Raw genomic sequence first — 57671 nt, 5'->3', positions numbered from 1 at the left:
TCTTCAAATTATAAACTAATCAGCTCGATCCCAGGTCATCGTTTTAAAAAAGAAAGCCACATAACCGCGAACATTAAGTTTGTCTGGTTGGTCTTCATCAACCCAAATTTTTACTTTATATATTTTACCGGACTTCGGATTTATAATTTCGCCACCAGAATATTCGTTACCATCTTTTTGCAAACCATGCATCAGCTGTAACCCTTCGATCGGTTTGTTTTTAAGATCTCCCTCACATTCGGTACAAATCTTATCGCGATCTTCTTCCTTCAGAATTCTAACAACTTTCCCACAAACTTCACCATCATCCTTCTGATAGATTCTTACAATAGAATTCACTTTACCATCATGATTGGTACACCTCCATTTTCCAAAAATGCCTTCTTGTGCGTTTAGATTGGCTCCAAAAGCCCAAATTAATATGGAAAATAGAATATATTTCTTCATGTTGTTTATTGTCCTAACATTGCTTCTTTTAGATCGTCTTCTGCTGGTTTTTTAGAAAGCCAGATTCCGAACAAAGCTTTTTTGAAAGCAATTCCTTTAATAGTTCCTTTTTCTTTGCCGTTTTTATACGAGATCACACCTTCGCCAGGAATGTAAACTAAGTCAAAAACATCGTTTTTCTTTATCTCGTCACTAAAAAAGCCTTGAAATCGTTTAATTTCAGCTTCAATAGGCGCTGTTTTACCATCGGTGGCATTTTCAAAACCTTCGTTTACCGCATCGATCATTTTATCGCTGGTAATTAATTTAGAAACGATATGCAGTTTAATTGCCATGGGCTTATCTGCACTTATTACCTTTTGAGCATCGCTATCCTTATCTGTTAGATAAAGTGCTCCAGCATATAAATCGATCCAGAATTTTTCTCGAACTCCAGCTCCATTCAACTTTAGTGTTTCTCCCTTAAATTCAACTGTTGCTGGTAATTCTACACCACCCACTTTTTTTTGTGCACTCATTGTTGTTAATGAGCATACAGCAACCAAAAGTAAAACGTACTTTTTCATTTTTCTGTATTATTAAGTTAAATTAAATTTTTAAAATTTCTTCTTCAATTTTATCAAAGAGGCATTAAGTTCGAACCCCAATAGAAGAATATTAGCATTTAACCAAATATACACCATTAATATTAACAATGCTCCAATAGAACCGTACAATTCGTTATAATTTGAAAAATTTTCAATATATAATCCAAATAAAAATGAGGTTAGCATAATTAAAATTGTTGTAAAAAATGCTCCTACTGAAAAAAATCTTGCCTGCCTGGCTTCCTTTGTTCCGAAGTAATATAACGTGGCGACCGCAATATAAATAAGCACTACAAACGCCAAATATTTTACAACGACCGTGCCCGACTCATTGTTTGCAATTAATCCATATTCACTTAAATCTTCTATCGCATAGGTAACATATACCATTACTATAACAGTAATTAGCAAAAGAAATGCCAAAACTAATGATACCCCGATCGCAACTATATATTGCTTAACTAAAGATCTTTTTATTTTGGTGTGATACGAAAATTCGAATCCTGTGAAAATTGCATTTACCCCGTTTGTCATTAAGAAGATCGAAAGTATAAAAGAGAAGGATAACAATCCGCCACGCGGATTATTAGCTATATCTGCAAAAATATCGCCAACATATTCCTGCGTTTCTGGAGGCAATAAAGAATCCATAAATAGTAAAAACTTAATCCTAAAATCGTCTATAAGATTAATTTCTTCTACATAAGGAATAAGGTTGAAGATAAACAACAAAAAAGGAAAAAGGGCCATAAAGAAGCTGAAAGCAATCGCACTAGCTCGCGTCGAAAACGTGCCCTGTACGATTCCGCTAGAATAAATATCCCAAAGATGATGAAGCGAAAGACCGTCTGTACCCGGTAAAATGATTTTACTCGATTCTCTTTCCCACCAATCTGAAATATCTTCTATTTTAGCCGTGATCTCCTTCCCTATAGACATACATTACATAGCTTTTAAGCTAAGATCCATATTATAAACCGAATGTGTTAAAGCGCCGCTAGAAATATAATCCACTCCGCATTCAGCATACTTTCTTGCGGTTTCTAACGTAATTCCGCCACTCGATTCTGTTAAGCATTGCTCTCCGATAAGTTGTACTGCTTTTTTTGTTTCAGCATAATCAAAATTATCAATCAAAATTCGATAAACTCCGCCTTCATTTAAAATTTCTTTAATTTCTTGTATATCTCTAGCCTCCACGATTATCTTAAGATCAAGATTGTTCGTTTCTAGGTAACTTTTTGTTTTCTGGATAGCTTCTGCAATTCCGCCTGCAAAATCAATATGATTGTCTTTTAGCATAATCATATCGTACAGCGCGAAACGATGATTTTCACCTCTGCCAATTTTAACTGCCCATTTTTCTAAAGCTCTAATGCCCGGTGTTGTCTTTCTGGTATCCAAAATTTTTGTACCAGTACCTTCAAGCTTATCTACAAATTCCTTTGTTTTTGTTGCTATCGCACTCATCCGCTGCATAGCATTCAGTATCAGTCTTTCTGCTTTTAAAATCGACTGCGAACTGGCTTCAACATAAAAAGCAATATCGCCTTTCTTCACTTTTTCACCATCCTTTATTTTAATATCCAGTTTGGCTTCTTTATCTACATATTCAAAGACTCTTTTCGCAAAATCTACACCGGCAAGAATGCCATTATCTTTCACCAATAGCTTTGCTTTTCCTTTAGCTGAGGAAGGAATACAAGCTAATGAACTATGGTCGCCATCTCCTACATCTTCGCGAATAGCGTTCGTGATTATTAATTCAATTTCTTTTTCAAATTGTGCTGCTGAGATCATTTGCAATACTTATTTTTGTAAATGTAGGAAAGTCTGCGCTAAATTTACCGAATGACGATAAAATTACTCTGCATAGGAAAAACCGATAGTAAGGAATTACAAAACCTTATTGAGGTCTATCTAAAACGGCTTCAGTTTTATACGAAGTTTGAAATCGATATTATTCCCGATCTCAAAAAAGTAAAGAACCTTGACGAAAATCAGCAAAAAACAAAAGAAGGAGAATTGATTCTGAATAAAATTCAAACTTCAGATTTTTTAGTGCTTTTGGATGAAAACGGAAAACAATTTTCTTCGGAAGCTTTTTCAGAATACCTTCAGAAAAGAATGAATAGCGGCCTAAAACAACTCATATTTGTAATTGGCGGGCCTTATGGTTTCTCTGAAGAAATGTACCAACGCGCCAATGGCAAAATATCGTTATCTAAAATGACATTTTCCCATCAAATGGTACGACTTTTTGTTACTGAACAAATTTATCGGGGATTTACCATCCTTAAAAATGAACCTTATCACCATAGATAATCACATGGAATTAGTATTTGCAACCCACAATAAAAATAAATTTAAGGAGATTGAAGCCATGCTCCCTGAACATATCACATTATTATCTTTAGATGATATTGGATGTGTAGAAGATATTGCTGAAACTGCCGATACCATAGACGGCAACGCTATTTTAAAAGCAGAATATGTTCGCCATCGCTATGGCTATAACTGTTTTGCAGATGATACAGGTTTAGAAGTTGAAGCTTTAGCCGGTGCTCCGGGAGTATATTCAGCAAGATATGCCGGCGAACAAAAAGACGATAAGGCCAATGTAAAAAAGTTATTAGAACAACTAGAAAATAAAGATTCTAGAAAGGCTCGTTTTAAAACAGTTATTGCTTTAAATTTAAAGGATAACGAGAATCTTTTTACGGGCATTTGCAAAGGGCACATTACAGATGCTCCTAGTGGCGCAAAAGGTTTTGGCTACGACCCTGTTTTTATTCCCGATGGACATGATCGCACATTTGCCGAGATGGAGATGGAAGAAAAGGCAAAAATGGGTCATCGTGGTAAAGCTTTTAAGGAGTTAATGGACTACCTATCAAAATAAAGCATGAATTAAAAAGAATAATGTGATAAGCTGTAAACTAATACGTACATTTGCAGCTTATTAAATTTTATAATGAATAAATTCCAAGAATTAGGTTTAAATTCCTCTCTTTTAAAAGCAATTGAAGACATGGGCTTTGAAAGTCCAAGTGAAGTACAGGAAAAAACCATCCCCATTTTATTAGACGAAGAGACCGATATGGTTGCCTTAGCCCAGACCGGGACAGGAAAGACGGCAGCTTTTGGTTTCCCTTTGATTCAGAAAATTAATCCGAAGTCAAAGCACACACAAGCCTTAATTTTATCTCCTACCAGAGAGTTATGCTTGCAAATTACAAACGAATTAAAAAATTATTCAAAATACGAGCCCTCGCTACATCCAGTAGCCGTTTACGGAGGTGCTAGTATTACAGACCAGGCGAGGCAAATAGAGCGCGGAGCCCAAATCATCGTTGCAACTCCTGGGAGAATGCAGGATATGATTAGACGTAAACTTACCGATATTTCTAAAATCGAATATTGCGTTTTAGATGAAGCAGATGAGATGCTAAACATGGGATTCTATGAAGATATAACTGCTATCCTATCCCATACTCCAAAAGAAAAAAATACGTGGTTATTCTCGGCAACAATGCCTAAAGAAGTAGCTACAATTGCAAAGAAATTTATGCGTTCTCCTATCGAAGTTACCGTTGGTAGCAAAAATATGGGAGCAACTAATGTATCGCACGAATTTTACCTGGTAAATGCCAGAGATCGTTACGCGGCACTTAAAAGATTGGCTGATGCTAATCCAGAAATTTTTTCTGTAATTTTTTGTCGTACAAAACGTGATACTCAAAAAGTAGCAGAGCGATTAATCGAAGATGGTTATAGCGCTGCAGCTTTACACGGAGATTTAAGTCAGAATCAACGTGATTTGGTAATGAAATCTTTTAGAACGCGCCAAATCCAGATGCTAGTTGCTACAGATGTTGCAGCTCGTGGAATTGACGTAGACGATATTACCCACGTTATAAATTACCAGCTTCCAGATGAAGTTGAAACTTACACTCACCGTAGTGGACGTACAGGCCGTGCTGGTAAATCAGGAACTTCTATAGTTATTGTTTCTAAAAGTGAGCTTAGAAAAATTAAGAGCATCGAACGTATTATAAAACAATCGTTCGAAGAGAAACAACTACCAGAAGGTAAAGATATTTGTAAAGTTCAGCTTTTACACCTGGCCAACGATATTAAGAGCACAGAGATAAACCATGATATTGAAGAATATCTTCCTAATATCAACAAAGTTCTTGAAGACTTTACAAAAGAAGAACTTATCAAAAAATTCTTTTCAGTAGAATTTACCAGATTCTCAAATTACTACAAAAAAGCAAATGATCTTGCTCCAGTTAGTGGTGGTTCTAATGCAAATCTGGATCCTAACTCTACCCGATATTTTATGAATGTTGGTAAGAAAGATGGATTTGATTGGATGAGCCTTAAGGATTTCCTTAAAGACGCATTACAATTAGGAAAAGATGGTGTATTTAAAGTAGATGTTAAAGACAGCTTCTCGTTCTTTAATACTGAAAACTCTGAAACTGATAAAGTAATTAACGCATTTAGCGATTTTGAATATCAGGGAAGAAGAGTAAACGTTGAAGTTACCAAAAACTCTAACAGTGGCGGCGGTAAAGGCGGTCGTGGACGTAAAGGTCGCGGTGGCGGTGGCTTTGGTAAAGGAGATTTTAAATCTGGCGGAAAAGGCAGATCAAGATCGAATGACTCTAAAGATTCTGGTTTTAAAGGAAAGAAAAGCAAACGATCAGGAAGTCGTGGAAATAATATAGAAAGTTCAATTAAAAGAAGAAAATCTAAAAAATAAAAAAACCAAATTTTAGATTTGGCATCATTTTTTATAATGATTTTCATATTTTAAGCGTCAATTTCTATGAAGCATTTAGTTACTTTATTATTTACAGTTTTATTCACTTGTCAAATTGCAAGTGCTCAAGATGTTATTTCAGGAACGGTTATGAACGCCGCTAATGATGTAGCTTTGGAAAATGTTCATGTTGTGAACTTAAACCAGGTAAAAGGTAATATCTCTGATGAAAATGGATCTTTTGAGATCGCAGCAACTGTAAATGATACTTTATATTTTACTTATATCGGTTTTAAATCAATTAAAGTTAGAGTTACAAACGACTGGTTGAAATACGGTAACGTAAAAGTAAAAATGACTGAAGTAGGTATTGCTTTAGAAGAAGTTACTGTAAGTGACGTAAAACTTACAGGATATCTAGAGATCGATGCTAAGAACATTCCAATTTACGAAAATAAGAGATATAGTATTTCCGGCCTTAATAGTGGATATGAGGCCGGAGATTCATCTCCAAGTGCATTTAATAAAGTAATAGGCTCCATTTTTAATCCTGCAGATGCGTTAAATAACCTATTTAGCCGAAAGGAGCGACAAATGCGGAAACTTAGAAAAATGAAGGATGATGAAAGCATCCGTGAGCTTCTGGGGTCTAAATACAACCGTGAAACGCTCACTGCAATGCTGCAAATGAGCAGAGGAGAAATCGAAGAAGTTTTAAGCAGATGTAGTTACTCTGAAGATTTCGTAAGAACCGCTACAGATTTACAGATTCTAGATGCAATAAGTGGTTGTTGGGAAGAATATAAATTGCTACAGCGAAATAAAAATTAGAATTTATTTTTCTAATTCTCTTTTCAGATTTTGTAGACTTTCTTCAAATTCTTTACCTAAGCGATTTTCCATACTATAGAATATTGAAATTACCGTAAAGGGAAAACTCAAATATCCCCGTACTCCAAATACCATTTTAGTTCTTTCTGGCTGAATTTCTTTGGTGGCAAAATAAGCTAGCGCAATCGCATTTGTAGGTTTTACTAGCAAAATTTTAGTTTCTAAAACTTTGCCGGGCTTAATTTTAGTAATTTTTTGTGTGCCTTCTCCTATCCTATCATTTCCCTTCCAGTAACTAATAGCACCTAATTTTCCGTCGGCTTCTTTAAATTTAATCTGTGGACTATTGGCTTTAAGGTACCATGAATTCCAAAGTGTTTGATTTTTTAAACGTCGTGTAAATGCGTAAACATCAGATTTTGGTCGGTTAATAACAATCGTTCTACTTACATCGTAATCTTTTTTAGACCAAGCATGAAGAAAGGCCACGAAAGTAATCAGCGCAATGGCTACGTAGAAAAAAAGGGTCATTCTTATTTTTTAATATTTGTTAAATTTAACACTTATTTTGAATAAAAATGAGAAATAAGCTCCGTACTATTTTTCAAGTTATTTTTAAGCCATTCTAACTTTAGAGCGCTTTTCTCTTCCTCTGTTAATTCCCATGAAACACCTTCCGCTCTCATTCTTTCAGCCAAAGTTTGCAGTATGATCGCTGCTGAAACCGAGATATTTAAACTTTCAGTAAAACCATACATTGGGATTTTCAAAGTACAGTCGGCTTCCGCTAAAATCTCGTCAGACAAACCATGACGCTCGGTTCCAAAAAACAAAGCTGATTTTTTACTAATATCGAAATCTTGAAGATGTAAAGAATCACTATGCGGACTAGTAGCAACAATTTGATAATCGTTCGCACGAAGATTAGAAATACATTCTTGTGCTGAAGAATGCCGATTAATGGTCACCCATTTTTGTGCTCCCATAGCGATTTCTCGGTCAATGCGTTTAGGGAACTTTTCTTCGATCACATGTGCATTTTGTATCCCAAAAACATCACAACTTCGAATTACCGCACTGGTATTATGTAGCTGGAAAACATCTTGGGTAGCAACCGTAATATGATTAGTTCGTTGCGCTATCACTTTATTAATAAGCGATTTTCTACGATCGGTAAGAAAATTTTCTAAATACGTAAGTAATGCCGGGTCTTCCATCGTTTCAAAAATATAAAATTTGAGCTTATAAAAGAATGTCTTAAATACTTAAAAGTAGCTTTTCTTTTACATCAACAGCAAATAACTACGCTTCAATTGTTTACACATTTTACAACTCCACAAGATTTCAAAACATCAAATTTGATTAGTTTTTTATACTTTTATTCTATGAAAAACCTAGTTGTACTTACAGGAGCAGGAATTAGCGCCGAGAGCGGTATTAAAACCTTTAGAGATGAAGACGGTCTTTGGGAAGGCCACGATGTAATGCAAGTAGCGTCGCCCATGGGTTGGAAAAAAAATAAAGAATTGGTTCTTGATTTTTACAATAAGCGAAGAAGACAATTATTAAGCGTTCAACCAAATAAAGCGCATCTTGTACTGGCCGAATTAGAAAATGATTTTAATGTTGAAGTTATTACACAGAATATTGATGACTTGCATGAAAGGGCCGGCAGTTCTAATGTTTTGCATCTTCATGGTGAATTACTGAAAGTTCGAAGCACTTTTGATGAAGACCTCTTACTAGATTGGAAACAAGATCTTAATATTGGTGATTTTTGCGAACATAATTTTCAGTTACGACCGCATGTGGTATGGTTTGGAGAGGCGGTACCAATGATGGAAAAAGCGATACAAAAAGTTTCCAATGCCGACATTATTGCAATCGTCGGAACTTCGATGCAGGTTTATCCAGCCGCGGGACTTGTAGATTTTGCTCCACCAAAAACACCTATGTATTTTATCGATCCTAAACCCAATATTAGCGAAAATAATTACCTCTCTATTTTAGCCGAAAAAGCCGTGACCGGTGTACCGAAGCTGGCAAAAGAACTTCGAGAAAAATTTAATCGATGAATATTAAAGCTGATCTTGAATACATGACGCTAGGTGTTGAGAGCCGATCAGCTTGAAGCAAGAAGATTGCGGATGATAATTTACTGTTTCAATTAATTGAAATAATTCAATATTCGAATAAATATCGTTCCAAATGAATTGCCTCATTAGAATTTTATGGAAGGAATTATTTAACTGAAGTTTTAAAGTTTTCCGAAGAAATTATTGCAATTTCTACCAAAATTAACACTGCTACCGAAAAACGATATGCTTCAAATTTACTCTTCAAAATTTTCGAATTTCAGTATTTGAATAACAATTTCTCACTTCCGCAGCAATATTTAGAAATCGCAAGCGAAGTATCTTTCGATTGGTTACCAGGCAATAGTAAAACCGTCACATAGATTTTTGCGATGCAAGCTTTGTTCTTATTAGGTTTCAAAAATGATTGGATTCATCCCGAACTAAATGCCTATCTGAAGCAACACTTACATCAAGGCTCAGCTGGTTTCAAATCTTGTGGCGTAAAAATTTTAAAGAAATTAAAATAGTCGCTTCACAGATAATTTTGAAGCGCTATCTTTACACTTTAACTTTTTAAATTCAGAAAATGACATCGCTAAACGCAATTTCTCCTATAGATGGAAGATATCACTCTAAAACTAAGTCTCTGTCGGCTTATTTCAGTGAAGAGGCGCTTATAAAGTATCGTGTAAAAGTAGAAGTTGAATATTTTATTGCGCTTTGCAAATTACCGCTTCCGCAGTTAAAAGACGTAGATGAATCAATTTTTCCTGAACTTAGAGCTTTGTACGAGAATTTTGCTTCTCACGATGCTCAAGCTATCAAAGAAATTGAGAAAACGACCAATCATGATGTAAAGGCTGTAGAATATTTTCTGAAAGAAGAATTTGAAAAATTAGGTTTAGAAAACTCAAAGGAATTTATCCATTTTGGACTTACATCTCAGGACATAAACAATACTGCGGTACCGCTTTCTTTGAAGGATGCTATCGAGGAAGTTTATATCCCAGAATTAGATGAAATCCTGAAGAAATTGAAATCTCTAGGAAACGATTGGAAAGATATTCCACTTCTTGCTCGTACTCACGGTCAACCGGCATCGCCTACGCGTCTTGGTAAAGAAATTGAAGTGTTTACCGTTCGTATAAAAGAGCAAAAACAACTTTTAGAAGCTTGTAGCCACGCCGCCAAGTTTGGTGGTGCTACCGGAAATTATAATGCACATTTTGTTGCCTATCCTGATATTGACTGGAAAAAGTTCGGAACTGGTTTTGTTGAAAACACCTTGTCTTTAAAGCACTCGTTCCCTACTACGCAAATTGAACATTACGACCATATGGCCGCTATTTTCGATGCTTTAAAACGTATCAATACGATTCTACTAGATCTGGATAAAGATATCTGGACCTATGTTTCTATGGATTATTTTAAGCAAAAAATCAAAGCGGGAGAAATAGGAAGTTCTGCGATGCCGCATAAAGTAAACCCTATAGATTTTGAAAATAGTGAAGGGAATTTAGGAATTGCAAATGCACTTTTCGAACATTTATCTTCTAAATTACCGGTTAGTAGATTACAACGAGATCTTACGGACAGCACGGTTTTAAGAAATATTGGAGTTCCTATAGGTCATACGATTATAGGTTTTAAATCCACTTTAAAAGGTTTGAATAAATTATTGCTGAATGAAGAAAAGCTTAATGCCGATCTTGAAGCAAATTGGGCAGTTGTTGCTGAAGCCATACAAACTATTTTGAGACGTGAAGGTTTTAAAAATCCTTACGAAACATTAAAAGGGCTTACGAGAACCAATGAGAAAATCAACAAAACAAGCATTGCTAATTTTATTGAAACTCTAGAGGTTGACGCGCATATAAAAGAAGAACTTAAGAAAATTACTCCGCAAAATTATACCGGAATATAATCTTAAGTTCAATTTAAATAAAAGAAAAATAGGAATAGAAACTAGATTTGAAATTTCAATTTCGTCTAGTCAAATTCCATAATTTTAAATAAAATTTACTATTAATTTATGAGTTCAGATTCTCAAATCACAAGTACTATTCATTCTGAAGATCAGGCAACTTACTCTGATTCTCAATTGAAACAAGGCCAGGCAGCTTACATTAATAAGGTGTTTAACTGGATGGCTTTAGCATTACTAATTACAGGAGTTACTGCTTTTTTTGCAGCCAGTAGCGAACAATTAATGAACTTAATTTTCTCTAACAAACTTGTCTTTTACGGTTTATTGATAGGTGAAGTTATTTTGGTAGGATATATAGGTTCTAATATTCAAAAGCTCTCGACCACAACTGCAACTGCCTTATTTATTCTGTATTCGGTCTTAAATGGAATAACTTTATCTTTCATTTTATTGGTATTTACCTCGGCCTCTATTGCTACAACATTTTTTGTAACAGCAGGAACTTTCGGTGCAATGAGTGCTTACGGTTATTTTACCAAAAGAGATCTTACAAGTATCGGTAATCTTTGCTTTATGGCTTTGATAGGTATTATTATCGCCTCGATCGTGAATATTTTCTTTTTTAGTGAAATACTATACTGGGTAATCACTTATGCAGGAGTTCTTATCTTTGTAGGTCTAACAGCCTATGATACACAAAAGATTAAAAGAATGTATCGCGCAGGTATGGAAGATTCTGATATCGGTCACAATCTTGCTCTTATGGGGGCAATTAGATTGTATCTTGATTTTATAAATATGTTTTTATTTCTACTTCGTATTTTTGGAAACAGAAAATAGAAATCATCAATATTCAATAAAAAAGCGCTTCGTAAATGAAGCGTTTTTTTTATGTCTTTAACCTGAGCATGAAAAACTCTTAGTTTAATTCTTGCAAAGCTTTAGCAAGAGAATCCTGCCAATGTGGAATCTCAACTTGAAAAATTGTTTTTGCTTTGGTCTTATCGAGTACGCTATAAGATGGGCGTTTGGCGGGAGTTAGATATTCTTCAGATTTTATTGGTTTTAAATCGATCTTGATTCCTGAAATTCTAAAAATGTTGAACGCAAAATCATACCAACTTGCGATACCTTCATTGCTATAATTATAAATCCCATATTGGTTAGATTTAGAACTTATTATTTTCAATATAAATTCCGCTAAATCTACTGCGTACGTTGGGGTCCCTACCTGATCGTAAACTACAGAAAGCTGTTTTTTTTCCTGACCGTATTTCAGCATAGATTTCATGAAATTATGACCAAATTCTGAATACAGCCAAGACGTTCGAAAAATAAAATACTGCTCTAAATTTTGATGAATAGCTTTTTCTCCAGCTAGCTTAGTTTTCCCGTAAATACTCTGAGGATTAGTTTGATCGCTTTCAGTATAAGGAATATTTTTTGTGCCTTCAAATACAAAGTCTGTGGAAATATGAATTAAAGTAACTTTAAATTCCTGACATAATTCACTCAAAATTGAAATTGCCTCATTATTGATCAAATTGGCCTTTTCTTTATCAGATTCTGCCTTATCTACTTGCGTATAAGCTGCGCAGTTTATACAATAATCTATTTTTTGATTTTCAAAAGCGGTTTTAAGAGCTTTTTTATCACCAATATTTAGCTCCGAAGAATCTTTAAAATGAAAATGAAATTCAGGAAATCGCGGACTTATTTTTTTTATACTCTGCCCTAACTGGCCACTTGCGCCTGTTACCAAAATACTTACCATACCGATTACGTAGTCGTTTTTTGCTGTTCCATAAATTCAGTAAAGCTTGGTAATACTTTATCTTTTTCAGAAATTATAAGCTCATCATCCTCTAATTGCCAATTTATATTCAGCTTTGGATCATTATAGATAATACCAGTTTCCGCTTCTTTATTGTAAAAATTATCGCATTTATAGTAAAAAAGAGCGGTTTCACTAAGGACCACAAATCCATGGGCACAACCGCGCGGCACAAATAGTTGTTTTTTATTTTCTTCGGAAAGAACTATAGAAAAGATAGCTCCAAAAGTGTTGCTATTAGGTCTAACATCAACGACCACATCAAGTACTTTTCCTTTAGAAACTGAAACTAGTTTTGCCTGAGAATCTTCCCCCTTCTGAAGATGTAGGCCGCGCAAAACACCTTTTTCTGAAAAGGATTGATTGTCTTGTACAAAATCTATTTCCAGCCCCGTTTTATTTTGAAATTTTTTCTTGTTGAAGCTTTCAAAGAAATAGCCCCGTTTATCTTGGATAATTTTTGGTGTAATTTCAAAACAACCTTCTATATAGGTTTCTTTTACAACCATTAAATGCTTTTTAAAAGATTTTCACTATAACCACTTTTAAGAAATGGTTCTGTTAATTCAACAAATTGTGCTTTTGTAATATATCCCATTTTAAATGCTGAAGCTTCTATGGCACCAATTTTTAAACCCTGACGCTCTTCAATAACCTGTACAAACTGAGAAGCCTGCATTAGTGAATGAAATGTACCGGTATCCAGCCATGCCGTACCACGATCTAGAATACTTACATTTAGTTTTTTCTGCTTTAGGTATTCTTTATTTATATCTGTAATTTCAAGCTCACCTCGATCGCTAGGCTTTATATTCTTTGCTATTTCGATAACGTGATTATCATAAAAATAAATGCCAGGAACGGCGAAATTCGATTTAGGTTCTAGAGGTTTTTCTTCTATAGAAATCGCTTTTTGATCATCATCAAATTCTACCACCCCATATCGCTGAGGATCGGTAACATGATATGCATAAATAATTCCACCATCAGGATCGTTATTTGCTTGAAGTAATTTAGCTAAACCTGATCCGTAAAAAATATTATCACCTAGAATTAAAGCTACTTTATCCTTGCCTATAAACTCTTCTCCAATTATAAACGCTTCCGCTAACCCATTTGGTTCTTCCTGAACCGCATACTCAAATCTACACCCGTATTTTTCACCGTTGCCAAGTAACTTTTGAAATAAGGGCAAATCATTTGGCGTGCTTATTATTAAGATCTCACGAATCCCTGCTTCCATTAATGTCGATAATGGATAATAGATCATAGGCTTATCATAAATAGGCATCAATTGCTTACTTACTGCTATAGTACAGGGATGCAATCTTGTTCCTGATCCTCCGGCTAGAATTATTCCTTTCATTCTTAAAATGTATATCGCATAATCGGCAATTTAAATAAAAGCCACTTAATAAGCATATTTTTTAAGGTACCATTCTACAGTGAGCTCAATTCCGCTTTCAAAATTTTCACTTGCTTTCCAACCAAGCTCCGTTTCAATTTTTGTGGCATCTATTGCATAACGATAGTCATGCCCGGCTCTATCGGTTACATAGCTAATTTGTTCGGTATAGCTTTTCTTAGATGAAGAAGGCATTTTATTATCCAAAATTTCACATATTTTTTCTGCGATGTAGATATTGGTGCGTTCATTTCTTCCGCCGATATTATAAGTTTCTCCAGAAATACCTTTCTTAAATGCCAGCTCTATCCCTTTACAATGATCTAAAACGTAAAGCCAATCTCGTATGTTCTTTCCGTTACCATAAATAGGAATTTCTTCGCCAGCCAATGCCTTTCTAATTATTACAGGAATAAGTTTTTCGTCGTGTTGTTTAGGACCATAATTGTTGGAACAATTAGTGGTTACCACGTTCATTCCGTAAGTATGATGATAACTTCTTACTATAAAATCTGAAGACGCTTTAGAAGCGCTATAAGGACTATTAGGCGCATAAGTAGTATTTTCATGAAACAATCCTTTCTCACCTAAGGTTCCATAAACCTCATCTGTAGATACATGATGAAATCTTGCATTTTTATAGTTTGATTTATAAATTCCGGGAGCTTCCATCCAATATTTCTTAGCAACATCGATTAAATTGAATGTCCCCATAATATTCGTCTGCATAAAAGCATCGGGATTAGATATGCTGTTATCGACATGAGACTCCGCTGCGAGATGAATCACATCCTTAATATCATATTTTCTAAATAAATTTTCGATAAGTTCTCTATCGCAAATATCTCCTTCAATAAAAATATGACGTGGATGAGATTCAATTTCTTTCAAATTTTCAAGACTACCGGCATACGTAAGAGCGTCAAGATTAATAATATTACTCTTAGGATTATTTTTTAAAAAATAAATTATAAAATTTGAACCAATAAAACCTGCTCCTCCTGTGATAAGAATATGCCGCATATTTAAAAGAAATGAATTATTTTATGCTAAGATACTTTCAAAAATGAAAAGCACAATACATTAAGTAAAGACTCTATTCTAATATATTAGATACAAAATAAAAAAGCTCAAATCTTGATAGAAATGAGCTTTTTAAACTTGTTATAATTGTAAGAATTTAGATTTCATCTATCTTCTCTAAAGTAAAAGAACAAGCGTTGTTTACTAATGAAAGTTTCGAAGCATCTCTATCATGACCACCAACATTCACTTGTCTACCGTACACAGCTACTTGTTCCCATTGTTCTAACTTTATTAGTTTATTTAAAGTTACTGTATATTTCTCATTGTTATCAATTGCACTATCGATTGTAATGTATACTGAAGAACGCGCAATCTTATTTCCCTCTTTTGTAAAATAAAATTCATAAACTGTATCTTCCGCATCATCACCCTCTGTATTTACTGTAATTGTTGCATTGACTTTAAAGATACCACTTTTTTGAACTATGATACCTTGGTTAGATACTTGGACATTTTTAGAAAGTGATGTTTTATCAAATTCTATAATAGATGCTTCCCCTGTATTATTAAGTCTAGCTAAACCGTTATTATATAAATCTGCATATACTTTACCTGAACTTCCCGAGTTTAAATCCTTCCAGCTAGCATTACCATTTGCATCAGAGGTTAAAACTTTTCCTTCTCCTTGGCTTCCATCTTTCAATCCCAAATTAGAGGTAGAAACTTTACTTACATTCAATTCGTTCTTCCAGCTAGCCTTACCATATTTATCTGAAATTAAAACTTTTCCTTCTCCTTGGGTTTCATCAACTAATTTAAATCCTCCATGAACTTCCAATCTTTCAGTAGGATTACTTGTACCTATTCCAACTCGGGTAGCATCAGAATTACCAATATATTGATCGTTTCCTAAAATTAAAGTATAATCTTTAGTGGCTTTAGCTCCATATCCAATAGCTATAGATTTTTGAGCTTCAGAAGAAGAATTTTCTCCTATAGCAAAAGAACCTATGCCAGATGATGTTGAATTTCTTCCAATTGCGTAAGAGTCTTTGCCAGAACTTTTAGATTGATATCCTATTGCTATCGAGTTATCTCCAGAAGACATCGCCTCTCTTCCAAAAGAATAGGCGTCTTTACTACTAGAAGAAGCTTTATATCCAAAAGCATATGTACGTTCTCCAGAAGTCATTGCTTCATTACCAAAAGAATAAGAGTCATTACCACTAGAAGAAGCCTGGTAACCAAAAGCATATGCACGTTCTCCGGAAGTCTTTCCTTCTCTACCATAAGCATAAGAATCATTACCATTACTTTTTGATCCGTAACCGTATGCAAATGAACGCTCTTTATTAGATTCTGCATTCCGTCCTATGGAAATGCGATCTTTAATACCGAATTCTGCTTCTTGAATGTTATTGATCTTGAATCTTATTGGCTTTTCATTCTTAGCACCAATATATTCATCACCAGATAAATTATTACCATATAACTGCCAACCACCACCAGATCCATCACCAACCGAGGATTTCAAGCTATCTATTCTTTTATTTATTTCATCTGCATCACGCTGCGATTGGATTTTATCCCATTTCTCGCCATCCCAGATGTAGAAACTGTTATTTAAATGTTTCTGATTATCTTTATGTTTATTATATATCAATAATCCTTCTGCCGGTTTATTAATAGTATTCTGATCTCTCAAATCTTGTAAAGAAACTTGAGGTAACAAAACTCCAGCGGTTTCACTATGAATATCAAGAATAGCTGATGGATGAGGTTTTGAAGTTCCTATACCTACCTGAGCAATTGCAGATGTATTTGTGAAAATCGAAAAAATAAATATCAAAAAAACCGATAATGATAAGTTGTTTTGAACAGGGTAAAATTTCTTCATTGTATTCTTATGTTAGACAGTTATAAACGATTTAGGGTGTAATTTTTATTTATAACGGCTCAAAGATAAAATGAATAATTAGCGTAAATAAAACTTTACGATAACCTACCCAAAAACTCGTTTAAAAACGTTTTTGATATTTTCCATCAGTAATTTCCATAAGAATTTTTAAAGGTTTAATGGAGTATTTGTAGGTAACCTACACTATAACAGGTTTTTGAATAAAACAATAGCTAAAATTCATAGCCAAAATTGAGGCTTATACAATTTTTTTCGAAATCATCCTTATAGGTAGCTATAATGAACTGGATCCGTCGGATCCAAATACAATTATTATTTTACAGCAGAAGAACGTACAAAGAAAAGCTGATTCTAGTATTATCAGCAAGAAAGATAAGATTTTAGAGGAATTGAAATTCGATTAATTTCAATTCCTCTAAGATTCAAATTCCATAAAGTTTTCTACACCTTAAGGAGCTTTAAAAACAATTATTTTATATTAAAAATCATGATTAGTTTTCTTAATTAAAAAGTTCAATTATTGGATTGCCTATACAAGCACTAGGAAATTTAATATGTAACACCTCTGCAAGAGTTGGCGCTATAGCTGTTATATTTAGCCGTTTAACTGTTTCTCCTTTTTTTATAGTACCGCCAAACCATAATAAAGGGACATGAGTATCGTAATTATAAGGAGAACCATGTGTAGTTCCAAATTCCATAGTTCCAGACCAAGATATAGGATTATAAACCACAGCAATATCACCAGAGCGCGTATTATGATATCCCAATTGAACCATAGATCCTATTTTATCAGTATAGTTTAAACGTCTTAAATCATCTGCGGTATATACTTGTGCCACTCCTGGAATAGTATATAGATAATCCCTAATTTCATTTGAAATTTTTTTAAGATTTAAATTATTTTTTAATAAGACATCTCGATTTAAGTAAATCTGTTGATCTTTATAGCTCTCGATAAGCTGAAGTTTTCCATAACTTTCCAACAACTTTGCTTCTAATTTTTCAGAAACATCTGTGCTTAACTCAGTTGGTATTTTTGTTTCATTTAGATATTGCGGCGTATCTGCACCTCCATGATCTGCGGTTAAAAATAGTGTATAGTTTTTTCTACCTACTTGTTGATCTAGTGAATGAATTAACGCAGCAATCTCATTATCTAATCTTAAATAAACATCTTCTATTTCAACCGATTGTGGGCCAAATTTATGTCCAACCGCATCGGTACTAGAAAAACTTATTGCTAAGAAATCGGTTTGAGAAGATTGACCCATATTTTCATTTTTTAGAGCAGCTTCCGCTAATTCTCTTACGATAGTATTACCATATGGAGTTCTTGTTAATAATTCATACCTCTTCTCTTTAGGAAGCTTTTTAAAATCGTAAGGAAAAGTTGGTCTTTTTATTCCTGGAAACCCCTTTTCATATGAATGCATATCGCCATTACTTTCTGAATAAGAAGCTATAGGTAAAAGAGTCTCCCACCCTAATTTTAATAAAGAATCTGGTTTATTTAATGCATTATAATCTTGTACCCAAGTAGGAAGTTCTTTCGCATAATAGGTACTAGTTATAAAATGACCGGATTCATGATCATACCAATACGCCCCATCCGCCAAATGCCCTCCGGGTAAAATAGCTCCACGATCTTTTAAAGAAATACTAATTACTTTAGATTTTCCTTGAGACGAAATTTTTAACTCATCCGTAATATTTGTCCCTATTAATTGGTAAGGAGATTTCCCAGTTTTTGGAGTTAGTGTTCCCACGGTTTCAAAGCTTTCGTCTTCTACATTTCCCATAACTCTTTTAGTTTCTCTATGGTACCAAGAATTAGATATAATTCCGTGATATCGAGGAGTTGTACCTGTATAAATAGAAGCATGCCCCGGTGCTGTTTTGGTAGGTACATAATTATAATGCGTATTTTTGGCCATAAAACCTTCTTTCATCAATAGCTTAAAGCCATTATCTTGAAATTTATCATAATACCGATATAGGTATTCTTCGCGCATTTGATCTACTACTATACCTACAACTAGTTTAGGCTTTTCATTCTTGTTTTGAGCCGATATATGAAAGCTAATCAGAAACAAAAAGTAAAAACTATAACTATATTTTTTTAGCAAATATTTAAAACTATACATAAATGTTGATTTTCTATAAAATGTTGATTATAACTAATTTTAGGTTTTAAAACCTTATTCAAAACCTGGATTTTGCTGCATTTTTTTTGTAATATTTGCATCGATTACAACCTGAGGTATAGGGTATAAAAGATCTCTTTTACTAATAAACTGTCCACCATTTTTATTATGAGCTTTAGTTCTTTCTAACAATTTATCGGTACGCAAAAGTGTCCACCTTCTATCTTCTTCTAAAACTAGTTCTCGCGAACGCTCATCAAGAATGAAATCTATACTCAAATCTGCTACTGTAATTTCTGAAGCATGAGCTCTTCTACGCAATGCATTTATAGTTGCAGCTGCATCTCCGGGTTTATCTAATAAATATTCTGCTTCAGCTTTAAGCAAATAAGTGTTTGCTAATCTTAAACAAATCTGATCGTTATATTGACTACTTGTAGATACATCATTAGGATCTGTTCCTTGTACTTTTCGAGAAAAAGGCCAATTTTTAACCGCCACATTATCTGGTGTTATATCTTGCTCCCAATTTAAATAAATGGTATCTCCGTAAGCATATCCTGGTGGTAATTCATCTGCAGGGTAAGGAGCATTTGCTGCTGCATCGTTTAAAATAAAGTATTTTCTGATCGCAAATTGCGAGCCTCGATCGTCATTTGGCTCATAAAGATCTAAAGCCCATTTTGTTAAAGACTGTCTTGCTCTTCCTCTTCCTCCTCTTTCATAAGTATTTTTAAATGCACGAACACCGTCTATTACCCAATCGCTATACCTACTTACATGACCTCTTCTGATTCGGCTACTTCCTCCGCCTATTGTGTTAATTGCATATTGCCATACCCATAAGGCCTCTGTATTTCCTTGGGTCCAATTTTCATTTCCTTCGTAAAACATATCCATAAAAGGTACTCCTGGCTTATCCTTGTTTACACCGTAACGCTCTGTAATTAATGAATATTCTGGTGATTCTATTACCTTATTAGCCCAATACAAAGCACTATCAGGTTTTTTTAAGGTAAGGTACATTTCTGATAAATAATGCTGAACAGCACCTTTAGTAATTCTTCCATTTAAAGCAGGACGCTTTTCTATATATTTTTCTGCATACAAAAAATCTGAAATAATCTGTTTTCTTACAGTCTTTACAGGAGTTCTTTCCCAATCCGTTTTAATATTCGATCCTTTAGATTCTTCTAAATTAATAGGAACGTCTCCCCAGCCATAAGTTAGATTTCTATAGGCCCAAGCTCTCATTGCTTTAGCATGTGCTATAACTCTATTCTTATTACCATCATCTTTCCAATCAATATCCTTTTTATCTTCAGCTTGATTAATAATACTATTTGCTGAATTTATTATACTATATAATCGTTTAAACTCGATTGCATAATCATTAACCATGGCATTATTAGCATCTCCCCAATGTTGCCAAATAAAATTTAGGCCATCGCTAGATTTATGATTAGTAACTAAGTTATCTGTACCTCCTTTAAATGCTAGCGACATAGACTCCTCGTTTCTTTCATCTCTAACGGTAGCATAAATACCATTTAAACCAGCTTCAAAACCATCTAAGCTAGTATAAAGCGTACCAGTAGTAATTAAGTGAGGAGGATCCTCATCTAAAATATCGTCGCTGCAACTACTCAAGCTTAAACTGATAAATAAAATGAGATAATAGTGAACTGAAATTGTTATTATTTTTTTTGAATTTTTCATGATTTTAGAATTTTAAGTTTAAGCCAATCACTAACTCTTGCTGCATGGGAACGCCTTTTTGATTATTAATTTCTGGATCTAAACCGCTATAATTGGTTACAGTTAAAAGATTACGGCCTGTTAGGTAAACACGTGAACTTAATCCTTCAATTAAATCGTTTGGTAAATTGTAGAAAAGTGTAACATCTTTTAATCTTACATAACTTGCATCTTCGTAGTACTTTCCTTTAGCAGATATGCCTCCCATAATTTCAGCATCAAAATCATTTTTCACCCATTCGTTAGTAGGGTTATCTGGGATCCACCAATTTTTCGTAATTGTATTTGAGCGTACTTCTCCAGTAGTGTCGTCTGTCATTAAAGGATTTGCTTTATATAAACCGTGAACACCATGAATAAAAACCGATAGGCCAAAATCTTTATAGGTAAAAATATTACTCAATCCCCATAAAAAATCAGGGTCTTTATTTCCTAAAATTTGTCGGTCTTTATCATCTAAAACACCATCATTATTTACATCTTCAAATTTCACAAAACCGGGTTGAGACCCCCATTCTGCGGCTTCTTCAGCTTCATTCAGTTGCCAAGTTCCTATACGCTTATGGTCATAGATTACATTGATGGGTTTTCCTACAAACCATGCATTAGCTAAATCATTAACTGGTTGTCCATTTTCATCAGAAATACCATAAAGAGAAACAATTTCATTCTTTATAAATGAAAAATTTGCAGAAGTAGACCAAGAAAAATTATTGGTAGAAATATTAGTACTATTTAAAGTAAATTCAATCCCCTGGTTCTCTGTTTCTCCAATATTTTGCACAGTAGAACCTATACCATGTACAGGAGATATAGTTCGATCTAATAATAAATCTTTTGTACGGGTTTTGTAAAGGTTAATTGTACCTTGAAGTCTATTCTTCAAAAGTCCAAAATCTAATCCTACGTTTAATGTTGAAGAAGACTCCCAACCTAAATCATCTTGTCCCAAAACGCTAGGTCTATAGCCAGGCTGTGTAACTTTATTATCGACCATATTGTACTCTTCAAGTCTGGATAATGTTTCATAAGCACCAACTGCTTGATTTCCATTTTTTCCATAAGAAACCCTTAATTTTAAGGAATTAAAAATAGTATTCGCAGCAAAGAAATTCTCTCTATTAATATTCCAACCTAAAGCAACAGAAGGGAAAAGTCCCCATTTTGTATTAGCTCCAAAGCCTGAGTAGCCATCTCTTCTTCCAGTTAATGTTAGGAGATAACGGCTATCGTAAGAATAATTTACGCGTAGCATTTGAGAGATTAACTTTGTATTGGTTTTTCCTAAAGAAGGAATTATGGATTCTGCCTGTGAAGCTGCATAGGAACCTCTAAAATCATTAGGAAAGCCACTGGCTTCTAATCCCTTGAAATTAGTTTCATTCTCTTCAAAACTATACAAAGCTGTAGCTTTTATTTTATGTACACCAAAGCTCCTATTATAGTTTAAAATGTTTTCTATAACCGATTTGCTAGACTTTGAATCTTTAGTAATAGACTCACCTCTTGCATCTAAACCAGTTTTAGTATCTCTTCCTCTGTATTCTGAATAATCTGAAAAGCTAAAATTAAAACCAGTATTCAATCTATAATTTAGGCCCTTTATAAATGGAATATCAATATCTACATAATTATTTGTTATAACTTGATACGCCTTATCTGTATTATCATACAATGTTTGCTGAAGAGGATTGGCATAAGTTGTGTTTCCCTCCCAAGGATAAATGGTAATAGCTCCATCTTCATCAAAAGCTTTAGTTAAAGGATTCATGCTATAAGCTTGATCCCATCCAGGCACCACTCCACTTTGGTCACTATAAGAAAATTGACTCTTAGAACCTATAGTTAACCAATCTTTAATATCGGTATCTATATTAATTCTATTATTAAAACGTACAAATTTATCATTTATGGATAGTCCTTTAACATCTAAAAGACTACCGGCTACATAAAAAGTAGTTTTTTCACTTCCTCCAGAAACAGAGATATTATGTTGTTGTGCATTTCCTTGTCTTAAAAGTAAATCGTACCAATTTTCCCAATTACCAGATTCATAAATTTCGCGTTCTTCAGCTGTCATCATTTCAGGAGCTCTGGTCATTTTAAAATCATAAAATTCAGCGCCATCCATAACATCAGGAAGATTAATATAATCCTGAATAGAATAATATCCATCATATGCTATGCTCAATTCACCACTCTTACCTCTTTTTGTGGTAACTAATATAACTCCATTTGCTCCTCTAGATCCATAAATGGCACTTGCAGATGCATCTTTTAACACATCTATAGAGGCTACATCATTAGGATTAATATCATTAATATTTCCATTATAAGGAATACCATCCAAAACAATTAATGGCTGATTACTCGCTTTAATTGAGTTACGCCCTCTAATCATTAAACTTTGGTTAGGAGCTGCTCCTGCACTAGTATTTTGAATCATCATTCCTGGAACGGCTCCTTGTATGGCTTGCGCAATATTTACATTAGGAACCATTTCTAGTCTTTCTTTTGGTAAAGAAGAAACTGATCCTGTCACGTCACTTTTTTTCTGAGAACCATATCCTACAATGAGAATTTCATCTAAACCCTCTGTGCTTTCTTCCAAAATAACTTCTATGTTGGAGGAGTCACCAACTGTTATTTCTTTAGATTTAAAACCTACATAAGAAACAACTAACTTCATATTAGCATTACTGATGTTAATAGCGAATTTTCCATCAAAATCTGAAAATACACCATTCTCAGTATTTTGTTCTCTGATACTAGCTCCTGCAAGTGGCACTCCATGGGTATCGACAACAATTCCTTGAATAACTTCTTGAAAGTCTGAATTTAAATTTCCTGATTGTTCACTTTGATTCGTTCCAATATTTTCTCGTTTAATTAAATAAACTTGACGGTCATCTATATTAAAACTGGTTTTCGTTTCTGCAAGAATATTCTCTAAGATTTCTGCTATCTTTTTATTTTTAGCATCTACAGAAATTATTTGCGATAGGTCTACATCTTCAAGCTTATACACAAACTGAAATTCTGTAGTACTCTCAATCTCATCGATAAGTTTTCCAAAAGAAATATTGTTATAATTAAGGTTGATTTTTGTTTTCTGAGAATAGCTTTCATTGGCACTAAGGGTAAAAAAAGTGACAAACATTAACACTATACTTAATTTCATTTTCAAGTCAAGTTTAAATAAAGTGATATCCTCCTTACCTGAATTAGGAAGTTTTTTCATAATTTTATATTGTTATTTGATATGTTTATTTTTAAATAATCATTTTGAACTAATCGGGAAATGTTACCGCATTTTCCGATTTTTTTAACTGATAATTTCTTAACTGGTATAACTATGTCATTGGCTTTTTGGTTTTAGTTATTGTATTGTGATATTTCCCGAATAATCTTTAGCATATTGTATTCCGTAGTTAGCTTTTAGGCCATCTAAAACTCCTTCTAAAGATTCATTTCCAAAATTCATATTGAATTTTTTTCCAGCTAATTCTTCATTTTTATTATTGATTTTCACGTTATAATGCCGCTCTAATTTTTTTATAATATTCTTGAAGATCATATTCCGAAAAACTAATTTCCCATCTCTCCAAGAAGTATACATAGTCGTATTAACTTGTTCTGTTGTAATTTCATTTTCAGTTTTAGATAAACTTCCTCTAAAACCAGGCTTTAAATAAGCTACCGTTTTATTTTTACTAGTATTTTTAGCAGTTTGAAGACTAACTGCCCCTTCTACTAAAGTTACTGCTGAAACTTCATCCTCTGGATAAGCAAAAACATTGAATTTAGTTCCTAACACTTTCACTTCTAATTGGTCTGTATTTACAATAAATGGTCGTGACGAATCTTTAGCTACAGCAAGAAAAGCTTCTCCCGTTATGTAAATCTCTCTATTTGTATTTGCTAGAAATCTAGAAGGATATTTAATAGAAGTACCTGAATTAAGATAGGCTACAGTACCATCTGATAGTTCTATTTCAAATTTTTTACCGTAAGGAACTCTTAGCGTATTATAAACTATTCTTGTGGTTTTACTTGTATCCATATACAACATACGTGTACCTTCATGCCGCCCAATCACTTTTCCTGCTTTATTACTAATTGAACTGCTATCTTTTTCGTTGATGATTTGAAGAGAACCATCTTCTAGCTGAAGAGTAATTGCATCCTCAGGTATAGCTTGTGAAATAGAATTACTTTGTTGAAAATAAATGTAACCACAAACACCTAAAAACACTAAAATTCCAGCTAAGTTTCTAATATGTTTCCACCTGAACCTATGCCGATTCTGTTGCTCTATTTTAATGGTCTGCTGAATTTTTTTGAGCAGTTGAATTCTAATTTTTGATTCCTCCGAGAGATCCCAACTTGTTACAATACTTTTAAACTGAGCTTGTTCACAAAACTTATATAATAATACCTCTTCCTTTTCTGAACATAATCCTTGTTCAAATTTATCGGCTAATGCTAAAAACTGTTTTTTCGTCATGAGTTGCATTTACAATAGAAGGACGCATAGAAACCAAAATACTCACATGAGAAATTTGCAAAAAAAGCACTCTTAACAAAGCATTAATGATTAAGAAACCTGTGCCTAACTTAACGGGTAGAAAATATTAAAAGAAGAAGTATTAGTTGTTTTAGAGAATGTTTAATATGTTTTAATGCCAAATAAAGTTGATTCTCTACTGTTCTTTGTGAGATATTAAAATGCTGAGCGATTTCTTGATTTGAATAATAGTTATACTTACTCATATAAAATATTTCTCTACAACGAGCAGGCAAACTTTGGGTAACTTCGTTTAGAACCGTTTTTAAATCTATAAAATCAAGATTAGTTTCAATTTCGGGTTTTAGAGAAAGCTTTTCTATTATAGAAAGATCTAATTCTGTAAATTTCACTTTTCGAAATTGAGATATCGATTTATTTTTTGCTGCTACAAATAAATATTTCTCTAAAGACTCAATTTCTAACTCATCTTTTTTAATCCATAATGTAGAAAAAACATCATGTAAAACATCTTGAGCCAATTCTTTATCATTTAATATATTAGCGGTATATATAAATAATCTTTTCCAATATTTATTATATAACCTATTAAAAGCTAATTGGTTGTTCTTTTTTATAAGTGCTAAAAGCTGAACATCATTTTCTTGATCTATTTGTTTTGAAACCACTCTTATTATTTTTTTTAAAATTAAGAGTAGTAGATAGCTTATAAATTTAGAATTTGTTAAGAAACTATTAACTTAATAATGTAAGGTGTTATAATCTTCAAAAGAGAAAGAGTTGGTAAAAAATCAAAGCTGCCCTTAAGAGCAGCTTTAAAAAGTTTTTATTAAAAGTGGGGAAATACCCGAGACTTGTCTTGCAGATAAATTTTTAAAGTTTAAAAGTGTTCTGCTAAAATTTTCTGCGGGCTTGATCCGGAGCAATTTACTTCTCGAGTCCGCGTTGCAGCACATCTCTAATACCTTCAAGATTTTCGCTAAACGCCATCATTTGCGATAGCACTTGTGCCATTTCATTTTTGTTTCCAAAACCTTTCAGCTTATTGTTCTTCAGAAAAGTTGCTTTAATCGCAGTCCAGCGTTTTTGTTCTTCTTCAGAAATACTTCCTCGAAGCTCTTTAAATTTCAGCAAATTTGCTTCAGCAGCGGCTGTTAGCGTTTGCGATTCGTTTTCATAATGAGATAATAATAAACTATTTAGTTCTTTTTCATTCATAATCGGGACTACTTTCGAGACCAATTTATTCATATCTCGATACGATCCCTGAAGCTTAAACGCAGGTTCCGTACGATATTCATCTTCCATTCCTGCCGATTTAATATAATTGGCGTTGACTTTTAAAACGATATTCCGAATACTAAGCACTTTTTCTAAAACCGATTTATAATCGCTAATTTCCTGTTGTGTATGGTTTCCTTTTAATTCTCCGACATCCGAATTATTTTCTACACGATTAATCAAAGTATAAACATCTTCGAAATTACGCGAACTTAGCTGATGCAACACAGGATTAGAGGTGAGTGAGTTTTCTAGTAAACTCAATTTAAATAAAGTCTCTGTGTCCCCAATAATATCTCCCAGATTATAAATATCGGCACGGTTAGAAAGCATATCGGGAATCCTGAATTTCTCTCCGCTTTCGGTATACGGATTCCCAGCCATAATCACGCAAAATTTCTTTCCGCGTAAATCATAGGTTTTCGGTTTTCCGTTGAAAATTCCCTCGATTTTTCGGGTTCCATCGGCCAAAGAAATAAACTTCTGTAAAAATTCAGGGTTACAATGCTGAATATCGTCTAAATACAACATCACATTATTCCCCATTTCAAAAGCAAGATTCAGCTTTTTTAATTCTTCTCTGGAAGCTGAGTTGGTTGCAGCTTCTGGATCTACCGAAGTAATATCGTGACCAATTGCAGGGCCGTTTATCTTCATAAAAACCAATCCTAAGCGGTTAGCGATATATTCCATCAAAGTGGTTTTACCATAACCCGGTGGCGATACTAATAACAGCATTCCCATACGATCGGTTCGGCGGTTCTCCCCTACACTTCCTAATTGTTTCGCTAAATTTTCTCCAAAAAGCGGAAAATATACCTGATCGATTAATTTATTCCGAACAAAAGACGTTAAAACTCTCGGCTTAAATTCGTCTAATTTCAATTGTTCTTTCAGATCTTCAGTTACCTGATGTCTTGCTTTTCTGAAAGCTTGAAATGCGGGAACACTAAAATTAAAATACAATTGAAGTTTTTGCGTGAATTCATGAAAATTGAACTGAAATTGCCCATTTTCGATATTCTTATGATCTCCTTTTAATCCTGAAATTACTACAGAAGAATCGATATGATTCACTTCTGGACTTTGCTGCGGAAATAAAACACAACATACCGCCTCATCGATATAATTTGTCTGATTTTCTACCGATTTTGCTTTTGCAAATGCCTGAAGCCATTGTTTTACCAATCTTATTTTTGCTGAATAAGAATGTAAACTTTCAACGCTATTTTTAAACTGAGATTCGGCTTTCTCTTTCTTCAGCATTTGCTGAAAATCATCTGCAAGTTTTTTTGCAAACCCACTAATTACAAACTTATCGTCACTTTGTAATTCTTCAAATAAATATTGTGCAGTTTCTAGGCTTACTTCCGCAGAAAATAATCCTGTATTTTGCCCAAATTCGCTTATTACCTGCTCTAATTCCTGAATCAAAAAATCATATTCTTTTGTATTCGGGAAATATTTTAAAACCTGGCCTGACGCTTTAATGGAATTATTGTAAACTTTTTTAGCATCGGTATCTAATTGATTCCAAAAATATCTGGCAAAAGCACGAATTTCAGATCTGTATTTTAAAATCCCTAAATCTTGATGTTTCTGAACTAAAATGTGTAGAATTTTAGCAGCATCCAGATCATGAACGCCTTTTATGTATCCTTCGGAATAATTACTACTGCTTTCTTCTTGAATTAACTTCAGCAAGTCTTCTTCATTCAATACAGAAAGATCTTCAAAATGCTGATTTTTGTAAATTTTGAAAGCTAAAAATGATGCTCGATACACCGAATCGTTTTCAGAAATAAATTCCTGATCCCAATATTCTCGACTATTATTTAGAATTTCATTTTTTAATTCCTGATAAAAATCGGTTCCGCTTAAATGATAAAATAGCGTCCCCTCTTTAAAAACGATACTTAAATCCAGATCTTGACGATTAACTCCAAATTTATGATTTCCAAGTTTTAAAATATTCTCGCCATCTTCGTAAAGATCCTGCTTATCTTTTAGCTTTCGTAACGCATCTTCTCTACTTGTTTTTAGGGAAGTTTCAATTTCTTCTGCATTACCGCTATCGTCCAGTTCGCGCAACTGCTCCACAATATCGCGGAGCTTATTGACCATTAGATCTGAAGCGTAATACCCGTTGATTTCAGAAACCGATTTTAAACTTTCGGCTTTTTTACCAACACTTTTTAAAATTCTATCGGAAGCTGTTTGCAGCGCGATTGCTTTTTTATTTCGTTTTTCGGTAATCGCACTTTTCTTACTCTCAAAAGCATTATAAACTTCTTCTCGTTTCTCTAGAATTTCAGCAATAAATTCTTCAAAATCGGCAAATTTGCCTTCTAATTCTTCAAGCTGAATACTGACTTTTGTTTGAAATTCGTCACATTTTTCTGGTGTAGAAGCAATATCCAAATAGTTTATAATACTCTGATCGATAAGTTTTAACTGCGCAGCAAAATCGGCTTGAGCTTCCTTGCTTCCAAGTGATTTTTTCTTGTTTTTAATTGCAGCTTTAAGCTGATTGATAGTTGCAAAAATCAGCGAAATATTATCGATAATTTTAGTGGAATGCGAGGTATCTTCAATCTCTAAATTCGATACAATATCGATTAGCATTTCTAAATCGAGTGCAATTTGATTGACTGCTTCTTCTAGCTTTTTGGCTTCAACTACTTTACTAATTTTCTCTAGTTGTTGCTTCTTTTCTTCAACCTTATCATGATACGGCGCTAAAGCTTTATCATTCAGCAAAAATTCTACGCAGCGTCTTGAAATTTTTGTCGTTTGCTCGGCAATTTCAGCTTCCAGCGATTTAATAAATTCTTCGTCGACATATCGAATTTCATACAAACCAATAACCTCGCCTCGTAATGCTCTAAGTTGTGAGAGTAATTCGACAAATTCATCGATGTTTTTAAACGAAGTACTTTTTATTTTACTGAAAAGTTCCTGCGCTTTTTGCTGAATTTCCGTGGTCTGTTTTTCAGCATTTTTCTTTAACTGAATTACTTTCTGAAATTCATCGATAGCCGCATTTGCAGCGGTATTAATTTCTTTTAACGGCTCGCTTAAAACAGCCGTTTCTTTCTCGTTTAACCAATAGAAAGCATCTAGAATATTTTTAGATGATTTAGCAATATCGGCGTATAAACCATCATAATTATCTTCTTTGCTAAGCAAGGTAAGCAGCTCATTAGCCTCGGCCATTGCTTTTACAATATCTTTATTGCCAATTTTATACAACATCGAATCCTGATGTTCAGACGGCATAATATCACCTTCCAGATAAGGGGTTTGCCAAATCTGAATCATATGATGTTTGGTTTGCTCGTCGTCGGCTTTAAAATAGCATAGTTCGCCATTGGGTAAAATAGTAAACCCGCCACAAACAATTGGCGTATTTATTTGCTGATCGATCATGTTATAATCCATCAACAAATACGTTCCTTTTTTTGGTGAATAAAAAATATACAGAAAATCTTCCCCATTTGAAGAACTCATCGTTCCCTGATATTTTAACTCCTGAACTTCGTTAGAAAATAAATGAAATTCTCCGGTTTGCAAATAATAACCATTCGGAAAAATAATTCCCTGATCGTCCGGTAATAATACTGCAGTTTCTTTTATAGAATCAATTTTTTGTACTTCCTGTATTTTATGATTGTACACAAAATAGCGTGCTTCTTCCTGAAACGGCTTAATTTCTAACGCAATCAAATTCCCTAAATCAGCAAAACGAATCTGGCCATCATCTAATGTTTGATCTTTATAGTCTACAGGTTCAGAATAAATTCCTTTTCCGTCGTCTGTATTATCTTCAATTTTAATAGTTAGATCGCCACCAATGGTTTCTACAAAAACTTTATCTAAAATCGCTACGTGTGAATGTTCCCCATATCGCTGCATATCGCGCGTAGCCTCCTGCCAGTTAAATTGATGTTGTTTTGGATACTTAAATTCGTGCTCGCTACGATTATCGATATAGGTTAAGGTATCCTCACTAATAAGCCATTTAAAGGTCTTAATATCGGTTACGCTATCACTTAGCTGAAAAACCATATGCAGGTAATTCCCTACTCTGGCAAACTTGGTGAAAATTGTATTTCTATAATACTTATAAAGATTCGCAAAATCTGTTTTAAAGGTTTCATCGTCTAAAATAGTTAAAGAAACTGCTTCAAAATTATTATCCTGAAATTCATAAACACTAAAAACATCAGAAAGTGTGATTTCTGTTCGTAATCCAAAATGTACATTGTAACCAAAAATACAGGTATTTCCTAGTGAAATAATATCTCTGGCAACGCAATTATTCTCAGTACTAATTCGATTATTGGCAATTAACTGTGTTTCGAGCGAACCAAAAACCGTTTTTCGGGCTTCATTTAAAGTATTAAGACGTTCCTGTAAATCGGATTTATGAGTATGGAGTCGCTTACGGATAATCTCGTAAGTGCCACCATCTAAAGCATCTTTTTGTACAGAATTTTCTTCGTTAGTATTCATTAGGTTTTGTGGTAAGGGTTGGATTCATTCTCTAGTCATTTCGATTCTATTCCTATTCAGGGCATAGATCCGAAACTTTTGTATTAACAACAGGATGAGACCCTGAAACAAGTTCAGGGTGACGTCCTAATTGTTTTTAAATTGACTAAACCTTTAAGGTTGAAACGCGCTGATCTGACAATCCTAAACCTTTAGCAAGATTGAATAAATTGCCCAACATAGTTTGCTCATTTTGGTCGTTTGAGCGACCTTTTAGTTCCATAATCAAATTCGCGATCGTAAGGTTTTTGATATCTTCGGAAGAAATTCCGTATTTCTCTGAAAACTCACGCACTTTAGTTAGTAAATTTCCTTTAATATCATCGCTTCCTAATATTGAATCCTTTAAATCCTGAATATTAGAACTGTTCTGTACTAATCTATCGAATCCTTTACCTCTGGTAATCTGACCAATAATCTGATCGAAGAACATGGTTTCTCCACCAACAATATCGATTTTAGCCGCCTTAAGCGCATCACTAATTACATGTGCTTGTGCATCGGCAATATCTTTTTGAATATTGATATGTGCCAAATCTACTTGCAATTCTTTATCTAATTTTAACTTGAATTCTTCGTGTTCTTTACCAACACCGTCAAGTTTCTTCATTGCAGCAGCTTTTTCTTCGATACCCGCAGCGTCGGCAAGAGCTTTGTCTCGAATCACATCTGCAGCAGCTTTCCCTTCTTTTCTACTCGCTTCAGATTTGGCTTCCATTCCGGCAGCTTCTGCTTTGGCTTTTTTCTCGATGATAAGCGCTTCCATAAGTCCTTGTCTTTCGTTAGCATCTGCTTTGGCATGCATTACTTCAGCTTCAGACAATCCTAATGTAGCTTCTTCTTTTGCTTTAGCTTCTGCTATTGTTTTTCTAGCTTCAGCTTCTTTTTCGCTTGCTTCTTTATGTGCTTGCGCTTCAATATTAATTTCTTCTGCTTTTTGCTTAGCAGCTTCTTTTTGCGCTTCTGCGGCTTTAATAGTTTTAATTAGCGATTCCTGAGCACTCGCTTCAGCAATAGTAACCTTTACTTTTTTATCACGATCTGCAGTTTTAAAAGCCTGGATATCTTTCATATTTTCCTGCTCTTCTACCACACCTTTTTCTAACATTACGCGATCTCGAATAACATCCTGGATGTTTTTCTTCTCTACTTCAAGCACTTTTTCCTTCTCGATTTGAGCAAGGGTAACGATACGTTCTCTCTCAGTAGCTTCAAGCATACGATCTTTTTCAACTCGTTCGCTTTCTACCGCATCTGTTCGTTCTTTGTTTTTCGCCGCCACGATGATTTGACGGTTCATATTTTCTTCAGCTACTTTTACTTTTTCTTCCGTAGCAATTCTAGCTGATTCAGATTTTAGGCGTTCTTCTTCAGAAACTTTGCTAATTTCTGCGTGTTCTCTCGCTTTAATATTTGCGATTTCACGTTTTTGTGCTTCTTCTTTTTCAGCTAATTGTTTATCTAATTCAAGAATAGCTTCTCTAGCTTCAACATCTTGTTTTCTTATAGTTTTTTGCTCATCTCGCTTAATAAGATTCGCTTTCATATTCTGAACTGCGGTAAGTTCAGTAATCTTTTTAATCCCTTCAGCATCCAGAATATTGTCTGGCTTAAGATGTGTAATTGGCGTTTGTTCTAGAAAGTCGATCGCACAATCTTCTAAAGTATATCCATTGAGGTCTGTCCCAATAATATTTACAATTTCGTCTCTAAATTCGCGACGTGCTTCATATAATTCGATAAAATCGAACTTTTTACCCACAGTTTTTAAGGCTTCAGAAAATTTAGCTTCAAAAAGGTCTTCTAAAGTTTCGATTCTCGATGCACGATCCACCCCAATGGTTTGCGCTACTCGTTTAATAAAAGAGATATCATTATTCACCCGAACAAAAAAGGCTACTTTAATATCTGCACGCATATTGTCGCGGCAAATTAAACCTTCGTGCTCCATTCTTTCAATTTGGATTTTCTTTACAGAAATATCCATTACTTCCACTTTATGGAAAACGGGAACTACATAAAGTCCCTTGTCTGTGGCTACTTTGGTTCCGCCAAAACCAGTACGAACGATCGCACGACCTTGCGGTACTTTTTTGTAAAACATCGCAATTATTGCGAAGTAAATGACGATTAGGAACAGTATTCCCCCTAATCCAATTCCGATAATTGGTAAGATTTGATTCATTTTTTAATAAGTAAGATTAGTCGTTATAAGATTGTACTAAGAAGTAATTTTTATCAGCCGATTGTTTGATGATTAAAATTTTATCCTGATAATTAAGTTGATTCCCGTCCAGTGATTTTACATAAATAGAGTGTGAATCTCCATTCACATAAATCTCGGCATTTCCCATTCTATCTCCTGCTATGGTAGAAAGCAATACTCCCTGTCTACCCACATAATCAATAGCTTTATCACCGTCCTTGTTTAGATTCTTAAAAAAGCCTTTAAAAGGCGTCGTGAAGATCTTCGTGACAAACAGCGAGGTAAAAAAACCAGCTATCATTATGGCAAAACCTATAAAATTATCATAGGTAAAGGTGAGTGTTGTAGTTAATGCTGTGGTAAACCACCAAATAAAAACAAAACAGGTAAATGTAAACATGAAAGGCAAACCAACGAAGTTGAAGTAAATCAATAAGATTTGCCACCATTTTAAAGGCTGGATACGCTTACCAACTACGCTTTCTTTATTCAGCTCGGCATTCGATACATCCTGAAATTCCATATTCGAACCTTCGGTAGAAATATCGACATCCAAATCGGCATCGATATCTATATCCATATCGTATTCAAATTCGATTCCGCTAACCATGGTTAATACCCAATACACTATTAGAAGAATACAAAGAATACTTAAGGTAATATTTACCTCAGAAAATAATATGTCGGTTAAGTTGGTCAATTTCGTTATTTTTTATCTTCATTTAAACCCAGTTGATCTTTCAATTTACTAAGATCATCTTCGGCTTTAGCTTCTGTAGAGCTGGCCGCTTTTTCTAACTCATCATCAATAGATTTAGAAGCACCTGCGATGTCTCCATAAGCTTCTGCCAAAGCTTCCTCTTGCGCAACTTTCTCTTTCATACGTTCTAACATAGAGACTGTGCTACTACTATCTATTTCTGCCATCTGCTTGTTAAGGCTCTTTGTTGCATTACTCACTTTTACACGTGCTTTAAGCGTTTTAAGTTCGTTTTCCCAGTTACTAATATTCGATTTAATGGTTTGAATATTTCGTTCTAACTGCGCTACATTTTCGTTGAACTTTTTAGCTTCTTCTTCAGAGCGTTCTACGTGTTTTTGAGCTTCCTCCTTTTTCACTAAAGCTTCTCTTGCCAGACGATCAGACTCTGTTTTATCCATTTCTCCTCGTTCGCCTTTCTTCAGAATAAGAATAGCTTTATTGTGATAATCTTCTTTTTTATCCAGATATTCATCTTGGTCGTTTTTCGCTCTAATTGCTAAGGCTTTTACCTGAGCTAAAGCTTCCAGATTTTTATCTAAATCCTGCTTAAGATCTCGAATTCCCTGTTCGGTAAGTTTAATGGGATCTTCCATATTATCGATAGCTGAATTTGCTTCGGCTTCTCCTATTTTAAATAATCGCTTAAAAATGTTCATAACGCTGAGGTTTAATATTTTGAAAATTCTATTATTTTGTCTGAATACTCACTCATTAATAAACTAAGTGAGTTTAATGATCCTTCCAATTCGTTAAGATCTAAGTTTTCGATCTGAAGTGTATCTCTAAAGATTACTTTTTCTCCTGAATCGTCTACTACGAATGCTCCATGGATGATATCGCGGTTCTTTTGTAAAAGACTTCGATAGATCTTTTCTGACTGGTTATTAATTCTGAATAAAAACTGCTCCATAATTAAAATAGGCGGCGCAACACCCAGAATTAGGTTTTTAATCCCAAAACTTTCTTTTTGGATCATCAATATCCCTTCGATTTCATTTTCGAATTCGATATCGAAGTTCAGTTCCAAAAGAAAATTCTTGGTAATCTGAAAGTGATTTTTCATCTAGACAGTATTTTTGATTGGTGTTAACTATTACGGTATAATAATACGAAAATCTATGGTATTTTAAGGTAATATTAACACTATCACGGTAGTAATTAGTAATGTGATCATTGGTTGATTAAGTTTTAGTTTATAAAATTCACGCTAATCACTTTAGCAAAATCTTGGATCATATTTGAAAACCAAGAAAACACCAAGTAAATTAGTAATTATCAAAAGTATTAGCTAATATTGTTAGATAAAGATACTACTAAATTTCAATATTGCAAATAATTTTAGCAAAATATGTCATATTTCGGTAAAAATATTAGGAAAATAAGAAACGTGAAGAAGTTAAGTCAGCAGGCTTTTGCTGAACTTTTTGATCTAAAACGTGGTACATTGGGGGCTTACGAGGAAGAAAGAAGCGAACCAAGGATAGAAACTATTATTAGAATTGCTAAGCATTTTAGTATTTCTATAGATGATTTGCTTACGAGCGAATTAACTGTAAATAAATTATTGAAGTTTAAAGACGATCTTGCTTTTCATGGTACATTCCATAAGGAGAAATTCACTAAAATTCCCTGTGTAACCGCTAAAAGTGAAGCTGATTATCTACAATATTACGATAAACCTCATTTTATTGAAGATTTACCCAAACTTCATTTACCAATTAATTCAGAAAAAAAATTAAGAGGTTATATTATTTCTAATCTAGAAATGACCAATAATGATAAAGGATATTGTCCTAAAGATGTGGTTATAGGTGAAAAAATAGAACAAGAAAGTTACACGAAAATAGCCAATGGTAATTTTGTTCTTATTATGGTGCACGATAAATTGCTTCTCCGAAAATTTTATCATGCTGAAGAACATATAACTTTGAGAGCAACTAATAAGAATATCGACGATATTAAAATTCAACTTAAAGATATAAAAGAGATGTGGTATGTAAAATATTGCTTCTTAAAACGCATTCCTGAAAATCATAATGTTGAGATCGAACAAAAATTGAGTTACCTAGAACAGGAATTCATGAAACTGAAAGAAAATTTTAAATAAAAGTTATTAATTTTTAAGTATTTTAGATTACTAAAACCTAATGTCATGAAATCGCTTTATACGCTTATTACGGTTTTATTGCTTCAACTAAATTGTTACGCTCAGACAGAAAAATATACTTTTTCAGTAATTCACAGAGATGATAAAATAGGTGAATTAAGTGCTTTAAAAGAAACCAAGGGAGATCGAACTCAATATATTACTAAAACAAATATAGAGACTCGCATTTTAGCTAAGATAAGCGTTAATTATACTTTTGATGTCGTTTTTGAAGAAGCTCAATTTCAAAAATCTGATGTTGAAATTTATTTAAACGGAAAAGAACGAACCAAAACAAAAACGCTAAAAGCCAATAAGGGTTATAACTTTTACGAATCGGGAGATTGGGAAAAAAACATAAATAATCCCGTTTCATATTGTTGTGTACAGCTCATTTTTGAAGAACCCATAGGAAAAATTACCGTTTACAGTGAGGAAACTGGCGTTTTTCATAGCTTAAAAAAAATTGGCGAACATTCTTATGCTAAAGAGAATGAAAAAGGTAGAGAAAGTATATTTCATTATAAAAATGGAATACTTTACAAAGCAGAAATTGATGCCGGAATTATAGAATTTGACCTACAATTACAGCGATCATAAAGCGTCTGCTATTTCTATTAGCTTCAAACAGGTTTTCCAATTTCTGGTCGTACAATTTATTTTCAGAATCTTTTCTGCAACGCTATTATTTATACGGGCTTGGCTATACCGTTCTGTAGCGCAGCAAATATAAACGCAGTCTTTTGCTGTCTTAAATTGATCTGGCGAAGCATCAAAAATTTCAAGCTTTTGGCGATTTTGAATTATAGGTTCTGATTTAAAAAAACAACAATGTAAACGCTTAATATCAATTTCTGAAAAAGGATTTTCATTAATAATATACTGTAAGTTCTTAGCAGAAATCACGATAGTTTGCACTTCAAAACCGTAGTGAGCCTTTATTTTTTTCTGAATAAAATGTTCTAAAGTAGCAGTATTGTATTCCGAAGAATTAAAAATAATATTCCCACTTTGGATATAGGTTTTAATATTCTCCAGTAAACCTTCTTCGCTTAGCAAATCTCTAAGCTCTGCCATTTTAATTTTTTTGTGGCCACCAACATTAATACCTTTTAAAATTGCTATACTTGTTCCCATTTGCTATTTAGAAAAATTAACACGATACGCTAAATCGAAGTGAATTTAAAAATAATTAAGACACTAATCCCTAGTCTTACCCTAATTTTGTTTGAAATGTAGAAAATTGTCTATGGTAAAAATAAAAGATCCCAAAAGTATAGCTAACGCCCTAAAAGAACTTTTGGAGAAAAATCACGATGCAGGAGAGGTTTACAAAGATGGTATAGAGGAAGCGGAAAGTGATCTTTTAAAAGATTTCATTTTAACACAGGCAAGTCAGCGTGCTCGATTCGCAAAAGAATTAGAGCGTGAGCTTTACCAATTAGATGAAGTTCCTTCTTCTTATGGTACATTTCAAGGAACCTTAGAGCGCACCTGGATGGATATAAGAACTATTTTTGTGGATAATAAAGATGAAGCAATATTAGAAGAGTGCTTAAGAGGAGAACAGGAAAGTGCTGAAGAATACGAGCGAGCTATTGCGAAATTCGACTTTAGTGACGATGTTTTAATAGCCTTAAACGGCCAATTAGACGAAATTAAATATACGATTAATAAAGTATCTAATATTAAAGATCTGGAGACCTATTAGTCTCCAGATTTTTTATTTTTTGATAGGAATCATATAAACTGGCACATTAGTTTTTTCTAAAACCTTTGATGCCACAGTGCCAACTAATACTTTCTCGATCGTAGAATGGCTATGTGTCCCCATTACGATAAGATCGGCGCCCCATTCTTCAGCCTTCTTCAGAATACCGTAAGCGCTGTCTCCAATTTCTAACGCAGTACTAACATTATCATCGTTAAATTGCTTTTTCGCAGTTTTAAGATAATCCTCTGCCATTTCTTGCAATTGGGTTGTAACTCCTAAATCGAAACCCATATTCTGATATCCGGGATAACCTAGAAATTCAGAATAATTGACTCCGTAATGAGAAACTTCTGCTAATACATGAAGAAGACAAACTTCAGCTTTCATCTTCTTTGCAAGATCATAACCTGTTGTAGCGACAACTTCTGAATTTGGATGATAATCCAACGCAATCAAAACTTTTTTCATAATACGATATTTTAAGAATTAAGGAGCGATCTGTTCTTCTTTTAAATAAGATCCCGCAGCTACTGAAGGATAAAATACCGAGTAAGGTTTTATCTCATCATTGATCTTTTTATTAATTAGATTTCGGTTTAATTCTGAAAGATCAGTACACCCGGCTGCAGCAAATAACTCTAGAAAATCATCTAAGGTTTGTTCTTGATAATTCTTAACACGTTTCCATTTATCTTCGACAACTAAACCATTCATTAATCTAGTATTATTTGTAGCGACACCTGTTGGGCATTTATTAGAATCACATCTTAATGCCTGTATACAACCCAAAGCGAGCATCATACCTCTTGCCGAGTTACAAACATCTGCACCGATACTTAAAGCTTTAAAAATATCAAAAGCGGTAATGATTTTAGTTGCGGTAATTACACTAATATCTTTTTTTAGATCGTAACCGTTAAGAACATCGATCACGAATATTAAGGCTTTCTCCCAAGGCATTCCCACATAATTAGAGAAATCTATTGGTGCGGCTCCGGTTCCCCTTCAGCACCATCTACGGTTATAAAGTCTGGTTTTATGCCTGTTTCTACCATTTTTTCGCAAATCTCCAGAAATTCATCTTTAGAGCCGATACTTAATTTAAAACCAACTGGTTTTCCATTCGATAAATCGCGTAGCTGTTTTACAAATTTCAGTAAAGTTTCTGCGTCACTAAAAGCAGAATGTCCTGGAGGAGATAATACATCTGTATGCGGTTCTACTCCTCTAATTTCAGCAATTTCTTTATTATTTTTTGAAGCCGGTAAAACGCCACCATGCCCGGGTTTTGCTCCCTGAGAAATCTTGATTTCAATCATTTTCACTTCTGGCCAGTTGGCTTTTTCTTCAAATTGCTTAGGATCAAAATTTCCATCATCAGCACGGCAACCAAAATATCCTGTTCCTATTTCCCAAACCAAATCTCCGCCATTTCTATGGTAATCTGAAATTCCGCCTTCCCCGGTGTCATGAAAAAAGTTTCCTGCCTTTGCTCCTTTATTAAGCGCTTCAATAGCATTTTTGCTTAGCGAACCATAGCTCATTGCTGAAATATTAAATAACGAACAGGAGTATGCTTGCTTACAACTTGGTCCTCCAATAACTACTCTTGGGTAATCTTCCTTAACTTTAGATGGATAAATACTATGCTGCATCCATTTAAAGTTCTCTTCTTCTACATTAAGTTGTGTTCCAAAAGGATGCGTTTCTTTCTCTAATTTTGCACGTTGATAAATGTAACTTCTATGATTACGATCGATTGGTTTTCCATCAGTATCATTTTCTATAAAGTATTGGTGAATTTCAGGGCTAATTAATTCTAATAAATAACGCATATGCCCCAATAATGGAAAGTTTCTTAAAATGGTATGCTCCTTCTGAAAGATATCATACAAACCTATACCAAAAAGCACCACTCCGAGAATCGAAAAACCCCATGCCGGCCATAAAATTGTACAAATAATTAATCCTACTATTACAGCTACGATTAGTGTAAAACGTATGGCTTCGCGCATAAAATTGAGTTTAAAGAAATAGATTATTTTTAAACAATATAAAACTAAAAAGCATTTAACATTTTCAATGCTAAAATCCTGTTATAATTTATGGAAAATAAAAAAATCGACCTGTAAAGATAGATTATCGTTATTCTAAGATTATTTTTTTATTGTTTGATTACCATTAAACTGGCTTTGGCTCCGGTTAAGAGATTCCACTCCTGCCCTACTAATTGCTTGCCATCTTCACCAAATACTTTTAGCTGAGCTGTATTTGGACCGGAAGTTCCTTGATTTAAAGCTTCAAATTCTATGGTATTAAAACCGCTTTGCAAAGTAACCAAGATGGGCTTAAATCCTCCGGTTAACAAGAAGTTCTTATAGATCACTTCGCCATTAACCGTAATTTTCACTCGATCGCCATCAACATATTGATGATCGCGACAATAAAGCTCTATGAACTTCCCTTCTGTCTTTACATCACCCAGATATTGATCGTTTCTGTATTCCGCTTTAGCTTCTTTATCCTTTTTCCATTCTTCTGCTACGCGATCACCTTCTGTTAAAAGACCATTATCTTCTATTCGCATATTTACTTTCGGCTGCTCCTTTTTCATGAAGATATTCTCGGTCTCCTCTTCAATCCTTGGCATAAAAATATTGTTGCTTCCCGTAGAGGTAGATTTTAAAGTTCCTCCGGTATTGGTGGTACGAGGAATTTCAACCTGAGCCTGACTCAAGTTTGTTGCTAAGATTAAAAATAATAGCGTTAAAGATATATTTTTCATTATTTCATTGAATTATCTAAAAAGAATACACTCAAAAATCTAACCAAAATTAAGCATTTTAATTGAACTTCAATAAGTTCCTTGTATTGAGAAAATGTTATCGATGTATATGCCCTATTAATATTGAATGGCTATTGATTAGTTTGTATATTTATGCACCTAACTACTAAAAAATATAGCGATGCACGTTCATCATTTACTCAATAATAACTCTATTGCTAATAAGTTTATTGCCCAACTTCGTGATACTAGCATACAAAATGACCGTATGCGCTTCCGTAGAAATATTGAGCGATTGGGTGAAATATTGAGTTATGAATTAAGTAAAAAACTAAATTATTCTTCGGAAGAAATTACTAGTCCGCTTGGGATTTCTAAAGTTTCTGTACCAAAGGACGAAATTGTAATTTGCTCGATTTTAAGAGCAGGATTACCATTACACACCGGTATTCTTAATTATTTTGATGATGCTGAAAACTCCTTTATCTCCGCCTATCGTCATCATCCTAATGATGATAAAGAATTTGAAATTAAAGTCGAATACTTGGCTTCTCCTTCAATCGAAGGCAAAACTTTGGTGCTTGCAGACCCAATGTTAGCCACAGGTCGATCTTTTGTAAATGTGATGCATGCGCTAAAAGAAATGGGAACTCCTAAGGAAATTCATCTTGTCGCCGTAATTGGAGCCGAAGAAGGTTTAAAACTTCTAGATGACGAATTTCCTCCACATACTCATTTATGGATTGCTGCTATCGATAAAGAATTAGATAGTCGCGGATATATTGTTCCAGGACTTGGAGACGCCGGTGATCTTTGCTTCGGAAATAAGAAACAACACTAGTTTTTGACTAAAATGGATATCCAATAGCAAAATTAAATACCGGACTTCCAAGATCGTATGTCCAGCGTTGGCCTTCTTCTAATGAAGGATCATGCATTGGAGCAGCAAGATCAAAACGAATTACAAAACCCTGGATATCTACACGAACACCAACTCCTGTACCGATTCCTAATTCGTTTGCAAAATTAGAACTAAAACGACCACCCGGTAAGTTATCATCGCTTTTGGATGTCCATACATTACCGGCATCTGCAAAGACAGCACCGTTTACGTAAGGTGGAATTAATGGAAAACGATATTCGATATTAGCTTCCAATCGAATATTACCTGCTCGATCAAAATAATCGGTATCTATAACGTCAGGATCTTCTTCTGCACCGTTCTCTTCTTCCTCATTACTTGGATTGTAAGTCCCAGGACCTAACTGCCGAGTTCTAAATGCTCTAACACTATATGGCCCTCCAGAAAAATATTGCTTTGTAAATGGCATAATATCAGAGTTTCCATAAGGCATTCCGTAGCCCGCAAATACTCTTGTGGCAATCTTGCTTCCTTCGCCAAAATTGAAATGATATCTTAAATCTACATCTAGCTTGGCATATTGTGCATATTCCAGATTGAAAACTGTTTGTGGATCTTCATCAGAATTTCCACTTAAAAGATCCAGCACATTTCCTGCTAAATCTAAAGTAGTATTCACAAAAACCTGATGTGTATCTTGTTGATCTACCATCCCATTATAAGTGAAATTATAAATTGATCCTGCAATAAACTGTTGAGTAAAACTGCTTTCTAAATAAGGATTATTATCTAAAACAGCTTCAAACTCTGGAGTGGTATTTATAAGATCGACATAGTTAATCGAAATTGGATCGAAACTATGAGTTATATATCTATTGGCATTCCAGATATAACCGAAGCTTGCAGAGGCCGATCCCAAGGCAAAAAGCTGACTTCTCTTAAGGTAATCAACATTTAAACTAACTTTAGTTTTAGGAATTTCATATTTAAAAAAGTTTTCTCTGGGAGACCAAGGAAACAAAAGTCTAGGAAAAATTAAATCACTCCCCAAACCTAACTGAATACTGTTTAAGCCTGTGTTATTTCCGCTGGCTATTTGTACTTCGTATCCAAATCTTCCCTGAATATTTATAATCTCACCTCCTTTAAATAAATTACGATTGGTTAAAGAAACTGCCAGACTTGGGCCGGCAAAATTATTTGATTTTGTCACTGCTTGCAATTCTGCTCTAATGGCACGCTTATTTAACGGAGACAAATAAATATTAGCTTCAAGAATTCCGAGACTATCGGTTGCAAGCGTATCTATTTCCTGATAATCTATATTTATAAATTTGTAAGCTCCTATTGATCCTAAGCGACGACTAGTCGCTTTAGATACTTTGGGATCATAAAAATCACCTTCATCTATAAGTACAAAAGGATCTAAACGTTTAGGCAAAAAGAAAATACTATCTCTATCCTGAACGTAGGTTTTTTCGTTAAAACGAATACTATCTTTAACGATAGAATCACTCTCTAAAGTGTTATTTGGATAGATATTTACTTTGGAAATTTTATACGGAATTATCGCTTTGTTAGGAACGTCTTTTTTTATTTTCAAATAAAGATCGAAACGTTTATTATCGTATTGATTTGTATCGGCTTCAAAAATTAAAAAACCAGAGTTAAAGTTATAATATCCTTTTTCCTTTAATCCCACATCAAGACGCTCGCGCTCCTGCTTCATTTTTGCAAGATCGAAACGCATTTCTTCAAAAAATTTGCTTTCGTCTACTAATGGTTTCATATCCTGATAAAGCAACAAACTATCGGCTACTAATTGATAAGACTCCATTTTGTAAGGGGTTGTTACACTTACATCGTAAGCCGCGGTGCCGGTCTTCTCTTCATCATTTGTATTCACATCTGCACTAACCCTGCTATAAAAGAATCCACGATTTTCAAGACGATTTAAAATTAGATCCTGTGTATTGCCGACTTCAACATCACTTAAATAAACGGGTTCTTCTCCTATCTTTTTATTCAGAAATTTATTTATAATTCCTGGCTTTTCGCGCTGCGCTTTGTAATGAAAGTACAAACCCGGATATTTTCCTAAAAACTTAGTGTTTGGTTTAGGAACTAAAACATTTTTAAGCTCTGTCTTTACATTTTTTAGATCATCGATTCCGGTAGTATCCGGTTTGATGGTAATATCTGCACCGCGATAAAGGTATTCGTCTTCAGGAATATATTTATCGACACTACAGGCATTTACAAATACCAAAACGACTATAATAATAACACTGTAATTCCTGATTCTCATTCTTCTTCCTCTTCTTTGTTGGCCGGTTGTTCTTCTTGCTCCTCGCTTTTAAGAAGATTCTTCCACAATTCGTTATAATAGTTAAATTCTCGGGTAAATATTAGCGCGAGACCACTTACGATAAGTTGACCATCGATTACATTTTCATATTGATTTCTTCGGAAACCTCTTACTCGGAATCGACCATCTTCAGTAATTAGATACTCCAAACTAACATTCCCAATTAAAGGATTAGTTTCTTCTCTTCCTGTATTACTTCCTTCTAAATTTACCTGGCTACCTACACTTACTATCAAGCGATCGTCAAACAATTTCTTCTGGGCATTTACATTTAAATCTGTACGCTGATCTGGACTTTCTCCCTGATAATCGGTATAACTATCTACACCAAAATTAAGCTGCACTCCAGTATCTCCTAACAATTTTTCTGAGAACATGTTAAGCTGATCTGATAATGCCTGGCTAATATTATCTCTAGCCATTGCCATTGTTCCTCCGTTACTACCATCGGTACCTGCATCTGGATAAAAACGATTTAAAACCAATAGGCTAAAAACCTGCTTGTTTAGCTGATTTTCCTGTGTATTTATTTGCTGAACTCTACTATATACCTGCCCGCCTATCGCTCCCTGTGAATCTTTAGGCATATCTAAACCAAAAGTTAGCTGAGGTTGCATAATTTCGCCATCTACATTTAGGTATACTTTAAAGGGTAACTCTTGTCTAAATTGCTGCTTATCCCTACCGCTACTATTGGATATATTAGTCGCCATTAACGCATAAGCTGAAGTTTCTATATCATAAACCGCTCTGGCATCTAAAGTAGCATCCATAGGATCACCACTCCAGCTAATGGAACTTCCGTTTGCAATCTCAAATCTTCTGTTTACAAGGCTGTAAAGACTCATTTTGTAATGCCCCTTGTTTATCGTGTACTTACCGGTAAGCGTCGTTCTACCATTTGGAGAAATACCGAATTGCAAATCACCTTCTCCCTGAATTTGCAAATTATCATTTGTTTGCTCATTCAAAACAACATTAATTACCGCACTATCATCTATTTTTAAATGCGCGTCAATATCATATCCACTAAAAACATAAGATTCTTCTTCACTTTGCGTAAGAATATCATCGGGGTTTTCCTTATTCACAAAATTCACAATTCCGTCACGGCTCTGCATTTGCATCTCGGTTTCTGGAATTACGTAAGTAACATCTGTATTATCTCCAATTTCTAGATCTAGCTCTAGTTTAGGCAAAGTAAGGTCTCCGGTTAAAGTAGCGTCTGCATCGAAACTGGCAGTACCGTAAAATAAGTCGTTATCTTCTTCAGTAGAATTAAGAATATTGAAACCCTCTGCTTTAAAACTCAGATCGAAAGTTGGATTTATTAAGCTTTCCGTTCCTAAAGTACCATCAACCGCGAATGAATTTCCTTTAGTATCTCCTATTTCGAAGCTATTGAAATATACTCCTTCATTGTCTAATTCCAGTTTTTCATTTTTGAAAATAAATGGAGCATTTAGCATCGAAACGGTAAATTGAGCCTCATTGAAATTAAGCTCTCCCTGATATTCTGGAGTCACTACTGTACCTCCTAATTTTACATTTCCTGAAAATGATCCTTTGCCATCTTCCAGGGTTCCGAAAGAAAAACCAGTCACAGCGCTCATCTCAACTTTATTAAGATCTAAGTTCATATCTAGACTGGCGGTAGTATCTGCAGCGGTATAGTTTCCAGTAAGATCCATATCTATAGCGCCTTCCTTCATCCCCAGGTCAAACTTATATTTTTCTGCACCAATGGCGATTCCGCGTAATGACAATTTCCCAAGATCAACACCCATCGATTCCAGCTGATCTATATTTAGATCGGCTAAAATTCCGGTTTTACCAAAAGGTTCTACTAAGGCGAATTTCCCATTCATATTTCCTTTTGCCAGTTTCACTTCAGGATTTAAAAAGTTAAGCAATGCCGCTAATTTATAGTTATTAAAAAGCATTGTGATATTCTCTAAATTTCTTTCGTTTTCTTCATTTACTAACTCTACCGACTGGTCGCTTCTTGAAATTTTGAAATCCTCAAATTCTATAGTTTTGCCGTCGTAAAGCAGCGCATTGTTTTCTGAAATATTCCAGGAGTTTTTATTCAGAATTAAATCTTCGCTACTCACTGTGTACTTAAAAGTATCTTCACTTTTCGATAATCTTGAAAAGACATTCACAAGGGTATCACTATCATAAACAGAATTGAAATTCATTAAAAGTACCCTGGTTTCTAGGTTGGCATTTAGCTGTGTTTTTTTAATCGCAAGTGGGCCAACACTTAAAGAATTAAATCCGAATTTGAAATCCATATCCTCTCTATCCGATTTTACAGATATTCCAAGGCTATCAACCAACGCCCCATAATATTTAATGAAAGGCAACTGAACGTCAGCATTTAATTGATGCTTTTTCTCATTAAAATCGACATCTATGGTTATTGTATCGAGTTCTTCTAAATTCACTAGAAAAACTTCATTAAGAATAGGCGCCTGGGAAATTTTCCCTTTCAGGTGTAAATTCACAGGTTTCTCTACCGTATCCGTATTGTCCTCTTCAGTTAAATAATTTTGATAATGACGGCGCAACGCATTACTAAAGTCTGCAGGACTAGCATTAGACCGAAGATCTAAGTCTAACATTTTATTATCTACCTTAACTGAAGTAGAATCTGGACGAACATGAGCCGATAAGTTTAGATTTCCTAATAAATAGGTATGGCTATCGTAAACAGCAACACCGTCATTTATTTCTGCGGAAGCATCAAATTCTTTAGAATTTCCTTTGAAGGATCCATTAAGTTTAAAACCAGTTCTTATATTTCTATTAGCGATGCCAAGTTCTGCGAGATCTGCTCCATCCAGATCTAGATCCAGTTTAACTTCTGGCGAAACGGAATCTAATATCACATTTGCGACAAGATCTCCGTTTAAATTATCGTCTTTATAAGAACTTTTTACATCGCCACGGCCATCTTTAATATCACCTGTAATTTTCAGATCTTTGATTGGATAATCATTATAAGTAAAGCTACTTATATTCGTTTCTAATTGGGCATCTAGCGTATTCATAGAACTACCGCTACCCTTTGCTTTCAAAGTAAGATTCAGCTTTCCTAAAGCAGGATTTTTAAGCAGTTCTCCAAGACCAAGACTATCAATTTCTACATCGGCAGCAAAAGCTATTTCCTCTGTATTTTGGAAGTTACCTTTTGCAACAACAGCACCTAAACTCGATTTTAATGTAGCATCGGCTTCAATATCATCTGGAGTTCCCGCTAGACTTCCGTTCAGGCTAATGTTTTTAGGTAAGGAAACACCTAATTGTTTTTCATCCAAAAAGTAATTCAAATCTTTTTTATTAGACTGTACTCTGAACCTTGGAATATTGAAATAGATACGATCGGGATCTGTTGCGTTTTTGATCTGCCCGTTTAGCACAAGAGAAGTTTGGCTTCCCCAGTTAATATTTGCTGAAGGTATTTGGATGTTAGCAAGCGTTCCCTTTGCGCTAATGCTACCCATAACAAGTTTGCGACTTAAAGCTTTTACGTATTGATTTTCTTTAAGCACTGGCTGGAATCTAAAAACTTCATTTATATCTAATTGAATTTCTGAAAGATTAGCTTCCATCTTAACAGCTTCTGGATTGTCCATTAAAGATTCTATAGAATTGTAAGACAAATTCGCTGCTCCCTGAATTTCATTATTATTTAAAGCTACAATTAGATTCTTCACATTTAATGAAGAATTATCCATTGCAATTTCAGTAGAAAAATCCCTCAAATCTAATCCTGAACCTTCACTGAAAGTAATATTATCAATATCTGCATTTACCTGCCGATCTGCTAATAATAGATTTCCTGTTTTCAGATTAAAATTTCTGAATTTTAGTGCGTTCGCATTGAAGGTTCCCTGCTCGATCTTAGCGCTATCTACAATGTAAGCGATATTATTTTTCGCAAGGTCAATATTTTTAATCTCTACTTTCCAAACGGGCCAGGTAAATCCAGCAGTATCTGTTTGCGTAGTATCCTGATCTTCAGATTGGGCAGTTTTCGTTTGCATTCTCAAAAGCGCATTCGCCTTTTTAAGTTGAATGGTATTTAGCTGAATTTCGTAATTCCCTAAGTCCATTTTAGGCATTTCAGCTAAAAATTCTGGAATATGAATATCGGCAAGCATGCCATCGGGATCAGATTGATATTTTGCATTTACATTATTTAAACGAAGCTGATCGACTTCTACAACCGGTAATGGTCCGCCAGAATCTTCGCTTGGTGGTAAAGGTTTGGTTTGTTTATAAACTACCATCGTATTTTTAAGCAATGCATCTGCCACTGCAAATTGCATAATCTGAAGGTCTGTTTTACGCATAGAAACCTTCAACTCTCCCAGTTTAACTTCAGCATCCATTCCGGTAACCTCATCATTATAATTCACAATGATGTTTTTAAGGTTTACATCACCTATACTAATTTCCATAGGAGACGACGTGGTATCTTTTTGCTGTTGTTGCTGTGTGCTGGTAGAATCTGAAGAAGCGAAAGCATCCATCAGAAATTGGTAGTTAAATCCTTTAAGACTATCTTTTCTATAAATGTTCGCCTTAAGTCCTTTAAGGTCTAACTCATTTAAACCAAACGCTCCTCCTTTTATAATTGGCCAAATAGGAATATTTGCTTCTAAATTGTGAGCATAAACTAGAGTATCTCCTTTTTCATCCTCAAGATATAAACCTTCCAAACTAACAGCGCCACCAAAAGTGATAAATAAACGATCGATATTCACCTCGGTATTTGTTTTATCCTCGATAGTAGAAACTACCTTATTTACAATGATATTTTGGCCCCAGGGACTCCGGATAAATAAAATAAGCAGAATAAGGAATATAAGTATACCCGCTAAGATCTTTGCGGTAATTCTTAGTGCTTTTTTAAGTTTTGGATACTTCTTACTCAAATGTAGGATGTCTTATGTAGTTGTGGAAATTCCGACTGCAATTAAATACTAAGAAGGCATATTCCTGCCGATATTCTTATAATCTTCTGTTAAAATTAAAAATACGAAACTGTGGAATTTATTCCACAATAGCTTAGAAAAATTCAACACTTTTTCAAATGCACTCAAAATAGCCTTTATTCAATTCATTTTTAAATGTCGTACTATTTACTGAATAACAGCTATTTAAATCATAGTAATCGATTTTAGATGAATTTTGGATGAATTTTTGACCTATCTCTCGCCAATTGTGAAAAAAGTTTAATAGGACGTTAAATATGCTAAAAACAGGCATATTTCTTAAAAATCTAAGTTGTTTTAATAACCGAAATCGTTTTGCAACGACGCTTTTATTAAACTATAACCACTAAAAATTTAAAAATGATGAGAAAGACTTTAGCAGTATCAATTTTTTCAACGGCTCTTTTAGCCTCTTGTGTTTCTAAAAAAAAGTATGTCTCTTTAGAAGGAGAACTAAACGATACTAGAAGCACTTTGCAAAAAACTCGTGTTGAAAAAGAAGAAATTGAAGATAAATATGCCGCTATAGAAGAACGCGTTGCAGATTATAACGCTAAAATTAATTCCTTACGTTCTTCTAATGACGAAAAATTAGAATTGAACGATGTAACGGCAATGTCTAACAATACTAAAGATCAAATGAGAAAAACCATTGCAAAAATGGATGCTTCTCAGTTAGAAGGTGTAGAGACCATTGAAGATTCGATTAATGCTGCCATTTCTTACAATTTAAAAAGCCAAATCACTGAAGGTAAAGATGGCGACGATATAGATATCACGGTAGATAAAACGGTAGTAATGATCAATGTTTCCGATAAATTGCTATTTAGAAGTGGTAGTTACAGATTATCAAGAGATGCGCAACCACTACTTAAAAAACTTGCTGAAGTAATTAATAGCGAACCAGCTATGGAAGTAATGGTAGAAGGTCATACCGATGATCGTACAATGGTAGAAGATTCTTGGTTAGAAGACAACTGGGATCTAAGTGTACGTAGAGCAACAGCCGTAGTTAGACAATTACAGGATAAATATAATGTAGATGGTTCTAAACTTATCGCTGCCGGTAGAAGTAGCTACTCCCCTTTAGTAGAAAATACTTCTAAAGAAAACATGTCTAAAAATAGAAGAACAAGAATCGTAGTGATACCAAATCTTGATAAATTCTTCGCAATGTTAGATTCTGAAGGCGAAATTTAAAAAGTGAAATGAATAAAATAAAAAAAGCGGAACCTAAACGTTCCGCTTTTTTTATGCCTTGTTTTAAGAGTTTTTTAAATCAAGCTTAAGTTTGATTTTTGAACATTATACCTCTATTTTTTTATCTTGAAAATAAAAATTATGAGCTCAAATAAGGAAAAAAAAGATCAGGACTTACCGTACAATCCTGAAGTTACTAAAGACGATCAGCAAGCCTTAAACGAAAAAGGAAGAAGCATGAATAAAGGGCAAGATGCAGCACTAGATCATACTCAAACGAATAATGATTTTGCAGCAAAGGATCTAGACATCCCTGAAAGACAAGAAGCAGATATAAGCAGCGACGGTAGCGACATTCCCGATGAAGAAAATAGACAGTTCAATAAGCGTGGTGCGAAACCTGATTATCAGAAAGACAGGGAACATCCAAATTCAGATAAAGAGATTTAGAATAATTCTTGAAATTCATACAAAACAGCAAAACTTCATGGTTTTGCTGTTTTCATTTTCATACATCTCGTTCAGCAATAAACAAATTGAAATCGGCGTTATACAATTCAGTTATTAATCTCTCCTTTATGATCTAATTTTTAATGCAGTCTATGGAATCTGAATTAATTCCTTTTATCAAATTTCAATTATTCTTTATCTGAATTATTTTTTACTATGCCAACCATTCAACCTATAAAAACATTATTATTAGTAGTATTCGGTGTTTTCTATTTAAGCGCCAATGCTCAAAAAGTTAGTGGTTATTTATATGATAGTGAAGGTATCGTTTCAAATTTCAAGATAAAGAATCAAAATCAGGGATTTTATACGGAAACAAACGAGAAAGGATTTTTTGAGATCTCAGCTAAAGTTGGCGACAGCATTCTGTTTAATTCCATTGCTTATAATAGGTATACATTTGTCGTAAAAGAAACCGATTTCAACAAGAACGTTGTTGTAGAACTTAACTTTAATACTTTGGATGAAGTAAAGATAAATAGTGGAAAAAGTTTTAAAACCGATCCAGATCAATTAGATGAAGAACTTAATGCAGGAATACAATACAGTATTAAAAACAATCCATTGGATTATCGTCCCAGTAACGGAAATCTATTAGAAATACCTCGATTAATTATAGGCCTGTTATCTAAGAAAAACGGAAAAACAAAAGTTACTGCTGAAAAAGAAACAGTTTTAAAACCGCAGGATTATTATCAACTTTTTGAAACCGATAATTTATTTAATGCTGAATTTTTAAGCGCAGACCTTAATATCCCGGAGCATCAGCATTATCTTTTTATAGATTATTTGGCAACGAAAAATTATACCTCAGCGGTGTTACAGGAAAATAGGAAATTAGATTTTATAGATATACTCCATCGAGCTGCAAAAGAATTTCACGAGCAACGTATTTCCGAAGAAAATAAATAAAGTATTAGTCTAAAAAAGAAAACCTCATGCTTTCACAAGAGGTTTTCTTTTTTTAATCAAGTTAGAATTCTTTATTGATCGCCATTCTTAGCTTTCTAGAATAATCTTCTTCTAACCAGTCACGATAATTCTTGGTACTTTTAGAAATGCAATACGAGTACTGTTTGATTCTTGAAGATATATCAGCTTTTAATTCTTTAGCCAAAATTCGTGCATCAAATACATCTTCGCTATTTTCAACACACATTTTTACGTGTTGCTCCATAGACCACTCTAAAACCGATTTCGATTTCAATCCACGTTTAATCACATCGTCATAAGCCGCTTCTACGTCAAAATCTACACTTTCTGATTTTGAAAATTGCTCTCTTAATTCTGCGGGCATTTCGTATTTAAACTCACGTTCAATTTCCTCGTCGCTAAGTAGATTTTCAAAATAAAAATCTGGCGAACGGAAAATTTGTCTCCAATCGATTGGTGAACTCCAATGGCCAAAACGAGCCATATTATTACCAAGATCGATTACTGTAAATTCTTTCTTACCAGGAAGTACACGAGATCCCCGACCAATCATCTGGAAGTATAAAGTAAGCGATTTGGTAGCACGATTCAGTATAATGGTATCTACCGTAGGCTCATCAAATCCTGTAGTTAAAATACTTACTGAAGTTACAATCGCATCTGGTGTATGTTTAAACCATTTTAGAATTTCCTTCCGATCCTGCTTGCTTGTCGTATTATCTAAATGCCGAACATTATAACCCGCTTGCTTAAATGTGTAGTAAACTTCTATAGAAGTATTAATACCATTATTAAAAATTAAGGTTTTCTTTCCTTTAGAACGCTCCAAATAAGCATTTAAAAGCTTTTCCTGCATCGACATATTCGTATACAGTTCTTCGGAAGATTTTACGGTGTAATCACCGTTCATCCCTACTTTTAAAGCAGATAAACCTACGTTATAGCTATAAATATTAGCTCTAGCCAGGAAGCCTTTTTCAATCAAAGAAGTAATAGAATCACCAACGATCAATTCGCGGTAATTATCCTTCATTGGTAATTTAATATTCGAGCTAAGTGGCGTTGCAGTTACACCAAGGATAAAGCACTTTTCAAAAAACTTAAATAATTTTCTAAAACTATTGTAATGCGCTTCATCAATAATAACCATCCCAATATCTTCAAGGTCTAATTTATCATCGTGAAGACGGTTATTTAAAGTTTCTACCATGGCAACAAAACACATATAGTCATGTTGATCTGGTAGTTCTTTAACCTTACTGTTTATAATTTTATTCTTAACACCAAAATCGGAAAGCATCTTGTTCGTCTGCTTACAAAGCTCGATACGGTGCGTTAGAATTAATACTTTCTTTTCGGTACGCTGAATATATTCTCGTACCATTTCAGAGAAGATTACCGTTTTTCCTCCACCGGTAGGCAATTGATACAAAAGATTATAATGCTCTGGATTTTCTTCTATAACACCAAAGATCTTATCGATATCGTTCTGCTGATAACCGTATAATTGTTTGTCTACCTTCTTTTCGCTAATTCCTAAATCTGAAACTTCCATAAACCCTGTTTTAATCTGCAATTTTGCAAAAATAGCGCATTTTTCAGGTTTATAGAAATTATCTGAGCAGAAATCAACATTAAAGCCGTAATTAATTAATTTTCAAATAAATCTGAAGATAAATATCGATCACCACGGTCGCAAATGATGCTTACCACTATGCCTTCTTCTAATGTATCACACAATTTTAGGGCTGCTGCCGTTGCTCCTCCACTACTCATACCGGCAAAAATTCCTTCTTCTTCCGCTAGTCGTTTCGTCATTTCGCGAGCTTCTTTTTCGCTAACCTCAATCACCTGATCTACTTTTTCAGCATTAAATATCTTCGGAAGGTAGGCTTCTGGCCATTTTCTTATTCCTGGAATACTAGAATTATCTGTAGGCTGCACACCTACAATTTGAATAGCCTTATTTTTCTCCTTTAAAAAAGTGGAGGTTCCCATTATGGTTCCTGTAGTTCCCATACTAGAAACAAAATGAGTCACTTTATGATCGGTATCTTCCCAAACTTCGGGACCGGTAGTTTTATAATGCGCTTTCCAGTTATCCTCATTACTAAACTGATTAAACATAAAATAACCTTCGTTTTCGACCTTAGCTTCAGCATAGTCTCTACTTCCTTCTATTCCTTCTTCAGCATTGGTTAAAGTTACTTTCGCTCCGTAAGCTCGCATGGTTTGCACACGTTCTTTTGTAGCATTTTCAGGCATTACCAGTTCAATTTTCAGCTTAAACATCGAAGCTATCATCGCTAAAGCAATACCGGTGTTCCCGCTAGTAGCTTCAATTAGCTTTGTTTTTTCATCTATATCGCCACGATCTAAAGCACTTTTAATCATATTATAAGCTGCTCGATCTTTAACACTTCCGCCGGGATTTTGTCCTTCTAACTTAAAATATAACTTAACGTTCGGATTTTTAACCAGCGTTCTGGCTTCTACTAATGGCGTATTTCCTATTAATCGGAATATCGATTTACTCATTTTGAGCTGTATTTTTAATATTAATTTGTGGTGTATGCGAAACCATAGAATTTGCAGGAACAGATTTTGTTAACCACACATTCCCACCAATAACGCTGTTCGCGCCAATTACTGTTTCACCGCCAAGAATAGTGGCATTCGCATAAATAGTGACGTTATCTTCTATCGTGGGATGTCGCTTTACTTTGCGAAGATTTCGATCTACATACAAAGCTCCAAGCGTTACTCCTTGATAAACCTTTACGTTATCCTTAATAACCGCAGTTTCACCTATAACCACACCTGTTGCATGATCTATAAAAAACGGGACGCCGATTATCGCACCGGGATTAATATCGGTACCGGTAAGATTGTGTGCACACTCGGTCATTAGACGTGGCACTAATGGCAGACCAAATTTGTAAAATTCGTGACTTAATCTATAAATGGCAATAGCAAAAAAACCAGGGTAAGAAAGACAAACTTCTTCTACTGAATTTGCTGCGGGATCATTCTCGGCAATAGCACGGGCATCTGCATTTAATTTTTGAAGAATCTCGGGTAATTTTTCAATATATTCTGTCCAAATATTTCGGCAAGGTGTGTTTGGCTTCCAGCAAACAAGATCGGCTAATGCTTCAAATTCCTTTTCTAATGTCTTCAGATTTTCTTCAACCTCGGTATCTTCATCAAACAACGTATAAAATAAATGCTTGGTAAAAGCTTCCGTTTTTTCCTTAATCTCGAATTTAAGATTAGGTAATTTTTTATGGTTTTTTATTTCTTTGATTACTGTCTCCAGATTCATTCCTTGTCTTGCTATTTAAATCCAAAAATAGGGATAATGATTGCAATAGTCGAATGATTAATCCAAAGCTTTCACAATACCCTATGGGATTTATTGGTTTTACACCTAATTCTCCTATTTATTAGTGTGAAATTAAATAAAATTACACTGAGATATATTTCGAATATTCTAAATCTTATATTTGTGAAAACGCTGCATTTGAAGGATTTTTACAAATTTATCATCACTAATTTTAGAAAACTTAGTTTCGGCTGGATTCTTACTTTTTTATCCAGTTTTGGACAAACGTTTCTTATTTCACTATACGTGCCGGAAATTATAAAAGCCTTTTCTATTTCTGAAGGTACATTTGGTGCTATTTACGCCGGTTGTACCGTTACGGCATCGATAATCATGTTAACTGTTGGTCACACCGTAGACCATAAGCCGGCTAAAACGGTAACCGCTTTTAGTATTACGGGCCTCGCCATTGCTACCATTTTACTAGGTTTTAGTTATTATTTTATTCCATTAATTATCGCCATAATCATGCTAAGATTATTTGGGCAGGGTTTGCTTACGCATATTAGCATGACATTAATCTCTAAAATATTTGATAAAAATCGTGGAAAAGCGCTTAGTTTTTCTTCGCTGGGATTTTCGATTGGCGAAGCTATCCTTCCTATTTTAATTACTACAATCATCGCTTTTTACAATTGGAGAGTTGCAGCGATTGGTAGTGGTGCTTTGCTACTTTTATACCTGGTTAAACTGAAATTCACCAATCTTAAGCATTTTGATGATAAGCTGATTTCTATAAAAGGAAATACCACCAAGAAACTAGTCAATAATTACAAAGAAATCATCTTCAATAAAAAATTCGGCATACTAATGCCGGCGGTATTCGCGGTGAGCTTTATCAACACAGCAGTGTTCTTCTATCAATATATTTTTGTCGAACAAAAAGAATGGTCAGCAACGCTGTACGCTTCATTTTTTACGGCTTATGCCATAACTCGGCTTGTTTTTTCATTATTTGGTGGCGTTTGGGTTGATAAGTACACCGCTAAAAAACTATTCAGATTTTATCTAATTCCACTTAATATTGGTCTTTTACCATTTGCTTTTATGGATAGTATTATCGGTGCACTTGCTTTTCTTATTTTGGCGGGAATTACCACGGGAATTTCAGGAACGGTAAAAACGGCTATTATTGCTGAAGTTTATGGAACTGAAAACCTTGGTGCCATCCGAAGTATTTTTACCATGTTTATGGTGATTAGTACTGCTCTTGGACCTTTAATAGTTGGATTTTTAATTGATCATGACTTTTCAGTTTCCCATATACTTTTAATACTAAGTATTATTTTGTGTATTGTCGTTTTTAATTCGCAGCGAATTAATAGAATTTGATTCTTCGGAAAAAATTATCAATAGTTTCAACTAAATTCAGAAAATAGAAATAAGCTGAAATGCTTATATTTATCGAAATCTGAAATTTTAATCTCAAAACCTCATTAACATTTTAAAATGATTAAAAGAAAAAACACACTTTTCTGGATCGCATGCTTTATCATGAATGTGATGCTTGCCCAAGAAAAAGCAAAAGTCTCCCCTATTTTTAAAGATGGCGAAGCTCAAATTGTTCCTGAATTTGAAGATGAATCTAAATGGATACGCCATGACCTTTGGGTAGAAACCGAATTCGACTCTGATGGCGATGGCAAACCTGATCGTATGCATGTTGATGTTACCCGGCCAGAACAAACCGACACACAGGATCTAAAACTTCCTATAATCTATGAATCTAGCCCTTATTACGCTGGTACCGCTGGTTTTGCTGAAGGTATTTTTTGGGATGTAAATCACGAACTTGGTGAACAACCTAAAGAACGCGTACATCCTGAAGTTGAAAAACGAGGTGAACGCCCAATTATTTCGAACTCACAAATTAAAACCTGGTTACCACGAGGGTATATCGTCGTACATTCTTCTTCTCCCGGAACTGGATTATCTGATGGTTCTCCAACCGTAGGAGGCGACAACGAATCTTTAGCTCCAAAAGCCGTAATCGATTGGTTAAATGGTCGCGCAAAAGGATATACCGAACGCACCGGAAACGAAGAAGTTAAAGCCTACTGGTCTACCGGAAAAGTGGGGATGACGGGGACTTCTTACAACGGTACCATTCCACTTGCCGCTGCTACAACCGGAGTTGATGGTTTAGAAGCGATAATCCCCGTAGCTCCAAACACATCATATTATCACTATTATCGTTCTAATGGTTTAGTTCGATCTCCAGGCGGTTATCTAGGCGAAGACATCGATGTGCTTTACGATTTTATCCATAGTGGAGACGAATCTAAAAGAGCCTACAGCAATAAGACGATTCGTGATAATGAGATGAGAAATAATCTGGATCGAGTTACAGGAGATTTTAATGATTTTTGGGCCGGGCGTGATTATTTAAACGACATGGAGCCAATGCAAGCTGCACTACTGATGTCTCACGGTTTCAACGACTGGAATGTGATGCCTGAACATAGTTACCGTATTTATAAAAAAGCGGAAGAAATGGGCTTACCAACGCAAATTTATTATCACCAAAACGGGCATGGTGGACCACCGCCAATAAGTATGATGAATAAATGGTTTACGCATTTTTTATTCGGAATTGAAAATGAAGTCGAAAACGATCCAAAAGCTTGGATTGTGAGAGAACATGACGATCGACAAAATCCAACTCCCTATGCCAATTATCCAAATCCTGATGCAAAAGAGG

Annotated in this window: 45 protein-coding genes and 1 pseudogene (1 of these 46 cut by a window edge); 16 read left to right on the top strand and 30 right to left on the bottom strand. The window is 34.4% G+C overall.

Annotated elements, in window-relative coordinates:
• Nucleotides 1-15: 15 nt before the first annotated feature.
• Genes QWY91_RS03400 through nadC form a run of 4 tightly spaced genes read right to left on the bottom strand, consistent with a single transcriptional unit; the run spans nt 16 to nt 2834 of the window.
• The gene (locus QWY91_RS03400; protein ID WP_290231709.1) at nt 16-447 is read right to left on the bottom strand and encodes a DUF2147 domain-containing protein; all 432 of its coding nucleotides are present in this window, start codon (nt 445-447) and stop codon (nt 16-18) included.
• A gap of 5 nt (nt 448-452) precedes the next feature.
• Nucleotides 453-1013 carry a chalcone isomerase family protein gene (locus tag QWY91_RS03395; protein WP_290231708.1) on the bottom strand — a complete coding sequence of 187 codons (561 nt, stop codon included), beginning with the start codon at nt 1011-1013 and terminating at the stop codon, nt 453-455.
• 30 nt (nt 1014-1043) lie between these two features.
• Entirely contained in the window at nt 1044-1973 is a 930-nt protein-coding gene (locus QWY91_RS03390) for a YihY/virulence factor BrkB family protein (RefSeq protein WP_290231706.1), read from the bottom strand.
• A gap of 3 nt (nt 1974-1976) precedes the next feature.
• A complete protein-coding gene (nadC, locus tag QWY91_RS03385) occupies nt 1977-2834 on the bottom strand; it encodes a carboxylating nicotinate-nucleotide diphosphorylase (protein ID WP_290231705.1) in 858 nt (285 codons plus the stop codon).
• Between the two features lie 51 nt (nt 2835-2885).
• On the opposite strand from nadC, the gene rlmH reads away from it, so the two are divergent.
• From rlmH to QWY91_RS03365, 4 genes are all read left to right on the top strand, one after another.
• Nucleotides 2886-3359, top strand: a complete 474-nt coding sequence (gene rlmH / locus QWY91_RS03380) for a 23S rRNA (pseudouridine(1915)-N(3))-methyltransferase RlmH (RefSeq protein ID WP_290231703.1) — start codon at nt 2886-2888, stop codon at nt 3357-3359.
• A gap of 4 nt (nt 3360-3363) precedes the next feature.
• Nucleotides 3364-3936, top strand: a complete 573-nt coding sequence (locus tag QWY91_RS03375; protein ID WP_290237056.1) for a non-canonical purine NTP diphosphatase — start codon at nt 3364-3366, stop codon at nt 3934-3936.
• Nucleotides 3937-4008: 72 nt separating this feature from the next.
• On the top strand, nt 4009-5805 hold the full coding sequence (locus tag QWY91_RS03370; RefSeq protein WP_290231701.1) for a DEAD/DEAH box helicase: 1797 nt from the start codon (nt 4009-4011) through the stop codon (nt 5803-5805).
• A gap of 66 nt (nt 5806-5871) precedes the next feature.
• A complete protein-coding gene (locus tag QWY91_RS03365; RefSeq protein ID WP_290231699.1) occupies nt 5872-6636 on the top strand; it encodes a carboxypeptidase-like regulatory domain-containing protein in 765 nt (254 codons plus the stop codon).
• 3 nt (nt 6637-6639) lie between these two features.
• Here the strand turns inward: QWY91_RS03365 and QWY91_RS03360 are convergent, their stop codons facing one another.
• Together QWY91_RS03360 and QWY91_RS03355 are read right to left on the bottom strand one after the other, a co-directional pair.
• Nucleotides 6640-7167, bottom strand: a complete 528-nt coding sequence (locus tag QWY91_RS03360; RefSeq protein WP_290231697.1) for an SRPBCC family protein — start codon at nt 7165-7167, stop codon at nt 6640-6642.
• 32 nt (nt 7168-7199) lie between these two features.
• On the bottom strand, nt 7200-7853 hold the full coding sequence (locus tag QWY91_RS03355; RefSeq protein ID WP_290231695.1) for a TrmH family RNA methyltransferase: 654 nt from the start codon (nt 7851-7853) through the stop codon (nt 7200-7202).
• Between the two features lie 168 nt (nt 7854-8021).
• Here QWY91_RS03355 and QWY91_RS03350 point away from each other — a divergent pair, with 168 nt between their 5' ends.
• The 3 genes from QWY91_RS03350 (at nt 8022) to QWY91_RS03340 (ending at nt 11481) form a co-directional block, all read left to right on the top strand.
• On the top strand, nt 8022-8711 hold the full coding sequence (locus tag QWY91_RS03350) for an SIR2 family NAD-dependent protein deacylase (RefSeq protein WP_290231693.1): 690 nt from the start codon (nt 8022-8024) through the stop codon (nt 8709-8711).
• A gap of 589 nt (nt 8712-9300) precedes the next feature.
• A complete protein-coding gene (gene purB / locus QWY91_RS03345; RefSeq protein WP_290231691.1) occupies nt 9301-10638 on the top strand; it encodes an adenylosuccinate lyase in 1338 nt (445 codons plus the stop codon).
• A 108-nt stretch (nt 10639-10746) separates the two neighbouring features.
• Nucleotides 10747-11481, top strand: coding sequence for a Bax inhibitor-1/YccA family protein (locus QWY91_RS03340; RefSeq protein WP_290231689.1), 735 nt, complete (start codon nt 10747-10749; stop codon nt 11479-11481).
• 79 nt (nt 11482-11560) lie between these two features.
• On the opposite strand, the gene rfbD is transcribed toward QWY91_RS03340, so the two are convergent.
• The 15 genes from rfbD to QWY91_RS03265 form a co-directional block, all read right to left on the bottom strand.
• Nucleotides 11561-12415 (bottom strand): dTDP-4-dehydrorhamnose reductase, encoded by an 855-nt coding sequence (gene rfbD, locus QWY91_RS03335; protein ID WP_290231687.1) that lies wholly within the window; start codon nt 12413-12415, stop codon nt 11561-11563.
• A gap of 5 nt (nt 12416-12420) precedes the next feature.
• Nucleotides 12421-12984, bottom strand: coding sequence for a dTDP-4-dehydrorhamnose 3,5-epimerase (gene rfbC, locus QWY91_RS03330; protein ID WP_290231686.1), 564 nt, complete (start codon nt 12982-12984; stop codon nt 12421-12423).
• Nucleotides 12984-13841 carry a glucose-1-phosphate thymidylyltransferase RfbA gene (gene rfbA, locus QWY91_RS03325; protein WP_290231684.1) on the bottom strand — a complete coding sequence of 286 codons (858 nt, stop codon included), beginning with the start codon at nt 13839-13841 and terminating at the stop codon, nt 12984-12986. Before rfbA ends, rfbC begins: the two co-directional genes overlap by 1 nt.
• Nucleotides 13842-13886: 45 nt before the next feature.
• A complete protein-coding gene (gene rfbB / locus QWY91_RS03320) occupies nt 13887-14903 on the bottom strand; it encodes a dTDP-glucose 4,6-dehydratase (protein ID WP_290231682.1) in 1017 nt (338 codons plus the stop codon).
• A gap of 157 nt (nt 14904-15060) precedes the next feature.
• Nucleotides 15061-16803 carry a phage tail-like protein gene (locus QWY91_RS03315; protein ID WP_290231680.1) on the bottom strand — a complete coding sequence of 581 codons (1743 nt, stop codon included), beginning with the start codon at nt 16801-16803 and terminating at the stop codon, nt 15061-15063.
• A gap of 521 nt (nt 16804-17324) precedes the next feature.
• Nucleotides 17325-18971: an alkaline phosphatase PafA gene (pafA, locus tag QWY91_RS03310; RefSeq protein ID WP_290231679.1), complete on the bottom strand. Its 1647-nt coding sequence runs from the start codon at nt 18969-18971 to the stop codon at nt 17325-17327.
• Between the two features lie 54 nt (nt 18972-19025).
• The gene (locus QWY91_RS03305; protein WP_290231677.1) at nt 19026-20690 is read right to left on the bottom strand and encodes a RagB/SusD family nutrient uptake outer membrane protein; all 1665 of its coding nucleotides are present in this window, start codon (nt 20688-20690) and stop codon (nt 19026-19028) included.
• 4 nt (nt 20691-20694) lie between these two features.
• Nucleotides 20695-23970 carry a TonB-dependent receptor gene (locus QWY91_RS03300; protein ID WP_290231675.1) on the bottom strand — a complete coding sequence of 1092 codons (3276 nt, stop codon included), beginning with the start codon at nt 23968-23970 and terminating at the stop codon, nt 20695-20697.
• A 138-nt stretch (nt 23971-24108) separates the two neighbouring features.
• On the bottom strand, nt 24109-25236 hold the full coding sequence (locus tag QWY91_RS03295) for a FecR family protein (RefSeq protein WP_290231673.1): 1128 nt from the start codon (nt 25234-25236) through the stop codon (nt 24109-24111).
• Between the two features lie 110 nt (nt 25237-25346).
• The gene (locus QWY91_RS03290; RefSeq protein ID WP_290231671.1) at nt 25347-25925 is read right to left on the bottom strand and encodes an RNA polymerase sigma factor; all 579 of its coding nucleotides are present in this window, start codon (nt 25923-25925) and stop codon (nt 25347-25349) included.
• Between the two features lie 259 nt (nt 25926-26184).
• Nucleotides 26185-31053, bottom strand: coding sequence for a DNA repair ATPase (locus QWY91_RS03285; protein WP_290231669.1), 4869 nt, complete (start codon nt 31051-31053; stop codon nt 26185-26187).
• Nucleotides 31054-31198: 145 nt separating this feature from the next.
• Nucleotides 31199-33277 (bottom strand): flotillin family protein, encoded by a 2079-nt coding sequence (locus tag QWY91_RS03280; RefSeq protein WP_290231666.1) that lies wholly within the window; start codon nt 33275-33277, stop codon nt 31199-31201.
• Between the two features lie 16 nt (nt 33278-33293).
• Nucleotides 33294-33998, bottom strand: coding sequence for a hypothetical protein (locus QWY91_RS03275; RefSeq protein WP_290231665.1), 705 nt, complete (start codon nt 33996-33998; stop codon nt 33294-33296).
• A 5-nt stretch (nt 33999-34003) separates the two neighbouring features.
• The gene (locus tag QWY91_RS03270; RefSeq protein WP_290231663.1) at nt 34004-34717 is read right to left on the bottom strand and encodes a PspA/IM30 family protein; all 714 of its coding nucleotides are present in this window, start codon (nt 34715-34717) and stop codon (nt 34004-34006) included.
• An 11-nt stretch (nt 34718-34728) separates the two neighbouring features.
• Nucleotides 34729-35124, bottom strand: coding sequence for a CesT family type III secretion system chaperone (locus QWY91_RS03265; protein ID WP_290231661.1), 396 nt, complete (start codon nt 35122-35124; stop codon nt 34729-34731).
• Between the two features lie 285 nt (nt 35125-35409).
• Between QWY91_RS03265 and QWY91_RS03260 the strand changes: the two genes are divergently transcribed.
• Both QWY91_RS03260 and QWY91_RS03255 read left to right on the top strand, forming a co-directional pair.
• Complete coding sequence (locus tag QWY91_RS03260; protein WP_290231660.1) at nt 35410-36168, top strand: helix-turn-helix domain-containing protein; 759 nt, start codon at nt 35410-35412, stop codon at nt 36166-36168.
• 45 nt (nt 36169-36213) lie between these two features.
• Nucleotides 36214-36807, top strand: a complete 594-nt coding sequence (locus QWY91_RS03255; protein ID WP_290231658.1) for a DUF6134 family protein — start codon at nt 36214-36216, stop codon at nt 36805-36807.
• On the opposite strand, the gene QWY91_RS03250 is transcribed toward QWY91_RS03255, so the two are convergent.
• Nucleotides 36802-37344 (bottom strand): DUF1697 domain-containing protein, encoded by a 543-nt coding sequence (locus tag QWY91_RS03250; RefSeq protein ID WP_290231656.1) that lies wholly within the window; start codon nt 37342-37344, stop codon nt 36802-36804. The genes QWY91_RS03255 and QWY91_RS03250 overlap by 6 nt on opposite strands.
• A gap of 112 nt (nt 37345-37456) precedes the next feature.
• On the opposite strand from QWY91_RS03250, the gene QWY91_RS03245 reads away from it, so the two are divergent.
• Nucleotides 37457-37918, top strand: a complete 462-nt coding sequence (locus QWY91_RS03245) for a ferritin-like domain-containing protein (RefSeq protein ID WP_290231654.1) — start codon at nt 37457-37459, stop codon at nt 37916-37918.
• 12 nt (nt 37919-37930) lie between these two features.
• On the opposite strand, the gene QWY91_RS03240 is transcribed toward QWY91_RS03245, so the two are convergent.
• From QWY91_RS03240 to QWY91_RS03230, 3 genes and pseudogenes are all read right to left on the bottom strand, one after another.
• Nucleotides 37931-38389 (bottom strand): universal stress protein, encoded by a 459-nt coding sequence (locus tag QWY91_RS03240; RefSeq protein WP_290231652.1) that lies wholly within the window; start codon nt 38387-38389, stop codon nt 37931-37933.
• 18 nt (nt 38390-38407) lie between these two features.
• Nucleotides 38408-39465 (bottom strand): annotated as a pseudogene (locus tag QWY91_RS03235) (FMN-binding glutamate synthase family protein).
• Nucleotides 39466-40085: 620 nt separating this feature from the next.
• Nucleotides 40086-40706 (bottom strand): hypothetical protein, encoded by a 621-nt coding sequence (locus tag QWY91_RS03230; RefSeq protein WP_290231650.1) that lies wholly within the window; start codon nt 40704-40706, stop codon nt 40086-40088.
• Nucleotides 40707-40887: 181 nt separating this feature from the next.
• Between QWY91_RS03230 and upp the strand changes: the two genes are divergently transcribed.
• A complete protein-coding gene (gene upp, locus QWY91_RS03225; protein WP_290231648.1) occupies nt 40888-41547 on the top strand; it encodes a uracil phosphoribosyltransferase in 660 nt (219 codons plus the stop codon).
• A 7-nt stretch (nt 41548-41554) separates the two neighbouring features.
• Here the strand turns inward: upp and tamL are convergent, their stop codons facing one another.
• A complete protein-coding gene (tamL, locus tag QWY91_RS03220) occupies nt 41555-43876 on the bottom strand; it encodes a translocation and assembly module lipoprotein TamL (RefSeq protein ID WP_290231646.1) in 2322 nt (773 codons plus the stop codon).
• Nucleotides 43873-48882 (bottom strand): translocation/assembly module TamB domain-containing protein, encoded by a 5010-nt coding sequence (locus QWY91_RS03215; RefSeq protein WP_290231644.1) that lies wholly within the window; start codon nt 48880-48882, stop codon nt 43873-43875. Before QWY91_RS03215 ends, tamL begins: the two co-directional genes overlap by 4 nt.
• A gap of 423 nt (nt 48883-49305) precedes the next feature.
• Between QWY91_RS03215 and QWY91_RS03210 the strand changes: the two genes are divergently transcribed.
• The 3 genes from QWY91_RS03210 to QWY91_RS03200 all read left to right on the top strand — a co-directional run bounded on the left by QWY91_RS03210 (nt 49306) and on the right by QWY91_RS03200 (nt 51564).
• Nucleotides 49306-50142: an OmpA/MotB family protein gene (locus QWY91_RS03210; RefSeq protein WP_290237055.1), complete on the top strand. Its 837-nt coding sequence runs from the start codon at nt 49306-49308 to the stop codon at nt 50140-50142.
• Between the two features lie 141 nt (nt 50143-50283).
• Nucleotides 50284-50592 (top strand): hypothetical protein, encoded by a 309-nt coding sequence (locus QWY91_RS03205; protein ID WP_290231642.1) that lies wholly within the window; start codon nt 50284-50286, stop codon nt 50590-50592.
• Nucleotides 50593-50808: 216 nt separating this feature from the next.
• Nucleotides 50809-51564 (top strand): hypothetical protein, encoded by a 756-nt coding sequence (locus tag QWY91_RS03200; protein ID WP_290231640.1) that lies wholly within the window; start codon nt 50809-50811, stop codon nt 51562-51564.
• Between the two features lie 61 nt (nt 51565-51625).
• On the opposite strand, the gene QWY91_RS03195 is transcribed toward QWY91_RS03200, so the two are convergent.
• The 3 genes from QWY91_RS03195 to epsC form a co-directional block, all read right to left on the bottom strand.
• Nucleotides 51626-53140 carry a DEAD/DEAH box helicase gene (locus QWY91_RS03195; RefSeq protein WP_290231638.1) on the bottom strand — a complete coding sequence of 505 codons (1515 nt, stop codon included), beginning with the start codon at nt 53138-53140 and terminating at the stop codon, nt 51626-51628.
• A 95-nt stretch (nt 53141-53235) separates the two neighbouring features.
• Entirely contained in the window at nt 53236-54123 is an 888-nt protein-coding gene (cysM, locus tag QWY91_RS03190; RefSeq protein ID WP_290231637.1) for a cysteine synthase CysM, read from the bottom strand.
• Nucleotides 54116-54910: a serine O-acetyltransferase EpsC gene (gene epsC, locus QWY91_RS03185; protein ID WP_290231634.1), complete on the bottom strand. Its 795-nt coding sequence runs from the start codon at nt 54908-54910 to the stop codon at nt 54116-54118. Before epsC ends, cysM begins: the two co-directional genes overlap by 8 nt.
• A 183-nt stretch (nt 54911-55093) precedes the next feature.
• Here epsC and QWY91_RS03180 point away from each other — a divergent pair, with 183 nt between their 5' ends.
• Both QWY91_RS03180 and QWY91_RS03175 read left to right on the top strand, forming a co-directional pair.
• Nucleotides 55094-56302 carry an MFS transporter gene (locus tag QWY91_RS03180; protein ID WP_290231632.1) on the top strand — a complete coding sequence of 403 codons (1209 nt, stop codon included), beginning with the start codon at nt 55094-55096 and terminating at the stop codon, nt 56300-56302.
• 117 nt (nt 56303-56419) lie between these two features.
• Nucleotides 56420-57671, top strand: partial view of a Xaa-Pro dipeptidyl-peptidase gene (locus QWY91_RS03175; protein WP_290231631.1) — the 5' portion only. 578 nt of this gene lie beyond the right edge of the window; only the first 1252 of its 1830 coding nucleotides appear in the window; the start codon lies at nt 56420-56422; its stop codon lies beyond the right edge, outside the window.

The sequence above is a fragment of the Zunongwangia endophytica genome (genome assembly GCF_030409505.1).
Classification (GTDB): Bacteria; Bacteroidota; Bacteroidia; order Flavobacteriales; family Flavobacteriaceae; genus Zunongwangia; species Zunongwangia endophytica.
The sequence above is the reverse complement of the archived record's forward strand: the minus strand, read 5'-3'. Positions and strand labels throughout refer to the sequence as shown.

Coding starts and splice junctions, on each gene's coding strand:
- rfbC (WP_290231686.1), bottom strand. CDS start 12,984: ATGGTTGTAAAAGAAACCTATATAGAAGGTTGTTTTGAAATTACACCA.
- purB (WP_290231691.1), top strand. CDS start 9,301: ATGACATCGCTAAACGCAATTTCTCCTATAGATGGAAGATATCACTCT.
- QWY91_RS03340 (WP_290231689.1), top strand. CDS start 10,747: ATGAGTTCAGATTCTCAAATCACAAGTACTATTCATTCTGAAGATCAG.
- QWY91_RS03315 (WP_290231680.1), bottom strand. CDS start 16,803: ATGAAGAAATTTTACCCTGTTCAAAACAACTTATCATTATCGGTTTTT.
- QWY91_RS03260 (WP_290231660.1), top strand. CDS start 35,410: ATGTCATATTTCGGTAAAAATATTAGGAAAATAAGAAACGTGAAGAAG.
- QWY91_RS03400 (WP_290231709.1), bottom strand. CDS start 447: ATGAAGAAATATATTCTATTTTCCATATTAATTTGGGCTTTTGGAGCC.
- QWY91_RS03365 (WP_290231699.1), top strand. CDS start 5,872: ATGAAGCATTTAGTTACTTTATTATTTACAGTTTTATTCACTTGTCAA.
- QWY91_RS03370 (WP_290231701.1), top strand. CDS start 4,009: ATGAATAAATTCCAAGAATTAGGTTTAAATTCCTCTCTTTTAAAAGCA.
- QWY91_RS03240 (WP_290231652.1), bottom strand. CDS start 38,389: ATGAAAAAAGTTTTGATTGCGTTGGATTATCATCCAAATTCAGAAGTT.
- QWY91_RS03205 (WP_290231642.1), top strand. CDS start 50,284: ATGAGCTCAAATAAGGAAAAAAAAGATCAGGACTTACCGTACAATCCT.
- QWY91_RS03390 (WP_290231706.1), bottom strand. CDS start 1,973: ATGTCTATAGGGAAGGAGATCACGGCTAAAATAGAAGATATTTCAGAT.
- cysM (WP_290231637.1), bottom strand. CDS start 54,123: ATGAGTAAATCGATATTCCGATTAATAGGAAATACGCCATTAGTAGAA.
- upp (WP_290231648.1), top strand. CDS start 40,888: ATGCACGTTCATCATTTACTCAATAATAACTCTATTGCTAATAAGTTT.
- QWY91_RS03375 (WP_290237056.1), top strand. CDS start 3,364: ATGGAATTAGTATTTGCAACCCACAATAAAAATAAATTTAAGGAGATT.
- pafA (WP_290231679.1), bottom strand. CDS start 18,971: ATGTATAGTTTTAAATATTTGCTAAAAAAATATAGTTATAGTTTTTAC.
- rfbD (WP_290231687.1), bottom strand. CDS start 12,415: ATGGTAAGTATTTTGGTAACAGGCGCAAGTGGCCAGTTAGGGCAGAGT.
- QWY91_RS03210 (WP_290237055.1), top strand. CDS start 49,306: ATGAGAAAGACTTTAGCAGTATCAATTTTTTCAACGGCTCTTTTAGCC.
- QWY91_RS03200 (WP_290231640.1), top strand. CDS start 50,809: ATGCCAACCATTCAACCTATAAAAACATTATTATTAGTAGTATTCGGT.
- QWY91_RS03350 (WP_290231693.1), top strand. CDS start 8,022: ATGAAAAACCTAGTTGTACTTACAGGAGCAGGAATTAGCGCCGAGAGC.
- QWY91_RS03360 (WP_290231697.1), bottom strand. CDS start 7,167: ATGACCCTTTTTTTCTACGTAGCCATTGCGCTGATTACTTTCGTGGCC.
- QWY91_RS03300 (WP_290231675.1), bottom strand. CDS start 23,970: ATGAAAAAACTTCCTAATTCAGGTAAGGAGGATATCACTTTATTTAAA.
- QWY91_RS03285 (WP_290231669.1), bottom strand. CDS start 31,053: ATGAATACTAACGAAGAAAATTCTGTACAAAAAGATGCTTTAGATGGT.
- QWY91_RS03265 (WP_290231661.1), bottom strand. CDS start 35,124: ATGAAAAATCACTTTCAGATTACCAAGAATTTTCTTTTGGAACTGAAC.
- rlmH (WP_290231703.1), top strand. CDS start 2,886: ATGACGATAAAATTACTCTGCATAGGAAAAACCGATAGTAAGGAATTA.
- QWY91_RS03245 (WP_290231654.1), top strand. CDS start 37,457: ATGGTAAAAATAAAAGATCCCAAAAGTATAGCTAACGCCCTAAAAGAA.
- QWY91_RS03295 (WP_290231673.1), bottom strand. CDS start 25,236: ATGACGAAAAAACAGTTTTTAGCATTAGCCGATAAATTTGAACAAGGA.
- nadC (WP_290231705.1), bottom strand. CDS start 2,834: ATGATCTCAGCAGCACAATTTGAAAAAGAAATTGAATTAATAATCACG.
- rfbA (WP_290231684.1), bottom strand. CDS start 13,841: ATGAAAGGAATAATTCTAGCCGGAGGATCAGGAACAAGATTGCATCCC.
- QWY91_RS03230 (WP_290231650.1), bottom strand. CDS start 40,706: ATGAAAAATATATCTTTAACGCTATTATTTTTAATCTTAGCAACAAAC.
- QWY91_RS03395 (WP_290231708.1), bottom strand. CDS start 1,013: ATGAAAAAGTACGTTTTACTTTTGGTTGCTGTATGCTCATTAACAACA.
- QWY91_RS03305 (WP_290231677.1), bottom strand. CDS start 20,690: ATGAAAAATTCAAAAAAAATAATAACAATTTCAGTTCACTATTATCTC.
- tamL (WP_290231646.1), bottom strand. CDS start 43,876: ATGAGAATCAGGAATTACAGTGTTATTATTATAGTCGTTTTGGTATTT.
- QWY91_RS03250 (WP_290231656.1), bottom strand. CDS start 37,344: ATGGGAACAAGTATAGCAATTTTAAAAGGTATTAATGTTGGTGGCCAC.
- QWY91_RS03255 (WP_290231658.1), top strand. CDS start 36,214: ATGAAATCGCTTTATACGCTTATTACGGTTTTATTGCTTCAACTAAAT.
- QWY91_RS03195 (WP_290231638.1), bottom strand. CDS start 53,140: ATGGAAGTTTCAGATTTAGGAATTAGCGAAAAGAAGGTAGACAAACAA.
- QWY91_RS03355 (WP_290231695.1), bottom strand. CDS start 7,853: ATGGAAGACCCGGCATTACTTACGTATTTAGAAAATTTTCTTACCGAT.
- QWY91_RS03280 (WP_290231666.1), bottom strand. CDS start 33,277: ATGAATCAAATCTTACCAATTATCGGAATTGGATTAGGGGGAATACTG.
- QWY91_RS03270 (WP_290231663.1), bottom strand. CDS start 34,717: ATGAACATTTTTAAGCGATTATTTAAAATAGGAGAAGCCGAAGCAAAT.
- epsC (WP_290231634.1), bottom strand. CDS start 54,910: ATGAATCTGGAGACAGTAATCAAAGAAATAAAAAACCATAAAAAATTA.
- rfbB (WP_290231682.1), bottom strand. CDS start 14,903: ATGCGGCATATTCTTATCACAGGAGGAGCAGGTTTTATTGGTTCAAAT.